66 protein-coding genes, 1 tRNA gene and 1 other annotated feature (2 of these 68 cut by a window edge) are annotated in these 57,058 nt (G+C 39.4%); of the genes, 11 read left to right on the forward strand and 56 right to left on the reverse strand.

Features of this window, described 5'->3' with window-relative positions:
* From PGP85_RS06425 to PGP85_RS06600, 36 genes are all read right to left on the reverse strand, one after another.
* A protein-coding gene (locus PGP85_RS06425) for an ABC transporter permease (RefSeq protein ID WP_270326603.1) crosses the window boundary here: on the reverse strand, window positions 1-1,036 show its beginning. 1,445 nt of this gene lie to the left of the window's left edge; the window shows 1,036 of its 2,481 coding nt (coding positions 1-1,036); its start codon is at window positions 1,034-1,036; its stop codon lies off the left edge, out of view.
* Window positions 1,037-1,696: an ABC transporter ATP-binding protein gene (locus tag PGP85_RS06430; RefSeq protein WP_270326605.1), complete on the reverse strand. Its 660-nt coding sequence runs from the start codon at window positions 1,694-1,696 to the stop codon at window positions 1,037-1,039. It lies immediately after the preceding gene.
* A gap of 140 nt (window positions 1,697-1,836) precedes the next feature.
* Window positions 1,837-2,964, reverse strand: coding sequence for a sensor histidine kinase (locus PGP85_RS06435; RefSeq protein WP_270326608.1), 1,128 nt, complete (start codon window positions 2,962-2,964; stop codon window positions 1,837-1,839).
* Complete coding sequence (locus PGP85_RS06440; protein ID WP_270326610.1) at window positions 2,937-3,611, reverse strand: response regulator transcription factor; 675 nt, start codon at window positions 3,609-3,611, stop codon at window positions 2,937-2,939. Before PGP85_RS06440 ends, PGP85_RS06435 begins: the two co-directional genes overlap by 28 nt.
* Window positions 3,612-3,727: 116 nt before the next feature.
* Window positions 3,728-4,432, reverse strand: a complete 705-nt coding sequence (locus PGP85_RS06445; RefSeq protein ID WP_010740647.1) for an MgtC/SapB family protein — start codon at window positions 4,430-4,432, stop codon at window positions 3,728-3,730.
* A gap of 102 nt (window positions 4,433-4,534) precedes the next feature.
* Window positions 4,535-5,242: a pseudouridine synthase gene (locus PGP85_RS06450; protein WP_270326613.1), complete on the reverse strand. Its 708-nt coding sequence runs from the start codon at window positions 5,240-5,242 to the stop codon at window positions 4,535-4,537.
* 103 nt (window positions 5,243-5,345) lie between these two features.
* Complete coding sequence (locus PGP85_RS06455; protein ID WP_270326614.1) at window positions 5,346-5,924, reverse strand: CatB-related O-acetyltransferase; 579 nt, start codon at window positions 5,922-5,924, stop codon at window positions 5,346-5,348.
* 212 nt (window positions 5,925-6,136) lie between these two features.
* Complete coding sequence (gene nagB / locus PGP85_RS06460; RefSeq protein WP_010740650.1) at window positions 6,137-6,838, reverse strand: glucosamine-6-phosphate deaminase; 702 nt, start codon at window positions 6,836-6,838, stop codon at window positions 6,137-6,139.
* A 343-nt stretch (window positions 6,839-7,181) separates the two neighbouring features.
* On the reverse strand, window positions 7,182-8,321 hold the full coding sequence (locus PGP85_RS06465; RefSeq protein ID WP_270326615.1) for a mannitol-1-phosphate 5-dehydrogenase: 1,140 nt from the start codon (window positions 8,319-8,321) through the stop codon (window positions 7,182-7,184).
* 1 nt (window position 8,322) lies between these two features.
* Window positions 8,323-8,760: a PTS sugar transporter subunit IIA gene (locus PGP85_RS06470; RefSeq protein ID WP_090404654.1), complete on the reverse strand. Its 438-nt coding sequence runs from the start codon at window positions 8,758-8,760 to the stop codon at window positions 8,323-8,325.
* 33 nt (window positions 8,761-8,793) lie between these two features.
* Window positions 8,794-10,845 (reverse strand): BglG family transcription antiterminator, encoded by a 2,052-nt coding sequence (locus PGP85_RS06475; protein ID WP_270326618.1) that lies wholly within the window; start codon window positions 10,843-10,845, stop codon window positions 8,794-8,796.
* Between the two features lie 87 nt (window positions 10,846-10,932).
* Entirely contained in the window at window positions 10,933-12,693 is a 1,761-nt protein-coding gene (locus tag PGP85_RS06480) for a PTS mannitol transporter subunit IICBA (protein ID WP_251867920.1), read from the reverse strand.
* 167 nt (window positions 12,694-12,860) lie between these two features.
* Complete coding sequence (locus PGP85_RS06485) at window positions 12,861-13,232, reverse strand: DUF956 family protein (protein ID WP_270326621.1); 372 nt, start codon at window positions 13,230-13,232, stop codon at window positions 12,861-12,863.
* 107 nt (window positions 13,233-13,339) lie between these two features.
* Window positions 13,340-14,251, reverse strand: a complete 912-nt coding sequence (locus tag PGP85_RS06490; protein WP_270326623.1) for a PTS system mannose/fructose/sorbose family transporter subunit IID — start codon at window positions 14,249-14,251, stop codon at window positions 13,340-13,342.
* Window positions 14,252-14,272: 21 nt separating this feature from the next.
* Complete coding sequence (locus PGP85_RS06495; RefSeq protein WP_270326625.1) at window positions 14,273-15,076, reverse strand: PTS mannose/fructose/sorbose transporter subunit IIC; 804 nt, start codon at window positions 15,074-15,076, stop codon at window positions 14,273-14,275.
* A 33-nt stretch (window positions 15,077-15,109) separates the two neighbouring features.
* Window positions 15,110-16,102 (reverse strand): mannose/fructose/sorbose PTS transporter subunit IIA, encoded by a 993-nt coding sequence (locus PGP85_RS06500; RefSeq protein ID WP_270326626.1) that lies wholly within the window; start codon window positions 16,100-16,102, stop codon window positions 15,110-15,112.
* A 74-nt stretch (window positions 16,103-16,176) separates the two neighbouring features.
* Entirely contained in the window at window positions 16,177-16,677 is a 501-nt protein-coding gene (locus PGP85_RS06505) for a PTS system mannose/fructose/N-acetylgalactosamine-transporter subunit IIB (protein WP_251867917.1), read from the reverse strand.
* A gap of 200 nt (window positions 16,678-16,877) precedes the next feature.
* Complete coding sequence (locus PGP85_RS06510; protein WP_270326629.1) at window positions 16,878-19,652, reverse strand: sigma-54-dependent transcriptional regulator; 2,775 nt, start codon at window positions 19,650-19,652, stop codon at window positions 16,878-16,880.
* Window positions 19,653-20,059: 407 nt separating this feature from the next.
* On the reverse strand, window positions 20,060-21,499 hold the full coding sequence (locus PGP85_RS06515; RefSeq protein ID WP_270326631.1) for a TrkH family potassium uptake protein: 1,440 nt from the start codon (window positions 21,497-21,499) through the stop codon (window positions 20,060-20,062).
* A 12-nt stretch (window positions 21,500-21,511) separates the two neighbouring features.
* Window positions 21,512-22,918, reverse strand: a complete 1,407-nt coding sequence (trkA, locus tag PGP85_RS06520; RefSeq protein WP_143068146.1) for a Trk system potassium transporter TrkA — start codon at window positions 22,916-22,918, stop codon at window positions 21,512-21,514.
* Between the two features lie 249 nt (window positions 22,919-23,167).
* On the reverse strand, window positions 23,168-23,434 hold the full coding sequence (locus PGP85_RS06525; protein WP_090404605.1) for a SemiSWEET family transporter: 267 nt from the start codon (window positions 23,432-23,434) through the stop codon (window positions 23,168-23,170).
* Between the two features lie 343 nt (window positions 23,435-23,777).
* A complete protein-coding gene (locus PGP85_RS06530) occupies window positions 23,778-24,209 on the reverse strand; it encodes a hypothetical protein (RefSeq protein ID WP_270326636.1) in 432 nt (143 codons plus the stop codon).
* On the reverse strand, window positions 24,206-25,171 hold the full coding sequence (locus tag PGP85_RS06535; RefSeq protein WP_270326637.1) for a hypothetical protein: 966 nt from the start codon (window positions 25,169-25,171) through the stop codon (window positions 24,206-24,208). Before PGP85_RS06535 ends, PGP85_RS06530 begins: the two co-directional genes overlap by 4 nt.
* Before the next feature lie 179 nt (window positions 25,172-25,350).
* Complete coding sequence (locus PGP85_RS06540; protein WP_258956414.1) at window positions 25,351-26,037, reverse strand: hypothetical protein; 687 nt, start codon at window positions 26,035-26,037, stop codon at window positions 25,351-25,353.
* 78 nt (window positions 26,038-26,115) lie between these two features.
* Window positions 26,116-26,661, reverse strand: coding sequence for a hypothetical protein (locus PGP85_RS06545; RefSeq protein ID WP_270326645.1), 546 nt, complete (start codon window positions 26,659-26,661; stop codon window positions 26,116-26,118).
* On the reverse strand, window positions 26,661-26,846 hold the full coding sequence (locus tag PGP85_RS06550; RefSeq protein WP_090404593.1) for a hypothetical protein: 186 nt from the start codon (window positions 26,844-26,846) through the stop codon (window positions 26,661-26,663). The genes PGP85_RS06545 and PGP85_RS06550 overlap by 1 nt, the downstream gene beginning before the upstream one ends.
* Window positions 26,847-27,148: 302 nt before the next feature.
* Window positions 27,149-27,373 carry a hypothetical protein gene (locus PGP85_RS06555; protein ID WP_270326648.1) on the reverse strand — a complete coding sequence of 75 codons (225 nt, stop codon included), beginning with the start codon at window positions 27,371-27,373 and terminating at the stop codon, window positions 27,149-27,151.
* Window positions 27,374-27,516: 143 nt separating this feature from the next.
* Window positions 27,517-27,927 (reverse strand): ArpU family phage packaging/lysis transcriptional regulator, encoded by a 411-nt coding sequence (locus PGP85_RS06560; protein WP_270326650.1) that lies wholly within the window; start codon window positions 27,925-27,927, stop codon window positions 27,517-27,519.
* A 104-nt stretch (window positions 27,928-28,031) separates the two neighbouring features.
* Entirely contained in the window at window positions 28,032-28,175 is a 144-nt protein-coding gene (locus PGP85_RS06565; RefSeq protein WP_270326651.1) for a hypothetical protein, read from the reverse strand.
* Between the two features lie 4 nt (window positions 28,176-28,179).
* A complete protein-coding gene (locus tag PGP85_RS06570; protein ID WP_270326653.1) occupies window positions 28,180-28,524 on the reverse strand; it encodes a hypothetical protein in 345 nt (114 codons plus the stop codon).
* Complete coding sequence (locus PGP85_RS06575) at window positions 28,521-29,357, reverse strand: ATP-binding protein (protein ID WP_270326654.1); 837 nt, start codon at window positions 29,355-29,357, stop codon at window positions 28,521-28,523. Before PGP85_RS06575 ends, PGP85_RS06570 begins: the two co-directional genes overlap by 4 nt.
* Before the next feature lie 4 nt (window positions 29,358-29,361).
* The gene (locus tag PGP85_RS06580) at window positions 29,362-30,264 is read right to left on the reverse strand and encodes a DnaD domain-containing protein (RefSeq protein WP_270326656.1); all 903 of its coding nucleotides are present in this window, start codon (window positions 30,262-30,264) and stop codon (window positions 29,362-29,364) included.
* Between the two features lie 2 nt (window positions 30,265-30,266).
* Window positions 30,267-30,563: a hypothetical protein gene (locus tag PGP85_RS06585; RefSeq protein WP_270326658.1), complete on the reverse strand. Its 297-nt coding sequence runs from the start codon at window positions 30,561-30,563 to the stop codon at window positions 30,267-30,269.
* A 143-nt stretch (window positions 30,564-30,706) separates the two neighbouring features.
* Window positions 30,707-30,868, reverse strand: a complete 162-nt coding sequence (locus PGP85_RS06590; RefSeq protein WP_159721249.1) for a hypothetical protein — start codon at window positions 30,866-30,868, stop codon at window positions 30,707-30,709.
* Window positions 30,869-30,995: 127 nt separating this feature from the next.
* Window positions 30,996-31,277 carry a hypothetical protein gene (locus PGP85_RS06595; protein ID WP_270326660.1) on the reverse strand — a complete coding sequence of 94 codons (282 nt, stop codon included), beginning with the start codon at window positions 31,275-31,277 and terminating at the stop codon, window positions 30,996-30,998.
* Window positions 31,278-31,481: a helix-turn-helix transcriptional regulator gene (locus tag PGP85_RS06600; protein ID WP_270326662.1), complete on the reverse strand. Its 204-nt coding sequence runs from the start codon at window positions 31,479-31,481 to the stop codon at window positions 31,278-31,280. It lies immediately after the preceding gene.
* Between the two features lie 161 nt (window positions 31,482-31,642).
* Here PGP85_RS06600 and PGP85_RS06605 point away from each other — a divergent pair, with 161 nt between their 5' ends.
* Window positions 31,643-32,347 carry a helix-turn-helix domain-containing protein gene (locus PGP85_RS06605; protein ID WP_270326664.1) on the forward strand — a complete coding sequence of 235 codons (705 nt, stop codon included), beginning with the start codon at window positions 31,643-31,645 and terminating at the stop codon, window positions 32,345-32,347.
* A gap of 67 nt (window positions 32,348-32,414) precedes the next feature.
* Window positions 32,415-33,593: a tyrosine-type recombinase/integrase gene (locus tag PGP85_RS06610; protein ID WP_270326666.1), complete on the forward strand. Its 1,179-nt coding sequence runs from the start codon at window positions 32,415-32,417 to the stop codon at window positions 33,591-33,593.
* A gap of 92 nt (window positions 33,594-33,685) precedes the next feature.
* Here PGP85_RS06610 and rpmA read toward each other — a convergent pair whose 3' ends face one another.
* Genes rpmA through rplU form a run of 3 tightly spaced genes read right to left on the reverse strand, consistent with a single transcriptional unit; the run spans window position 33,686 to window position 34,668 of the window.
* Window positions 33,686-33,979, reverse strand: coding sequence for a 50S ribosomal protein L27 (gene rpmA / locus PGP85_RS06615; protein WP_010745708.1), 294 nt, complete (start codon window positions 33,977-33,979; stop codon window positions 33,686-33,688).
* A gap of 12 nt (window positions 33,980-33,991) precedes the next feature.
* Complete coding sequence (locus PGP85_RS06620; RefSeq protein ID WP_010740660.1) at window positions 33,992-34,342, reverse strand: ribosomal-processing cysteine protease Prp; 351 nt, start codon at window positions 34,340-34,342, stop codon at window positions 33,992-33,994.
* A 17-nt stretch (window positions 34,343-34,359) separates the two neighbouring features.
* The gene (rplU, locus tag PGP85_RS06625; RefSeq protein WP_010740661.1) at window positions 34,360-34,668 is read right to left on the reverse strand and encodes a 50S ribosomal protein L21; all 309 of its coding nucleotides are present in this window, start codon (window positions 34,666-34,668) and stop codon (window positions 34,360-34,362) included.
* 20 nt (window positions 34,669-34,688) lie between these two features.
* Window positions 34,689-34,760, reverse strand: a sequence feature (ribosomal protein L21 leader region).
* Window positions 34,761-34,880: 120 nt separating this feature from the next.
* Between rplU and PGP85_RS06630 the strand changes: the two genes are divergently transcribed.
* The 4 genes from PGP85_RS06630 to PGP85_RS06645 all read left to right on the forward strand — a co-directional run bounded on the left by PGP85_RS06630 (window position 34,881) and on the right by PGP85_RS06645 (window position 37,271).
* Complete coding sequence (locus PGP85_RS06630; protein ID WP_010740662.1) at window positions 34,881-35,528, forward strand: uracil-DNA glycosylase; 648 nt, start codon at window positions 34,881-34,883, stop codon at window positions 35,526-35,528.
* Entirely contained in the window at window positions 35,528-36,196 is a 669-nt protein-coding gene (locus PGP85_RS06635; RefSeq protein WP_010740663.1) for an O-methyltransferase, read from the forward strand. Before PGP85_RS06630 ends, PGP85_RS06635 begins: the two co-directional genes overlap by 1 nt.
* 101 nt (window positions 36,197-36,297) lie before the next feature.
* The gene (locus PGP85_RS06640; RefSeq protein WP_010740664.1) at window positions 36,298-37,137 is read left to right on the forward strand and encodes an alpha/beta hydrolase; all 840 of its coding nucleotides are present in this window, start codon (window positions 36,298-36,300) and stop codon (window positions 37,135-37,137) included.
* Between the two features lie 60 nt (window positions 37,138-37,197).
* A tRNA-Arg gene (locus PGP85_RS06645) sits at window positions 37,198-37,271 on the forward strand.
* Window positions 37,272-37,322: 51 nt separating this feature from the next.
* Here PGP85_RS06645 and PGP85_RS06650 read toward each other — a convergent pair.
* The 4 genes from PGP85_RS06650 to PGP85_RS06665 all read right to left on the reverse strand — a co-directional run bounded on the left by PGP85_RS06650 (window position 37,323) and on the right by PGP85_RS06665 (window position 40,332).
* On the reverse strand, window positions 37,323-37,589 hold the full coding sequence (locus PGP85_RS06650) for a Na+-transporting malonate decarboxylase, carboxybiotin decarboxylase subunit, madB (protein WP_270326668.1): 267 nt from the start codon (window positions 37,587-37,589) through the stop codon (window positions 37,323-37,325).
* A 107-nt stretch (window positions 37,590-37,696) separates the two neighbouring features.
* Complete coding sequence (locus PGP85_RS06655; RefSeq protein ID WP_270326670.1) at window positions 37,697-38,326, reverse strand: GyrI-like domain-containing protein; 630 nt, start codon at window positions 38,324-38,326, stop codon at window positions 37,697-37,699.
* 66 nt (window positions 38,327-38,392) lie between these two features.
* Window positions 38,393-39,280, reverse strand: a complete 888-nt coding sequence (locus PGP85_RS06660; RefSeq protein WP_270326672.1) for a helix-turn-helix transcriptional regulator — start codon at window positions 39,278-39,280, stop codon at window positions 38,393-38,395.
* Between the two features lie 98 nt (window positions 39,281-39,378).
* Window positions 39,379-40,332, reverse strand: coding sequence for a zinc-binding dehydrogenase (locus tag PGP85_RS06665; RefSeq protein WP_270326673.1), 954 nt, complete (start codon window positions 40,330-40,332; stop codon window positions 39,379-39,381).
* A 126-nt stretch (window positions 40,333-40,458) separates the two neighbouring features.
* On the opposite strand from PGP85_RS06665, the gene PGP85_RS06670 reads away from it, so the two are divergent.
* Window positions 40,459-40,824 carry an ACT domain-containing protein gene (locus PGP85_RS06670; protein ID WP_010740728.1) on the forward strand — a complete coding sequence of 122 codons (366 nt, stop codon included), beginning with the start codon at window positions 40,459-40,461 and terminating at the stop codon, window positions 40,822-40,824.
* A gap of 247 nt (window positions 40,825-41,071) precedes the next feature.
* Window positions 41,072-41,392, forward strand: coding sequence for a YtxH domain-containing protein (locus PGP85_RS06675; RefSeq protein ID WP_270326675.1), 321 nt, complete (start codon window positions 41,072-41,074; stop codon window positions 41,390-41,392).
* A 36-nt stretch (window positions 41,393-41,428) separates the two neighbouring features.
* Here PGP85_RS06675 and PGP85_RS06680 read toward each other — a convergent pair whose 3' ends face one another.
* Window positions 41,429-41,932 carry a S26 family signal peptidase gene (locus tag PGP85_RS06680; RefSeq protein WP_010740730.1) on the reverse strand — a complete coding sequence of 168 codons (504 nt, stop codon included), beginning with the start codon at window positions 41,930-41,932 and terminating at the stop codon, window positions 41,429-41,431.
* 287 nt (window positions 41,933-42,219) lie between these two features.
* On the opposite strand from PGP85_RS06680, the gene PGP85_RS06685 reads away from it, so the two are divergent.
* The gene (locus PGP85_RS06685; protein ID WP_270326677.1) at window positions 42,220-43,812 is read left to right on the forward strand and encodes an MFS transporter; all 1,593 of its coding nucleotides are present in this window, start codon (window positions 42,220-42,222) and stop codon (window positions 43,810-43,812) included.
* Between the two features lie 44 nt (window positions 43,813-43,856).
* Here PGP85_RS06685 and PGP85_RS06690 read toward each other — a convergent pair whose 3' ends face one another.
* From PGP85_RS06690 to PGP85_RS06700, 3 genes are read right to left on the reverse strand one after another with little or no spacing between them, the layout of a single operon-like run.
* Window positions 43,857-44,852, reverse strand: coding sequence for a sugar kinase (locus PGP85_RS06690; RefSeq protein WP_270326678.1), 996 nt, complete (start codon window positions 44,850-44,852; stop codon window positions 43,857-43,859).
* A complete protein-coding gene (locus PGP85_RS06695) occupies window positions 44,845-45,498 on the reverse strand; it encodes a bifunctional 2-keto-4-hydroxyglutarate aldolase/2-keto-3-deoxy-6-phosphogluconate aldolase (RefSeq protein WP_270326679.1) in 654 nt (217 codons plus the stop codon). Before PGP85_RS06695 ends, PGP85_RS06690 begins: the two co-directional genes overlap by 8 nt.
* A 14-nt stretch (window positions 45,499-45,512) precedes the next feature.
* Window positions 45,513-47,342: a glucose PTS transporter subunit IIA gene (locus PGP85_RS06700; RefSeq protein ID WP_270326680.1), complete on the reverse strand. Its 1,830-nt coding sequence runs from the start codon at window positions 47,340-47,342 to the stop codon at window positions 45,513-45,515.
* Between the two features lie 274 nt (window positions 47,343-47,616).
* Between PGP85_RS06700 and PGP85_RS06705 the strand changes: the two genes are divergently transcribed.
* The gene (locus PGP85_RS06705) at window positions 47,617-48,816 is read left to right on the forward strand and encodes an enolase C-terminal domain-like protein (RefSeq protein ID WP_270326682.1); all 1,200 of its coding nucleotides are present in this window, start codon (window positions 47,617-47,619) and stop codon (window positions 48,814-48,816) included.
* Window positions 48,817-48,884: 68 nt separating this feature from the next.
* Here the strand turns inward: PGP85_RS06705 and PGP85_RS06710 are convergent, their stop codons facing one another.
* The 7 genes from PGP85_RS06710 to PGP85_RS06740 form a co-directional block, all read right to left on the reverse strand.
* Entirely contained in the window at window positions 48,885-49,418 is a 534-nt protein-coding gene (locus tag PGP85_RS06710; protein WP_270326683.1) for a helix-turn-helix domain-containing protein, read from the reverse strand.
* Between the two features lie 107 nt (window positions 49,419-49,525).
* Complete coding sequence (locus tag PGP85_RS06715) at window positions 49,526-50,233, reverse strand: GntR family transcriptional regulator (RefSeq protein ID WP_010740737.1); 708 nt, start codon at window positions 50,231-50,233, stop codon at window positions 49,526-49,528.
* 174 nt (window positions 50,234-50,407) lie between these two features.
* Window positions 50,408-51,415: a lipoate--protein ligase gene (locus PGP85_RS06720; RefSeq protein WP_270326686.1), complete on the reverse strand. Its 1,008-nt coding sequence runs from the start codon at window positions 51,413-51,415 to the stop codon at window positions 50,408-50,410.
* Window positions 51,416-51,500: 85 nt separating this feature from the next.
* On the reverse strand, window positions 51,501-52,238 hold the full coding sequence (locus PGP85_RS06725) for an MBL fold metallo-hydrolase (protein WP_270326688.1): 738 nt from the start codon (window positions 52,236-52,238) through the stop codon (window positions 51,501-51,503).
* Entirely contained in the window at window positions 52,235-53,011 is a 777-nt protein-coding gene (locus tag PGP85_RS06730) for a DUF975 family protein (RefSeq protein ID WP_251866725.1), read from the reverse strand. Before PGP85_RS06730 ends, PGP85_RS06725 begins: the two co-directional genes overlap by 4 nt.
* A 94-nt stretch (window positions 53,012-53,105) precedes the next feature.
* Entirely contained in the window at window positions 53,106-53,270 is a 165-nt protein-coding gene (locus PGP85_RS06735; RefSeq protein ID WP_010740741.1) for a hypothetical protein, read from the reverse strand.
* 75 nt (window positions 53,271-53,345) lie between these two features.
* Entirely contained in the window at window positions 53,346-54,425 is a 1,080-nt protein-coding gene (locus tag PGP85_RS06740; RefSeq protein WP_270326693.1) for a M42 family metallopeptidase, read from the reverse strand.
* Between the two features lie 179 nt (window positions 54,426-54,604).
* On the opposite strand from PGP85_RS06740, the gene PGP85_RS06745 reads away from it, so the two are divergent.
* Window positions 54,605-55,015, forward strand: coding sequence for an NUDIX domain-containing protein (locus PGP85_RS06745; RefSeq protein ID WP_270326695.1), 411 nt, complete (start codon window positions 54,605-54,607; stop codon window positions 55,013-55,015).
* A 48-nt stretch (window positions 55,016-55,063) separates the two neighbouring features.
* On the opposite strand, the gene PGP85_RS06750 is transcribed toward PGP85_RS06745, so the two are convergent.
* Together PGP85_RS06750 and PGP85_RS06755 are read right to left on the reverse strand one after the other, a co-directional pair.
* A complete protein-coding gene (locus PGP85_RS06750; RefSeq protein WP_270326696.1) occupies window positions 55,064-56,236 on the reverse strand; it encodes an ABC transporter permease in 1,173 nt (390 codons plus the stop codon).
* Window positions 56,223-57,058, reverse strand: the 3' portion of a protein-coding gene (locus PGP85_RS06755) for an ABC transporter permease (protein ID WP_270326697.1). The gene runs 301 nt beyond the window's last position; the window shows 836 of its 1,137 coding nt (coding positions 302-1,137); its start codon lies beyond the right edge, outside the window; its stop codon occupies window positions 56,223-56,225. The genes PGP85_RS06750 and PGP85_RS06755 overlap by 14 nt, the downstream gene beginning before the upstream one ends.

Raw genomic sequence — 57,058 nt, forward strand, 5'->3', positions numbered from 1 at the left:
CATTTTCAATCGTTGACATCAGTTGGAAGAAGACAAATTTAACGGTAGCAATCCCGATCAACAGGCCAATTGGGATCGAAATTCCTGCCACGATCAAATTTTCTCTCAAAATGATTTGGCGCGTTTGACGTTTTGTCGCCCCTAAGGCAGCCAGCTTCCCGAAGTCCTGAACTTTATTGATCAGAGACACATAATATATACTATAAATTGTTAATGCGCCCGCCACGAGAATGACTGCAATAATGATCGCCATCCCTGAATAAAAGGCCGGATCAATATAGTTAGCAAAAAGATAGTCGCTATTTTCAACGATATTGTCCTCAATCACATCAAAATTTTTCCCGATTTCTTTGACTTTCTCTTTAATCGCAGCCGTTGATGTTGATGCTTCCTCGGTTAAGCGAACCATCATGCGATAGCTGCGTTGATCTTTTGGAATGACCTCTTGCATGAAGTCTTTAGAGATCAGCATTGAAAAGATTTTTCTATCGGTCTTCCCCACACCATCTGGCGAAATACCGGTTAAACGAAAAGATCTTTCCTGTTGCATCCCCAGGCTGTCTTTTTCAAAGAACTGCAATGGGATAGAGATCGTATCTCCAATTTTCGCTTTGGGATAGCCAAGTTCTTTTAAGGCATTTCTAGATAAAACAGCATCATTGGCCCTTTTAGGTGCGTGACCGCTGACAAATTTTTGCTTGGTTAATTTTTGAGCCTCTGTATCTAAATAACTGATCAAAATATAATCATCAGCAGATAATGCCGCTTCACCGACATCTTGACGCAGCCCATAGTTGCCAATCGCATCATGTTGACCGATCTTTTCCATATTTTCTTCAGAAACATTGCGATACATTGCGTGCCAGGTTGGATAAACCTTATTGACCGCCGCATTTTGAACATTTACTACGCCTAAGCCAATCGAGGTGATCAAGAAAACTAACACACTGGTTAAAATGATCGCAATTCCTGAAAGCAGATTTTTTCCTTTATGATACTTCGTATTGGCCAGCGCCACCGTATTAGTCATCTTCATTTAGATCACCCGCCCGTCTTCAATGTGCACGATGTGATCCGCTGTTTGAGCGATCCCCTCATCATGAGTGATCATAATCAATGTTTGACCAAATTTCTCAACAGATTTCTTTAATAGGGACATCACTTCCAATTCGGTTTTAGTGTCCAAATTACCTGTCGGTTCGTCTGCTAAAATGATGGCAGGCTCTGACGCAATCGCTCGTGCAATCGCCACCCGCTGCTGTTGCCCACCAGAAAGCATACTCGGCAACGCTTTTTTCCGATCACTTAAACCGATCGTCGTCAATAAATCTTCGACAAAAGCCTTATCGACTTTACGATTATCTAATCCAATTGGCAGAACAACATTCTCCCACACATTCAATGATGGAATCAAATTATAATTTTGAAAAATGAACCCAATTTTTTGACGACGGAAAATAGCTAATTCTTCGTCTTTCATACGGAAAACATTTTTGCCGTCTATAATCACCTGCCCCGAATCTGGACGATCCAAACCGCCGATCAGATTTAGCAAAGTACTTTTCCCAGAACCTGATTTCCCAACTACCGCAACAAAATCGCCTTTTCCAACTTCCAAATCGATATGGTCAACGGCCTTTACAATTGAATTCCCGTCATCATAATGCTTTACTAAATCCCTAATTTTTAAAATCATTTTTCTCCCTCTTTCCTGTTCTAGCTTATTTCTATACTCTTAGTATAAAAAAGAACCCTTGCAGGATTCTTTCAGCGAACATAACAATTTTGTAAGAAAAATAGAAATAGCTTTACGAACACCTTCATCAAGAGGTTAAGTTAAGCTAACGGCAATGTTAATTGAAAGTTGGCACCTTTTGGATGGTTCCGTTTCACCATGATCGTTCCGCCTTGCTCCTCAATAATCTTCCGTGTAAGATACAAGCCCACACCTGAACCTTCTACCGAGTCGCTGTGACTGCCGCGATAAAACCGTTGGTAAATTTTATTTTGTTCTTCTTTTGTGATCCCGGGTCCCTCATCTTTGATCTCAACCAAAACATAGGTTACTAATGAAGATACTTGTACCTTAACCGTTGTCTTTTCAGGAGCGTACTTGACCGCATTTTCCAAGACATTCCCCAATGCCTCTAGGGTCCACTTTTCATCCACATAAACCATTCGATCCTCTGCCAATTCCACTTCCAGTTCCATTTCTTTTTCGACAGCCTTCATGATGACACTATTGACTGATTGATTGATTAATAACTGCAGCGAAAGCTTTTGCGGTCGTAATTGAATTAAATCTGTTTCAAGCTGTGAGATCTTTGCCAAACCATCTAACATCAAATCAAGTTTATTAATTTGTACTTCGGCCTGTTCAGCAAATTTTTTCCGCTCCTGTTCAGCATACTGTTCCGAGAGCGCGATATCTAAACTTAGCTTTAGAGAAGCCACCGGTGTTTTCAATTGATGGGTGATGTCTGTGATATTAGATTTTAGATTCCCCTCTTCTCGTTGACTCCGTTGCAGCATTAATTCATTATGCGCAGTTGCTTCGTGGAACTCTTTTGTCTTCTCAACTAAACGATCCTGAATTTTTCGTTTTTCACGTACCTGCCAAAAAAAAGTTGCCGAAAGCAGCAACCAACAACCTATGAATAAGCCCAGATTTCGCAGCAAATAGCCATCTAAAATATGTGAGAGACTCATTTTTCCCAATAAGTCATATTTTTCTTCTAAAGCCTGCCCCGACTTTGCCAATTCATTAGTTTTCGGCTCATCAAAAGCTTGGATCAACTTAGCTTCAGAAAAAGAGTTTTCTCTATTCAGCATAACCAGAGTCGACTGCTGATCCTCTTGAAGCTCCGTTCGCATGATTAGATTCTGGGCAATAAAAAGAGCAAAGCAGATTGCTGAGAGCAGCAGATAAAATAGAGTTATTTTTTTTGAACGTCGTTGATCCATAAATAGCCCACTCCTCGAACGGTTTTGATTCGTTCCTTGCCGATTTTTTGGCGCAAACGACTGATATTGACTGAAACAGTATTTGTGTCCACGTACTCGCCTTTCGTGTCCCAAATTTGATCCAATAATTGATCCGAGGACAAAATTTGCTTCGGATTCTCCATAAATAGGATCAATAGCTGAATCTCTGTTTTACTTAAAGGCAAAATTTCTTCGTGCAATTTGACTTTCATTTCGGTCAAGGATACCGACAATTCGCCAGATACCAATGATTGTCCCTGATTTCGAACGACCCGTTTCATCATGGCCTGAACCTTCGAAACCAAAACCATCAAACTAAAAGGCTTCGTCATATAGTCGTCAGCACCGTGCACATATCCCGTTACAATATCATGTTCTTGATTGTAAGATGTCAGCATCAAAATCAGGACATTCGATTGCTCGCGGATTTTTTTACAAAAATCCAATCCGCTGCCATCGGGCAAAGAGAGGTCGCTGATAATCAACTCGATCTCATTTTGCTGAAAGGCTATTTCTGCCGATGCAATGTCTAAACAAGCAACGACCTCATAGCCTTCTCGTGTCAGACATAATTGAATACCATTATTCAAATTTGAATCATCTTCTAATAAAAGGATTTTTCCCATTCTTTCCTCCTAGATCAACTCTTACTCTTAACTCTATCAATGAACGAATGCTCTGACAATACAACTTTCAAGAAAAAAGAAGATAAAATCATCGTGAAATGATTTTATCTTCTCTCTTAAACATTGATCATCCGTAGTTTGGTGATGTTTTTGTACATCGAAAGGTCTTCGATTACATCGGTGTAATTCATTCCTCGCGGCAGATCGATCGTATAGACATTCGTATAAATCCTGTAATCATCCATGAAATCAACATCAAAATCGACATCTTCCACTTCAATTTTTTTGCTGTCAAAGTAGTTCATGATGAATTCTTTAGTTGCTTCACGATGAATATAGCGTATTTCGAGTTTTTTGATGGCATTGATTTTGATGATGCGTTTGACCACCGTCAAAGCCAAAATAATTCCAACAAAGCTGCAAATAGCGATTGTATAATATCCCATTCCAATAGCAATTCCCAGTCCGGCGCCAGCCCAGATCGAAGCAGCAGTAGTTAATCCTTTGACTGACCGATTACTGACCATAATCGTCCCTGCTCCAAGGAAACCAATTCCGCTGACAACTTGAGCGATCAATCGTGCTTCATCCGCTCGTACAACTCCTACAAACTCTGGCTTGGCCGCTGCATACCGCAGTGCCTGATCAGCAATTTCAACTTGGATCAAGGCAATGATGGTCGCTCCCATACAAACCAAGATATGGGTTCGAATTCCCGCGGGACGATTTTTATATTCACGTTCAATACCGATGGCGCCGCCCATAACCATGGCCAAAAATAAGCGCAGCATTATTTCGTATACTGATAATTTCAAATCCATCTGTGCACCACCTCCTAGTTCACCTATTATAAAAACTTGGCTTCTCATCCTGTAAAATCATCGCACTTCTAGTATAGCACGCTCAGAAAAAAAGCGAGTCTCTTAACCTTTTAGCATCTGCAACTCTTCTTCGGTCAACGGCCGATAAGTCCCTTTATTCAAAGCTTTCGGCAGCGTTAAATCACCCATGCGAATTCTTTTCAGATAGGTTACTTCTTTCCCGCAAGCTTTGACCATCCGCTTCACTTGGTGAAATTTCCCCTCATGTAAAATAATTCGCACCACTGACATTTCTTCCGTTACCTCGTCGATGAACAATTCCGCCGGCAACGTTAACTCTCCATCTAGTACGATCCCTTCTGTAAACTGCTTCTGATCGCCATCAGTCATTACTCCGCTGACTTCAGCGAGATATTCCTTTTCGACATGTTTCTTTGGGGACAACAGTTCATGAGCCAGCTTACCATCATTAGTAATCAGCAATAACCCTTCAGTATCCTTATCTAATCGTCCAACAGGAAAAAGATCGCTGCGATAATCTTTAGCTGAAAACAAATCCATCACTGTTTGATCACGATTGTCTTCTGTCGCACTTACCACCCCAGCTGGCTTATGTAGTAAATAGTAGTAGTATTCTTGATAATGCAAAACTTCCTCTTGAAATTCAATCCTATCTTTTTCCGGATCGACCTGTCGTTTGTCCGATTTTTCAATCTGCTGATTCACAGTGATTTGGCCCTTTTTAATGAGTTGTTTGACTTCTTTACGACTGCCCAAACCGACCTCAGCTAAAAACTTATCTAAACGCATCGCGCACATTTTCCCTTCGCTTACTTTCTAGCTTTCACTATAGCCAAAGGAAACAAAAGAAGCAAGCCGCAAAAAAACTCAGCCGAAACGGCTGAGTTCGAATTCATTTACGTAGTAGCAGGTCTACGTCTCCATTTTTTAAGTACGGAATCGCGGCACGAATTTTTTCGTATGACCAATCCCACCACTTGAGCTGCTGCAGCTTCTGAATCGTTCCCGGATCAAAACGCTTTTTGATCTCTCTTGCTGGAATACCGCCTACAATACTATATGCGGGAACATCCTTAGTCACGACCGCTTTGGCCCCGATGATCGCACCGTCACCAATATGAACACCCGACAAGATAGTCGCCTCATACCCGATCCATACATCGTTTCCAATCACGATATCACCTTTATTGTCCCAAGCCGAAGCTACCTGCTCCTTATCCAATTGCCACTCCTCAAAAAATAATGGAAAAGTGTACGTAGAAAGCGCTGACTGTCGATGGTTCGCACTATTAAAAATGAAAGTCGCGCCACAGGCAATCGAACAAAATTTCCCGATGACCAGCCGATCATGATTGATCGGGTACTGATACAGTACATTGTTCTGCTCAAAATCACAGGGACTTCGTCTAAAATCATTATAAATCGTATACTCACCGACCGAGATATTTGGCCGCTTGATGGCATTCTGCAAATAGATCGTCTCATGATCATTACTTCTGGGATAAAGCTTTTTTTCTGGAATAGCCTATCACTCCTTTAATTGAATCTGAGTTAACCATTCCAGACTAAACAATGCACCTCTTCATACGATCACACTCCTATAACTAAGTATACCATCAACTTTTAAATTAAAAAAAAGTGCCAAGGAAAATATCCCTGACACTAAAAAATTTAAGCTGTTTATTATAGTTTGCTTGCTGCGTCTTCGTCGATGATAACTGTTACGTCAGCATGGTTTTGTAAAACACTTGCTGGTACGTCAGTAGTTACTGAACCTTCGATCATGTCTTTGATTGCATCAGCTTTGTCTGTACCGAAAGCCATCAACAAGATTTTTTTGCTCTTCATGATTGAACCAATTCCCATTGACAATGCATGTGTTGGAACGTCTTCAACTTTATCAAAGTTACGTTTGTTCGCTTCGATTGTTGATTCTGTTAATTCAACTACGTGAGTTGTTACGTCAAATGAAGTTCCTGGTTCATTGAAACCGATATGTGCGTTGCGGCCGATACCTAATACTTGCAAGTCAATCGGATGATCAGCGATCACGCCGTCGTAACGTTTGCATTCAGCATCTAAATCTTCTGCTTTACCATTTGGTACAAACGTTTCTTTAAATGGTTTTTTGTTGAATAATTGATCATTCATGAAGTAGCGATAGCTTTGAACATCCTCGCCAGCTAATCCTACATATTCATCTAAGTTTACAGAAGTCATATCTGAAAAGTCTAAATCACTAGAAGTCATTTCTTGATATAAAGTTTCAGGTGTACTACCAGTTGCCAGCCCTAATACTTTTACGCCGTTTTCCATTCCATCTTTGATGATTTCAAATGCTTTTTTTCCGCCTTCGTTGGCATCTTTCACACGAATTACTTTCATGGGTAAACGCTCCTTTATCAATTTGGTATACACCAATTTTAACACCCTTCAACAAATATTACAACAAAAAAGTCTAGACCAAAACATTAATTTTTTATCATTCTAACCTAAATTCATTATCCTCAATTTCTTCGGAAACGTAAAGCATCTATTTCTGACAACTAAAATTGCTGACTACACGTTCGCCAAAATAGTTACTCTCATTATACTAAGATTCAATCAAATAACTTTTTCACTGATCATAATAAACGAACTTATCCTACTCATTTTTGCTATCAAATAAAAAGCAAAACGTGTAAAAAAACTCCAGTACAGAATTTCTTCTGCACTGGAGTTCGGAGGATTATTTTTGATATCTAGCTGAAATTTCAGCGATCAATTCGTCATCTTTAAGATCGGTAATTTGTTGGATCACTTCTGCAACGGATTTTTCTTTTAAGTATCCTTGCAGTTCGACGCTTTGTTCATCATTTGGATCATCGTATTTCAAGACCATTGCTACGACATCCACTAAATTTGTGTAATCCAAACCGCGTTCTTTCAATTCTCTGATTGGACGAATGAAACGTTCGTCAAAACCTAATTTACGAATCGGCGTCCGAGCCACGCGACTGATACTGTCAGAAATATATTTATTTTCAAAACGACTAACGATCTTATCGATATAGGCAAAATGTTTTTCCTTGTCGAAATCCCATTTATTAATCAATAAGCTGCCCGTTTCACCAAGAACTGCACGAAGTTTCTCTAAAACACGTTCATCAGCGATTGCTTCATCAATAGTTTTATAGCCTTCATAAGCACCCGTATAAGCAACTGTCGCATGCCCTGTATTAACAGAGAATAGTTTCCGTTCGATATAAGGTTCTAAATCTTCTACGTATTCTACGTCATCGAGGTGCAACTCTTTGTTCTTACTTTGCGTTGCATCAATCACCCATTCACTGAAAGGTTCCACGGATACAAATAATGGATCTTCATGGTGTTGAATCGGTACAATACGATCGACTGCTGCATTGGGGAATCCGATGTATTGTTCCACATAGCTCTTGTCTTCAGCTGACAAGAAGGCTTGGACTTTTTCAAACAAGAACTGACTGCCGCCAATCATATTTTCACAGGCAATCACATCTAGTGGTGTTGTATTGCTCTCATTGCGGCGTTTTTGAATACCTTTTGCGATTAATTCTGCAATAAAGGGTAAGATATTTGGCCCAATCGCGGTCGTCACAATATCTGCTTTGCTGACTGAATCGATAACTGCATCCGGATTGGTTTGATTATTTAAACCATCCACGTTTGAGACATGAATTTCTTTTTGACTTTCATCTGCTAACTGGATCGTGTATTCGTTCCGCTCATTCAAAGCATTGATGATCGTTTCATTAATATCGACAAAATCGATTGAAAAACCATTTTTTGCTAAAATCTCTCCGATAAATCCGCGTCCAATATTTCCTGCGCCAAAGTGTGTTGCTTGCATCCTATTCTACCTCCTGAAGATAGCCAATGACTTCTTCTTTTGTTTTTGCATCTGCTAATTTTACGACATTTTCAACATCTGAACAAAAGATCGCGATCTTCTGCAAAATATCTAAATGCTCATTTTCGATTCCAGCGATACCAAACAGCACCATCGCCACATCCTCTGTATCATCTTTACCAAAGCGAACGCCCGTTGGGACTTGAATCACTGAAATACCACTTTTCTTCACATAGCGTTTTGCTTCATCGGTTCCATGGGGGATCGCGATAAAGTTTCCCATGTATACGGAAACTAACTCGTTTCTTTCGATCATGGCATCGATATAGCCTTCTTCCACGCAACCCGCATCCACTAAAAGCTGTCCGCTCGCGCGAATCGCGTCTTCCTTCGTTGCATATTCCTGATCTAACAAAATCATTTCTGGCTGTAATTCCATTTTAAATCCCTCCGATATTTTTCTAAGCTATCGCTAATTTTCTCGAATCTCTTTAACAAACAAAGAACTCAATAACTGATAAATGATTTCCTTGTTGCCGAATTTGTAGATTTCAGTATTCAGATCACTTTCGATCACTGAACTGCTGATTTTTCCTAACAGACTTTGTTGGCTTTCCGGCATTGGGTCAGGCGCTAATAATAATAAGACACGCGTTAGTTCAATGCTTTTCTTATCCATACCTTGGATCAAGAACTTTTGATCAAGGTCATAGATGGTAAATAATGGTTCTTTGACATGAGCATCGGCACAATGGAACAACGCAAAATTGGTTTTTGGAACACCAATCGGTGCTATCAAGTACCGTTTGATTACTTTTTCCGTCACTATTTTTGCATCTGAGACGATTGTCCCCTGCAACTGATCAATAATTTCTTCCAAAGTTAATTCAATCGTTTCCTGCGTCTTTATTGGCTTGACATCAAAGTTTTGCAGCAAGCTGTTGGCTATTCGCATCGTTTCATAAATCTCATCAAAAGCCTCGCTAGGTTCTTGCTCCGGCTCATTCATTGTTTCATAAAGTTTTTCAGGATGCAGTGTCTGGATATACTCCTTGATTTCTTTGATTTCATCATCTAATAGTAATGGTGAAATTACTTTGTATGGCAAATGGAAGCCCGGCAAGAAGACCGTTGCTAAAATCAGATCATAACTTTTATAATCCAATTGATTCATTTCAGAAATTTTGGCGACCTGTACCTTTTCGATCTCATTCAAATATTTATGAATGCGGCTTTCTAAAATTCGAGCCGTTCCGATCCCGCTAGAACACAAGACCAATGCTGAAAGCGCTCGTCCACTCGGATGCCGCTCCAATGAAGTCGCAAAATGAATCACAACATAACCTAACTCATCCGCTGTAAATTGGTGGTCCGGAAAGACCACTGCCAACTCTTTGATAATCGCTGTTGTCAGCTCTTGATATTTCTCACGAATTTTCTGTAATAATGGATTATTCGCCCCTTGGATAACCGTCAAGTTCCGCTTTAGCGCGGCGGACATATGAGCGGATAGATCATTGAAAAGCTGTTCATCTTTACGGAAATCAATACTCATCTGCTCAGAGACTAAGCGAATCAATTCTTTGATCTTATAGGAAAGCTCCACATCAAAACTATCAATAAAGATATTTTGTGGTTTCTTATAATTTACACCCTCTAATTGAAAAGCAAAGAAGCGAACTTCTTGTGGCGGAATCGATTTTTTGATCGTCGTCGCTACCTTGATCATGATCTGACTGGCGATCTGCATACTTTCAGGTTTGGCCTTATTTTCTCGCTCAACTTCGACGAATCGATCTTGCGCCATTCGGTCAATCGACAAAGCTAACAATATCAATACTCGCTGCAATTGATTATCGGTCACCTGTTCGAAGACTTGCTGGGAAATTTGTTCAAAGATCGTTCGTGCCAATAACAAACTCGATTGGCTCAATAAATTTAAAAAGAAGTTATCCGTAGTTGTCTTCTCTTCATCTAATGAATCAATGAATTGGAAAAAATCAAATTCACTAACACCGTTATAGATCAAATTGCTTAGCAGCTGTCGACGCTGCTTCTCGCGACCTTCAATTCGGATTCCTCGACCCTTTAATCGCTGCAATTCCAAACGATAGTCGATTAGGCTTGTTTCAATGGTTGCTAGATCCGAGGTGATCGTTGCAGGACTGACTTTAAAATCAATCGCCAATCCTTCAATTGTCTCCTCTTCATCCATTAGCAGCAAAGAGCAAACGATCGCACTTTGCCGTTGCACATTGTCTGTAAATAATTCTGCTTGTTTCTCTTCTAGTTGTTGCTGTAGACGCTCAAGATTTAATGATTCACCAACGATCCGATAACCTTCGCCACGCGGCTTGATAATCTGGATATCCTGAGATTTGATTGTTTTTTCAATACTCGAAATCTCACGATAGACCGTCCGTTTGCTGACTTGCAAAATATCTTGCAACTCTTCCGGCGTGATCCCGTTTGGATAATCTAATAAAAGGGAAAGTATCTTCTTTTCGCGAATCGAAAAATACACAATATCTCCTCCAATAATTTCAAAAGGGTAAAAGCAGTGAGAATCCTCACTGCTTTAAGAGTAATACGATTCTGTAAAAAAGACTACTTATTTCCTTAAGTTTTGAATGACTTTGTCATATTTTTCCGAAGCAACTAAGTCGGTCAATGGCACATGTGTTGCGCTTGGTGCTTGTTGTTCTGCTTTGATTGTTTCAGCACTGTTTGTAATGATCAATGCATTCGTTGCATCTTTCAACTCGCTGATCGCTGCAACTGTCACAGGATAATTCAATCCGTTGTCTTTCAACAATTTCTTCAAGGTTGTTGCACCCATATTGGCAGAACCTTTAACTTGATCATAACCAAAGACAATGTGATCGACTTTCGAATAGTCTGCTAAGCCTTCTACTACATCATCTGTCTGCGGCTTTTTTCCGCTGTCACCAGAAGTTTTTTCTTCTGACAAGTTTTCCACGATTTCATCATAACGAGGAGAATTCATGAAGTTTTCTACTTGAACAAAGGTTGCACTTGGTGCTTTTTGTGTCGCACGTTCATGCAATTCTTCTTGCGTTACGATCAGTGCATTTGGATCATCTGTTAAATTATTGATTGCTGAATTGGAAACTGGTAATGATAATCCGGCTTTTTTCACTTTATCTCGTAAAACCGAAGCACCCATCGCACTTGAACCCATTCCAGCATCACAAGCGAAAATGATTTTGTTAACGTTGCCGAACATTTCTTGATTTTCAGCCTTCATCGTGCCTTGACCTTTGCTTTCTGCTTTCGCTCCAGCAACGGCTGCTTGCGTTGCGGCCAAATCATCTTCGTCACTGTTGTCAGATTTGATAATGATCATTGCTACTAAGAATGAAACAATACATCCAACAACGATCCCTGCTAAGTTAGCAAAGATAGCATTAGGCGGTGTCATAGCCATAATAGCGATGATGGAACCTGGAGAAGCTGCGGCACGTAAACCTGCACCTAACAATTGGAATGTAAATGTTCCGGCAACCCCACCAGCCATAACAGCTAAGAATAAAAGAGGTTTCATCATTACGTATGGGAAGTAAATTTCATGAATCCCACCTAAGAATTGAATAATGATCGCACCTGGTGCAGAAGATTTCGCCGCACCTTTACCAAATAGTGTGAAAGCTAACAAGATTCCTAGCCCTGGTCCAGGGTTTGCTTCTAATAAGAATAGAATTGATTTTCCAGCTTCTGCTGCTTGTTCAATTCCAAGCGGAGTCAAAATACCATGATTGATTGCATTATTTAAGAACAAAATTTTCGCAGGTTCAATAAAAATATTTGCTAATGGCAATAAATGCATATTGATAATTGATTCAACACCTGCTGCCATTAAATGTGTCGCACCTTCAACAACTGGTCCAATCGCATAATAACCGATGATCGCTAAAGCAAAACCGATCAATCCAGAAGAGAAGTTATTAACTAACATTTCAAAGCCGGCTTTAATTTTATCTTGGAAAGCATCATCAAATTTCTTGATACACCAACCGCCTAAAGGACCCATCATCATAGCTCCGATAAACATTGGAACGTCTGATCCGACAATAACACCCATTGCTGCGATTGCCCCTACAACTGCACCTCGTTGACCATGTACCATGCTGCCGCCTGTATAAGCTATTAATAATGGCAATAAATAAGAAAGCATCGGTCCAACTAATGTGGCAAGCTGTTCATTGGGAAAATAACCATCTGGGATAAATAGCGCTGTGATAACCCCCCAAGCGATAAAGCCCCCAATATTTGGCATTACCATCCCTGACAAGTGACTTCCGAGACGCTGGACTTTTGCCTTAAGTCCACTTTTTTGTCTAGTAGCTTCCATTTCTTTTTCCTCCTTGAGAAATAATATAAAATGATTTCGTTTACATATTTATCATAGCCCCTCGGGTATCCGCTTTCAATGAAATGTAGATAGAGCTTTGGCACAGAAGTTTGTGCCAATCCTAAAAAAAAACGTCTAGCCAAACAAAGGCTAGACGTTTTTTAAGATTACTTTTTGAGTTTGTTTTGAAAACCACGTTTAATGACATCGAAGAAGCCTAATGATCGAACCATATGATCTGGATCAACGTATTCACGAATTGCTCGCAATACTTTTTTGGGCTCCTTAGAAGCAAAAGAATAGGTACCATTTTTCTTTGTTTGAATCGCATAACGCGGAATCCATTTTCCTTTAAATACGACAGAAGCGATAACATACTCCACTTCTTCCCAGGGAATTTGCACGAACTTGCGTGCATCGCGATTATTGAAAAACTCAAATCCCTTATCACCAATCATAATTTGTCCATAATCGGCAACTCCTAAATACGAGGTAGCATCGATCGTCAAATCGACCTTAGTATTGATTGATTGAACCATTAGACCTACTCCATTTCCATATATGTATCTGCAATCATTATACTTATTTTTTTCCTATTAAGCAAAAAATGCTCGGGCAAGCCCGAGCATTTTTAATGATTGACTTCTTACATTACACCTAATACGTGTAAGCCAACACCAACTACGAACAAGCCAAGAATAATGACAATTGGAGAAACTTTTTTCTTCAATAACCACATGCAAAGCAATGTCAATAGTAATGCAGCAAGACCAGGAATCAATGAATCCAAGTTATCTTGTAAAGTAGTTACTTTTGAACTATCTAAAGCAAGTCCTGAACCTTGTTGTGTTAATGCTTCTTTAATACCTTGTGCACCTGCAGGCAATTTATCCCATTCGATATAAGCACCTTTATCCAATTTAACAGTAGAAACAACCGGTGTAAACTTCACATTTACCCATCGTTGCACTAAGGCCCCTAGGACGAACATACCTAGAATAGAAGCACCTTTAGTAACTTTTTGCAATAATCCACCTGAAAGGTCATCTGTGATTTTAGAACCAGCACGGTAACCAAATTCTTGTGTATACCACATGAAGGCCCAACGGATAATATTCCAAGCAAGGAAGAAAATGATTGGTCCTAAGATATTTCCAGCTAATGCTAGAGATGCACCTAGGGCACCTAACATCGGACGTACAGTGAACCAGAAAACTGGGTCGCCGACACCGGCTAAAGGTCCCATCATACCAACCTTAACCCCTTGAATGGCTACATCATCAACGGGTGCGCCATTGGCACGTTCTTCTTCAAGCGCTAAAGTAACACCGATGATTGGTGAAGCAATATATGGGTGAGTATTAAAGAATTCCAAATGACGTTGCATTGCCAATGTACGGTCTTCTTTAGTTTTGTATAATTTCTTAATCGCTGGCAACATTGCGTAACACCAACCACCATTTTGCATACGTTCATAGTTCCAAGAACCTTGAATGAAGGTAGAACGCCATGCAACGGCTAAACGATCTTTTTTCGTTAATTCGATTTTTTCTGCCATTTTATTTCTCCTCCTTCAAGATTAATAATCATTCAAAATGTCGCCTAGTGGATCACCAGTATTGCCTCCACCGCCATTAGATGAACCACCTGAGCTTTCTTGTAGGTTCAAGTAAATCAAAGCGAATGCAACCGCGATAACACCTAATGCGATCAACGTTAATTGAGAAATAGCTGCAATTGCAAAACCAATTGCGAAGAATGGCCATACTTCTTTTGTAGCCATCATATTAATAACCATTGCGTAACCAACGGCAACGACCATACCACCGCCGATAGCCATACCATCTGTTAACCATGCAGGCATTGATTCTAAGAATCCTCGTACAGTATCAGCAGGAATAACTAATAGTGCACCTGCAGGAATAGCAATACGAACACCTTGCATACATACAGCAATGATATGCCACATTTCAACCTTGCGCATTTCACCTTTTTCAGCTGCCGCATCCATAAAGTGGACAATTGGTACAGCCAAAGTACGAACGATCATTGTTAAGAACAGTCCAGCAACAGCTAGAGGAACAGCGATTGCAATCGCTGAAGAAACACCTTTAACTCCTTGACCACCTAAAACTAAAATAATTGCAGATGCAACAGATGCTAATGCAGCATCCGGTGCTACGGCAGCCCCGATGTTTGCCCAACCTAAGGCGATCATTTGAAGTGAGCCGCCAAGGACGATCCCAGCTTCTAAATTACCGGTTACTAAACCAATTAATGTACATGCTACTAGTGGTTGGTGGAATTGGAATTCATCCAAGATTCCTTCCATACCAGCTAGAAAGGCAACGATTATTACTAATACCATTGAAATACCAGACATTATAAGCCCTCCTATTTAAGTTAATTTTGTTGCTTAAGCGTTTTTCAATTCAGCTTTTGCTTTGTTCAGGATTTCATCCATGTTGTCTTTAGAATCATTTGGTACTTTACGTACGTCAAATTTAATTCCTTTTGCTTTCAATTTTTCGAAAGTATCAACATCTTCTTGACCCATTGACAATACTTTACTTACTACGACTTTTCCAACTGAGTGAGCCATTGAACCAACATTGACTTCTTTAATATCAACGCCGCCTTCTACTGCTCGTAATACATCCTCAGGGTTTTCAAATAGCAACAACGCTTTGGTATTTCCGAAACGAGGGTCTTTTGAAATTTCAATCATTTTGTCGATTGGAACAACATTCGCTTTAACACCTGGAGGTGCCGCTTGTTCGATCAGTCTCTTACGAAGATCGTCTTTTGCCACCGCATCTGAAACAACGATGATTCGGCTAGGACCAGTTGTTTTAGTCCAAGCAGTTGCAACTTGTCCATGAAGTAAACGAGAGTCAACACGTGCCAACACAAACTTGATGTGTCCGTCGCCAAGTACTGTTCCTTCTGGAATAGCTCCTGATGGTTGATTACTTTCTGCTGCAGCCGTTGGAGCTGCTTCAGCTGGTTCTAATTCCTCTGGACGAATTCTTACGCCTTCTTTTGCTGTTCCAGAAACATGAGCAGCGATTTCATGCGCCGTTTCCATTGAGAAACGTGAAGCGTATGCTTCAATCAACATTGGTAAGTTCATACCAGCAACGATTGCCCACGTGTCTTTGTGTTCTTCAAACAAGCTGTTGGCTTGGTTGAAAGGAGTTCCACCCCAAAGATCGACTAAGAACAATACTTCGTCTTGGTTTTCGAAAGAAGCAATTGCATCTTTCATTTTTGCCTTAATGTCATCCGGTCCTTCACTTGGCATCAAAGTAACAGCTTTGACATTTTCTTGTTCTCCAAAGATCATCGCTCCGGATTGCAAGATACCATTAGCGAATTCACCATGACTGGCAATGATAATTCCTACCATCTTCATACCTCCTACTATTATTGTTACAGCTCAAAAATATAAATAAGTTCTAAAAACCTGTAACCAAAATTAATTTACTGCAGCATCTTTTCTTTCCTGATCAATTGCATCAAATCTGTTTTACGGTCCGTTGGTACTTGTCTAATTTCTAATTCAATATCCGATTCTGCCAGCTTGATAAAAGCTTTTACATCTTCTCCATCCATTGAAATAAAGTTAGTGATCATTTTCTTTCCTTCACTAAACCGCATACCGCCAATGTTGACTGTTTTCAGGTCAACACCTGATTCGACGACTTCAACGACATCTTGCGGAGTAGCAAACAACAGCATGATCTTCATTCCATCAAACAATTGATCTTGATACACTTCAACCAGTTTTCTTTTTGTGACGACATTGGACTTGATTCCTGGTGGTGCGGCTTGCTTTAGGAGGAACTTACGCAACTCATCATTCGCGACCTCATCACTAACCACTAAGATTCGCTCAATCCCTGTTGCTTTGGACCAAACGGTTGCAACCTGACCATGAATCAAACGATCATCGATACGAGTGAGTCGAATATCCATTACCATCCCACCACCTCCTGCTACTACAAGGCTCAGATGCTAAAAGACTTGTGCTACATTTTTTGAGTACAGTATCGCACAGGTACTCACTTATAATAAAGCAAGTACCGTGCCAAAATACACTAACTGGGAATTACCAATCTAGCGCTTTTTTTAACGATACACAAAAAGGATACAGTATACTGTATCCCTCTTTTGTGTATTATTTATACAATAATTTCTTCGTTATTCTTAAGCAATTGATATATATAGTATCGTTCTGATGTCGGAATGGTGATTCGCAACTGGCTTTCCAACTCGTTTAGGCCACGATTCATCACTACATTATCGGTCACATTTTGATAGATTCGTTTTGACTCATCGTCAATTTTCAATGGTTGCTGCAAAATGCCACGTTCAATCGTTCCGGCCATGTGCATCACAAAATTCACCATTAATGCATAGTCAGAGGAATGACCTTCACTCTTAATTACAGTTTTAGCCAAACGCCACAACGGATCGATCAATTTATTAGGATTGATGAATGTAAAACTTTCCTCCATAAAAGTAATACATAGCTCTCGCGCTTTACCCGCGTCTAAAACAACCTCTTCTTGTTCAGATAAATCATTCTCAAGCAATAACTCATCCAAAATTTGATCGGCCTTTTGATTGATAAATTTCTCCATCGGAATATAGGGTGCTCCTACCTTGGGGTCCATAATACCAGTCGTTGCCAAAATTTTATACTCTTCCTTGAAGACAGGAACCTTCGATTTAATATCTGCAACGGCTAATGTCAACACTTCAATATGTTTCAAGTTTCGTTGTTTCAATGGACGCTCAATAATTTCTTTCAGTCTTTGGGCAGTCCCTTCACCAGAAGCACAAATGGCTAGAATCGCCTGCTTCTCTTGCGGCTCATTCACTTCTTGATTCACATGTCCATATCCGCGGAACCCCTGTAATGATTCATACAATTCATCCACACCTGATCCTAGAACACTCGATTTTCGAGCCGCTTCAATCAGTAATGGCGTTGTGACCATATCTAAAGTACAAACATCGATTCCTGTGTCTTTTCGAATTTCTTCATTAAAAGTAGCCAAGGAGCCCATGTCCACCATGATCAATACACCGCTGCTTTCATCGATCTGTGTCACGGCCTCACGCATCTTCTCATAAGCAACACGCGGATGCATGTCTAATGGCATATCCACCGCAATGATATTTGAAACATCTAGCAACTCGCGAACGACTTGAGCCATAGAAGTTGCCGTACTATTTCCATGTGCTGCTACGACCACACCGATTTTACCAGAGGACTGATCCTCTCGCAGGGAAACTAGCAAGACGGTTAAATAGTAATCTTCACTATCTGGAATGACTACTTGGAACTCTTTTTCGACCAGACAGCGGATTTCACGAGCTACCGCAAACTCGGTAGGATAATCTTTGGCCATCTCACGAATATTATCGTTGGTTTCACGCGTTTCTCCCACATGTATTTTCTTCAAGAATGAAGAAATATGAAGGCTCATAGCATAAATAAAGTTTTGTTGGAAATGTGTCTCTAATCGTTCGCCAACTAACACAGCGATTTTGTTACTGATGTCGATTACTCGTTTATCGACAAACTCGGTCAAGCGAGTCTCAGTATCAAAGGTAAATCCATGGTCTTTATAAAATGATTTCAAATGAACATTAATATCAGTAGAAATAAAATGATTAATGGTTTCTTGATCTAAGCCTTCCGTTTTTAACAAGGCCGCTTTGTCTCCGATGATATCATACAAATTATACGGCAGCTCATACGTATCCGTTTTAATTAACTCGTCGATCTCATTTGGAGTGACTACCATTTCCGGTTCAAGATACGGTGAGATATCAGTTGTCTTGATCCGATCAGCAGAAAGCTGAACCAACCCCGCTTGAATCCCTTCTGTTAGGTCATTCAACGTAATATGGATCTCTTCTTGCATCATGTGATTCATAAACCCGCGTGCGCAAATCAACTGCACATTGGATTTCAACTGTCCGACATTTCCATAAGAAACACTGCCTAGTAGAGCTTTTACGACGTCCTCAGATAAAGTAATCTTTCGTTGAATCCGATTTGCCTCTATTGCAACCATTACCCGCACCAAATCTAACTGCTCAGCCGCTGGTCGACTGCTGAAAGCAGGCATTTGAATATTGATCGGGATACGACGAACAAAGGTATCCAGTAAAGCTGAATGCGGATCTTCCGTTGTAGCTCCTACAATTCGAACATTCGCGAAACGATTTTTTCCTGATTCTCCAAGTCGACTGTACGTACCGTGATCCATGAAATAAAAAATCATTTCCTGACCTTCTGGTGGTAAGCGGTGAATTTCATCTAAAAATAGCATCCCGCCATCGGCTTTTTGGATTAGCCCATCCTTCTCTGTATCTGCACCAGTAAAGGCACCTTTCTCATAACCAAATAAATGACTCATCAATAGTTCTGGATTATTCGCATAGTCAGCACAGTTAAAAACGACCAACTCGCGATCAGCTTCCACAACACCTTCCGTTTGTGCGAATTGGAACATCGCGTGAGCGAAAAACGTTTTCCCAGAACCTGTTGGGCCTGTGATCAAACAATTCAATCCGCGCGGGGGATACAAAATAGCTGCTTTGGCTTGTTCAACAGCATTACGCATACTTCCAGTAGAACCAATAATTTGAGTAAAAACATTTCCTGTATTCTGACTTAAGATTTTTTTCTCCGGCGGTTCCACAACTGCTGCCTGTGCTCGAGGGGCTTCTGTGTCAAACGACGTTTCCACTGATTGGGTCGAAACAAAATAGCGAACAGGCCTTCCATCACTTTTTCTTAACTGGCCATCCTTAACAAGGAGATTCAAATCTTTACTGGCATTTGTCCGTTGAATATCCAATGAATCCGCTACATCTTTTGTCGTTACATTTGCATTTTCCGAAACAAAGCGATAAATGCGGTCAATCCGTCGTTCCATTCAGTCACCTACTTTTTTTAGTGTATCTATAGTATTAATCATCTATAGTTTTCATTAAAATGTCAAATATTTCGCTGTAAAATAATACACTATATTTTTTAAAAATGAAAATTTTAGGGAATTTCTCCACTCGCTCTTTTAATAACTTTAACATTTTTTATAATTTCTTAGTACTTTCTATCCCTTATCCATTTACTCGAATCATGTTCCTTCTATTATATAGAGAAGATAACTGCGGTTCTTATTCTGATTGAAAAAAATAATTATTTTTTCTGGAAATCTGTCAACCAAAGTATAGTATTTATTTTCGCCAAAAGAAACCTTAACTTTTTTGATGTAAGACAAATTGTAATAAAAAAATCTTATCCCAAAACCTGGAATAAGATTTTTTTCTAACGTTTCGTTCATTAACTCTTCCAAAATGATTTTGAAAAAAGCAGCAGAATCGGGAATATCTCCAATCTTCCCGCCAACATCGCAAATGACAATGTCCATTTAGAAAGATCCGATAAAAAGCCGAAATTCCCAGTTGGACCTATCGCTTTAAAACCTGGGCCAACATTATTGATGCACGTTGCTACAGCAGAAAAAGTTGTTTGAAAATCGATATTCTCTAACGAAAGAATCATTAACGAGCCGGCAAACACTAGAAGATAGAGCACCAGGTACGAATGGATATTTCCAATCGTTTTAGGTGCGATGGCTTCGCCTTCGAAATTCAAAGTCGTAACACTGCGGGAATGAACGATTCTTTTCATTTCTTGAATCGCGTGTTTGGTCAGCATTTGGATGCGCGATACCTTAATCCCGCCACCCGTTGATCCCGCACACGCGCCGATAAACATTAATAGCAGCAGAATCACTTGAGAAAACATAGGCCATAGATCATAATTGGTGGTCGTAAACCCGGTTGTTGTGATAATAGAGGCCACTTGGAATACTGCATAGCGAAAAGCTTTCAAATAGGAAGAATACTGCGTCGAGATATTGATCGTGATCAATATCGTCGATACCGCGATAATCCCTAAATACCCGCGCAGTTCCTCACTCTTTAATACGGGAGCGATTTTTCCGATTAAGAAGAAATAGATCAAATTGAAATTGATACCAAATAGAATCATAAAGACAGTAATCACACCATCAATATAGGCGCTGTTATATCCGGCAATCCCGCTATCGCTCATCGCGAAACCGCCGGTTCCAGCTGTCGCAAAGGAATTCAAAACGCTGTCAAAAATCGGCATCCCGCCTAGCGCTAATAAAACAATCTGAATCAACGTCAAGACAGTATAAATTACATACAAAATTCGCGCAGTTACTCGAACTTTGGATACTAACTTCCCGATCACTGGACCAGGCATCTCTGCCTTCAAAATGTGCATCGTCCGACCAGAGGCGATTGGAATAAAAGCAACGGTGAAAACTAAAATACCCATACCGCCGACCCAGTGAGTAAAACTCCGCCAAAATAAACTCGCCTGACTAATATTACTCAGTGTGGATAAGATCGAGGAACCCGTCGTGGTAAATCCAGAAACTGTTTCAAAAAAGGCATCCGTAAATGAAGGAATTTCTCCTGAAAAAACAAACGGCAGTGCCCCAAAAAACGATAGCAAACACCAGCTGACACCAACAATAAAAAAACCTTCCTTGGCATAAATATTACGATTCTTCGGTTTTTTCCAACTCAATAAAAGCCCGACAATAAAAACTAGTGCCGAGACAGCAGCATAAACGATGGCTATTTTTTCGCGATAAATCAGCGAAACAAGTAGTGGCAGCAATAGCAAAACAGCCTCTACCTTCAACAGCTTGCCTAGAGTAAACAAAATCATTTTCTTATTCATAGTGATTCCCCGCTATCTCCTTACCAGATCATTCAAACTACAAATTTTCCGATCCGTCGTAATAATCACGAGATGATCTTTTAGACGAATCTCTGTATCCCCTTTTGGAATGACAAATCCTCTTTCTCTAGAAATTGCCGCAATCAAGACATTATTCTTCAATTTCAGTTCAGATACTTTTTTATTTAAAAAGCAGGTTTGCGGTGTGACCACAAATTCCATTGCATCCACCTCGTCATTGAACAAATGATGTAGTGTCTTAACACTGCTATCGTCATCCTTATTATTTTTCGCCCGTACGTATCGCAAAATGTGAGTCGCGATAATATTTTTAGGCGAAATGACACTATCAATATCCAATTGATCTAAGACATTCATGAAATTCGTCCGGGTCACTTTGGCTACTGTCTTTTTGGCTTTCATTTGTTTAGCGTAAAGAGAGATTACGATGTTCTCTTCATCAAGTCCTGTTAATGCAAGAAACGCATCCACCGACTCAATACCTTCTTCAATTAAAACCTCTTCATCGCTGCCGTCCGATTCAATGATTGTTGCATCAGGAAGCATGATCGATAAATCCAAACAGCGCTTTGGATTATTTTCAATAATCTTGACTTGGATTCCGTGTTCGCTTAATTGACGAGCCAAATAATATGCGATCCGTCCACCACCAACAATGATGATCCGTTTGGTCTTTTGCTCAAATAAATTAATATTTTGACAAAAACGAACTAAGTCACGATGCTGACCCATAACGTGAATGCGATCCCCTTGTTCAAGAACAAAATTACCATCGGGAATAATCAGTTCCCCTTTACGCCGTACCGCACAAATCAAAACATTCGTTTTAGATACCTTGTCTAAGCGATTCAAGGGAACACCAATCAGCTTAGCGTTCTCCTTAAGCCGAAATTCAGCCAGCTCGATTTTTCCGCCAACAAAAGTATCCACTTTAAACGCAGAAGGAAATAATAAAATACGACGAATCTCATTCGCCGCTTCCAACTCTGGATTAATGATCATCGATAATCCTAATTGATCCCGCATAAAGGAACGCTGTTTCAAATATTCAGGATTTCGAACGCGGGCGATCGAATTTTTCGCACCCATTTTTTTCGCCATCAAACAAGCTAAAATATTCAACTCATCTGACTGCGTAACCGCGATGATGATATCTGCATCATTGACTCCTGCTTCCATCAATATATCGTAAGTCGCACCATCTCCTACCACACCCAATACATCGAACTGGTTGACGATCGACTCTACTTTTTCCGCATGTAAATCAATGACGACGACATCATAATCATAATCCTCATCAGATAAATACTGAGTCAGTGCTTTACCAACTTTCCCAGCACCTAAAACTAAAATTTTCATTCTATCCTCCTGTTTAAATTTGATATTCTTAATCTCCATTCTAGCCTTTTATACAGGGGAAAACAACGGACTTTTGGTAAAGACTCATACCAGCTTTATTCAAAACAACACGCTGTTTTAAATATTTTTGGTAAATAAAAATAAGTAAGTTTTTTTATGGCGCATAAGTAATAAAAAATTCGGATTTAGCCTAACATTTGAAACAGAAATTAATTTCATCACAAAACAAAAAAGCATCTAAAGCAGAATCTCTACTTTAAATGCTTCCTCAACAAATCTTTGTAATTTCTACATTATCGCTGTAATAAACGTGATCGCCCCTAGAAAAACACCAGGCACATTCGCGATTATAATTGGATAATCTTTTTTCTTCTGCATGGACGCGTAAATCACCCAAAAGATACAGTTGACCATCGCAACCATTGGTTGGATAGGATTTCCCTTGTCTCCCGCCAAGTTATTCATAATCTGCGGGATGTACGAAACATACATCAGCACTGATAAGACTGATGCGATTCTTCCAAAAATTAATACTGTCCGTTCTTTTTTATCCACAAAAACACCTCAAACTTCTTTCCTTAATAAAATAGTACCGTAAGAAAGAAAAAGAAGCGAAAAAAAAGCCCTAACCCTGATAACAGGATTAGGACTTTGAAGTTCTTAAGCTTCTTGAGCGACTGGGTAAAGAACCCAGCACCTTTAGGCTGTATTTACTAAGTGTAATGACCCGCTATTTCAAAGGCTTTCTAAGCCAATGAACTAAACTGAATAAAACTAAGTGTAATCAATTTTGTAATCAAAAAGTGTAATCAAATTGACCTGGGGCAGCCGTTCACTTTGTGGGCGGTTTTATTTTCGCCTTTAACACGGTATTAAGTATATATGCATTCCTTAATCTTTATTTTAAAGAAGAAGCTATTTCTTTTAAAATCATCTTTAGAATATTAATTGTTATTATGACGCACGTAATTCCAATTCCTATCCATAAATTCATAAATACTTTAGATATCATAGTACTAGATGTAGAATTGATAAAAAGTCCCATTAAAGATAGACCTGATTGTAAAAAATAAAATATAGTGCCCATAACAACACTTTCTAGAATTTTATTATAAACGCTAGTAATAAGTCCTTTCCCTTTAGAAAAAGGAAAGAATGACAGTCCTAAAATTAAAATTGCTGACCCAATTGCAGCAAAAGATAAACCGGAACTCATTATCTCTTTATAATTTATGAAGCTTTTAGGAGAAAACTCAAATTTGAAATAGCAAAAAACAGTGGTTACTAAAGTTACTACAATATAACCAAGATTTCTTCTCACATCTATCACTCATTTCTTCTCTCTATGGCCCTTATTGTCTGTTCAAATAAATCTAATTCTTTACGTCTGCCTTTATATGCTCTTTCAATCGATTTAAACATATTATTGACCGTCAATTTACCATGGGAATCTAACATGATATTTTCATCTAGAAAAGTTATTCTTTCACTTACAAGATCAATAATTTGAGGCTCATCATCATGCTCCCCAATTACACGCAATGTGCTTGCTTCTATTTTTTCGTTTCCAACTAATTTTTGTAAACCACCTATGATTTTCTTAAGCTTACCATTAAATGCAGTAGATGAATTCAGTTTAATATACACTTTGTCAGATTCGGCATCAAGTAAAAGGTTTTGGGCATTCTGGGCTGTTGTATTTGGATTTTTGATTCTTTTAACATCTGCTATTTTAGCTACTCTTAACTCAACTTCTTTGGGATTATCCATTAAATTGACTTTATTCAATGATGATCCGTCTACAATTATTGAGATTTGAGCGCCTCTTTTTTTTGTAGCTTTATATAAAAATTTTTGTAATAAATTTTTTCCAAATCCGTCTCTATTGGTCGGGATGATAACAACAGAGTTAAATGGATTTAACAAGACAACAGTATCTGTAACCGGACCTTCATCTTCGCCGGAAGCGTAGTATTGCCGACCTTTATTTATGTCAGCAGTCACATTCGCTACACTAGACTCCTTTTCAGTATCCACCTTAGAAAAATTAATTACCCAGTAATAATCATTTCTAACAACTTCATCTATATAAATTTTTTCTACTTTGCTTATCCCTACAAAGACTTGCTTATAGCACTCTATCGGTTTTACATCTTTCCCTTCTTGTAAAGATTTATAAATTGATTGGAAATAATTATCTAGATGCTTTAAGTCATAAGATTTTTTTTCCTTTAAAATATAATTAATAGAAAAGAAATCAAATCTTTTTGTTGTAGTCTTTTTTTTTGCCATAATAATCTCCTCTTTCTCATACCCGCTATGTCAATTAAACCAAAAGAAGGCCATGAAAACAAGCGTTCTCAAAACCTTCTCAGCAGATATAATCATAAGGATTATGACAACATTATACCACAAAAAAAGAACGTACGTTCACGGAATGTGTCTTATATTTGATAATTTTTAATCCTCAATTATACTTCCATTTCCATCATCAATCTGCCAACTTCATTTTCGATCGAATCTAAAATGCTTTGCGTTTCATAACTAACCTGATGAATATCATCAAGAAATTGTCCTATAGTGTAATTATCTGGAATTTTTTTATCAAATTTAACTGGGTCTGTAATTTCAAGTAGCCCAAGTATTTGATCAATATACAAATCAATTATCCTAAATTTTAAAGAAGAAGCATACACCCACTGCTTCTTTATACGAGGAAAATAAGCCATATTTATAGTAATCTTTCTCATAACATTTCTATTAAAAAAATCATCTTCAATCTGTGTGCGGTAGTCCTTAAACCTACTTTTTTGCTCATCAGTAATATCATCAATTTTTGTATTACGCAGCAGTGATTCTATTTCTAAACTTACTTGAGCATTGTTTCTTGCATATTGGACGACTAACTCATAAAGATCTGCAAGTTTTTCTAACTTGAAACGATAAAGAAAGTTTGAATTATTAAGCTTTTGACTATATTCATACTGAATACGTAATTTTTCAATTTCAGATGTGATTTGTTTATCTATTTTTGCTTGTTCACTTGCTATATTTCTTTTGGAAACCTTATTTGAAATATATCCAGATAGTAGAACAGTTAGAATGCTACCAATTAAACCAACGAAATCACTAGGATGCTTTAAAAAATAATTTACCATCAAACTCACCTCGATATCAGTATACCAAAAAAGCCAGCCTTTACAGACTGACCATAAAATTATTTTTTTAATGATTGTTTATGACCACCCGTGTAAAGCTCTATCATCAAGCTGGTGGATCGCATGGGTAACACCGTTGTTAAATCTTTTATAGGTGATCGCACCATTTAATTGCTTTTTAGCATTGTCATCAATGTAAGGCATCAAGGTAGAAATATCCGAACGAATTTCTTGAGAAAATTGGCTGTCTAAATCAGAACCTTTTTTAATAAGTTCATTGATTGCTGCAACGTGCTTTTCAACTTCAGTCAAGACTTCTTTCTTAAATAGCTCTTCGCCAGGTTCGGCCATCTTATCAACCCAGCCGCTTACATCATTATTGTTTAGCAGAAGCTCATTGCGCTGCCTTAGTAAAGATTTTTTCTCTTTACCAGCTTCTTCTAACTCTCCATTGATTTCAGCTAACTTCTTAGCCTTGCCAACAAAGAAAGACTTCCCTTTTACATCCGACTGCTCATTCTCTAATTCTTGAATAGTGGTATTTAATAACGCTAATTGATCATCAATATCTTTAAACCGTGCTTGTTGCTCTGCTAGTAATTCTTTTGTGATTTCATAGTTCATTATTTTTTATCCTCCTCTTTTTTTAGTCCTAAGCCTTTTTTTACTTCATCCATGTTTGGATCCTCATCAAACACCTTTAACACATCATCCACATACTGATCTAAGTTCTCTGGATCAAATTCAGTACCGATTTTTTCAATTACTTTTTTTAAGTCTTCTTTGATTTTTGGATTTTTCGCTGCCATTATTATTTCCTTCTTTCAATTATTTTTTTGTATTCAGTTTTCTATGTGCTTTTTTAAAAGGTCGAATAGACCCCATAAATATAGGATTTAATGACAGGTTTTGACAAGTTTTGACAAGTTATACCATTTTAATTTCAACATTTTTCAACATGCTAATTTTGGATAATATAAGATTTAGTAGTAGGTTTTTTGACCTATATTTAAATGCCGCCAGCATACCTTTTAAGGTAAGGTTTAGTAAGGTTCTTAGTTCCTATTGATATGAGATTTAATACTACATTTTACTATATTTTCTGTACCTACTATTTGAGTTGTTTTGCAACCTCTCGTAACCTACTACGGTTAAAGGTTTCAATATCACTTTGATCAATAAAATATTGCAACCTAAGCCTATAAAGTAAGTTGGTATTAAATCCATGCTTTTCAGCATTTAGATTACCAAACGGAGCGCCACCATTATTCCCTAAAGCATTTTTGTTTCCATAAGGCGCACCACGTTTAGGCTTGTGCTTTTCTTTTGCTGTCATCTGCTCACTTCCTTTCAGTACCCTTGCTCTTATTGCCCCTTATTTTTAGTTCTAAGGCGTTTTAGCTTTTCCGCTTATACATTTACACAAATATCAAAATACGAACTGACGTTCTTTATCAGGCGTACTGGACAGCTAATTAATTATTTCCACACAAGTAATTCACCATTTTTATAAGCATAAGCAAATTGAATTAATGCCTCACTCTTTAGTCGTTCGATAGACCGTTCACTATACTGTAATTCCTGCCCTATTTTATAATTAGTGCATTGTGTCGCTAATAAGTAAGTGAGCTGGATGATTTTCTTTTCGCGATCTTCTAACCGTTCTACCGCTTCAAGTATTTCTAGACATTCCCGTTCTGCATCCAATCGCCTGATAATTTTGTTCTCTAATCTATCGGGCTGAAATTGGCCTTTGGGCGTATCATCAATTTTTTGGCCAGCTAAAGTGATTCTTTTCCCCGCTTGCCTCTCAAGTTGCCGATACATTCGTAAAATTTTTCGAGTGTTGCTTTTCGTCTGCTTTTCGTCTAAAGGCCTTGTTAGATCCATACCGTAAGCTCACCCCATATACAAAATAAAAGACGGATACAAACACCTACCCAAAATCTCACTGGTAAGTATTTATATCCGCCTGTTTTCAGGTAGGATAATGATTAAACTTGTGTTTTTTTACATTCTTCTACTAACTTAATTTTACCATCATGAAAGGTTAAAATCACTTGTCCATACTGTGGTGGAATAATTTCTAGTGACTGATAACCATCAATGATTTTAATCAGTGGATCCTTGTTCTCCAACGTGCTAAGCTCCCTTATGTTCCGATATTTTTAATCCTTCATGCCAATTATTTAAATCTGCTGATTCAATTTGATCAATTAACTTGGTCATGTCTTTTACTTGTGCCTTGTAAGCTGATAGGCCTTCTATGCGCTCTTGTTCTGTCTCAGCAATAAAGTACCCTCTATCTTCACCACTTCGCTTAGCGCAAACTGGAACGCCTTTTTTTCGTAGGCTATTGATCACTTCATAAATGGTACGTTCATCAAGTCCAACTAATTGGCCAACATCTCGGATAGCGATCTTTTGACCGCTACCCACTGGAATAACATCTAATACATCACTTTCAATGGCTGATAATTGACTCATCCAATTGCTCCTTTCCTTTTATCTCTAATTCCTGAAAAAGTAATTACCTTGATTTTATGGCTCATCCTTGAATAGACCCTAGGATCTAATAAGTTTTCTAATTCTCTCCAAGGAATGTTGCTTGTAATAATTGTCGGTTTACTCTCTGCTCTAGCATCCATTACGGCATATAATATTCTTGCAGAAAAATCTGATACTTGTCCTTGAATGGATAAAGGATTTATTTCGCTCGCTATATCATCCAACACTAAAATATCTGCTTGAGTCATTTGATCAATAAACTTTCCTTCACTGTCATTACTCATCTGATTGCTATAGCTTGCTCTGATTCTTTGCTGCAACGTTGGGAAGTTCATAAACAAGCATTTCTTTCCATTTGCTAAAGCATTGATATTTTTAATCATGCTACTAGCTAAATGCGACTTACCAGTTCCTGGTGCACCTTGCAAGTACACTGTCATAGCTTCTCCACTAGCTAATGGTTCAATCAATAGAGTTGCTTCTTGTCGAATGCTTTTCTCATTATCAGTTTTAGTGAAAAATGTTTTAAAACCTTTGTCCAATACTGATTTATTTGATACTACGCTATTTTTATAAAGATATTTTCTTCTGCCTTCAACGCTGTCAGCATAATAGGCTTCACTGTTTTCTTTAGAAACTAGCCCGTCTCGCCCGTCTTTATAACAAACAGGACAGATAACCCGACCATCGGGAAGCATCATTTTTTTATAGCGTGGATGTTTCTCACAATATTCATCAATTTCAAGGATTCCTTTTGAATGCTCCATGATGTTTTCCACTACTTCCTTAGATAATCCACTCAGTAAATCCATCTACTCACCACCCTAAATTGTCATATTCAGAAGAACCAGTATTTTCTAACTTGTTACCGATACTGTAATCCGGCCATTGACGTTTGTTGTTAGAAGATGAGTTCTTTTTATCCTCTGCTTTAACTTGATCCACTGTTAGATATCTTTGATTTTCCCAATTAGTTAGGATAGCTTTAGCATAGCCATAATTACGTTTACCACGTTCTACGCAAATAACTAAAGAATGAACAATTAACTCAATAGCAGCCGTAGTAGTAGCACCTATTTCTTTAAAGTCTTCTACCCATTTTGTAAAATGTTCAATTATGAGTGGCGAAATTGTCCCAAAACCATTTTGTTCCCAAAAGGTAAAAACTGTTTTTAAAGATTCTTCCTTACTACTACTGTTATCTACGAATTGTATATCTACGTTTCTTATATCTTCATTTCCTATATCTACGTTTTGAATACCTACGTTACTACTACTACCTTCTCTTAACTTGTCTTTACTTAACTTATCTTTACTTAGGCGGTCATCTTGCTGACTTTTGTCAGACATTTGTCTGACAACTGACTGACCGTTCTTTTTAGTTGATTCTTTATACTCAATATCAGGAACTATTTTTAGTAAAAGATTTTTGTATACACTATCTACTTTTCTATCCGATCTAATAGTATTTTGCTCATTCCAATCGCTTATATACACTACCAAATCTTCATTCAATAAATAGACAAATACTTTTTCAACTAATATTTTCAAATCGTCCTCAGTAGCTCCAATAAGGCGCATTACTGGAAATGCTTCTACTACGCCATCATCATCCGTATTTAAAACTAAGTGGAAGTATAGATTTTGAGTAGTTGGTGGCATCCTTAAAAATCTAGCTGTTCTAACTACTGTATTACTGATCATTCTACGATTCGCCACATCTAAGCCCCCAAACCATCTAAAACATTCAATTTTTCTCTAAACGGTTTTAATTTCCTCTTTTCGTACACCAGCACTGCATCCTCATCAATATCTTGTGCATACTTCATCGCCTTGATTAATACTTCTTGCATGCTTATTAAACGGCCAAAATCACGATCTAATCCCTCATTGCTACTTTGGTAGTCCATCATTTTATCTAGTAGTATTTCAAAAGAATCAATCCACTGATCACGCTCGATCAATGAATTATTAATATTTTTTACAAAAGTTTCTGTTGCATCTAAAAATTCATTCATTATTCTTCCTCGTTTCTTTTATCGCTTGATTTACTAACGTTGAGAGGATAAAATAAAAGAAATAGCAAATAATGCCTTCCAAAGCAATTTGCCTGTCTTGTGTTGTCGCACAAGGCTCTTTTTTTACCCTCAATCATACTTATTTACTCCTCTACTAATTCCAAGTTTTGTTCAACAACAATAAAATTGCCTTTCGAACTTCTGCATAGAAAAACACCATTCGGAAAATCCATAATCAACTCAACAAACTCTCCTTTAGGTAAAAACTTAGATCTCAATACTTTTGCAAATTGTCCAACTTTCATGTAATTCACCACCTTTCAATACAGCTAGTAGCTCAAGAAGCTTCATAAAACCCAATAACTATGAGCTTTTGTATACCATTTTCAACATTGATTACACTTTTTGATTACAACCGTTGCCCCAGGTCGCTTATTTTCTTTTAAAATCAATAATAAATTTCCGTACTTCTTGTTTGCTGAAGAAGTATTTTTTTTTGCCAATTAATGTGTACGGCATTCCTAAACCCATTAGCTCATCTAAGAATTGTGGGCTAATGTCTAACCATTTTTGTATCTCTGACCGATTAACTAAATCCCGATCTAACCCTAAATCTTTCTTCGCTTGCTGCAACGTATCAAGAGCGATCTCATAAAAGTATTTTTTTAAGTCTTGCTCTTGCTCATCTGCAAGCTTTACTCGTATCTCTGCCATTTAGTTCACCACCTTTTCATTCACTAGCCAGTTAACAAGCTTTTCATAAACAGTTCGGTACACCCTAGTTCTCTTTTCGCTTTCAATATTCCCTAAGGTTAATCGAGAAATCCCTATCTCATCCGCCCCTTGTTGAAGAGTAAGACGTTTTCTTGCTCTACGCTCACGAATTTTTGCAGCCATCTCTGGATCAATTTCAAACATATTATTCCTTCTTTCTAAGCTTGATTATCAAGTTGATAATTTAATTATATTATTATCAATTTGATAAGTCAAACTAAAAATTATCAAATGGATAATTTCGAAGTGATATAATTATCAATATGTGTTATTCTACATCTAAGTAAACTAAGGAGAGGTAATGGATGAATAGATTAAAACAGTTAAGAACCGCACGGGGATTATCTCTAAAAGAAGTAGCTAATGAGGTCGGAATTGCTGAAAGCCAGCTCTCTTTCTACGAAAATGGCAAGCGAAAACCCAGGGATGAAAAAATTTGGCTTGAACTCGCACGATTTTACAAGGTTTCTGTTGGATATTTACTTGGAAATACTAATTTACAAGTTCCACAAGTTACAGAAGGTACTAAAGAGTTGTGGAAGCAATTAGAGAGTCGTACTTTAGACAAAGATGATATTTCTAAGGATGAATTTAACTATATTACTAGTTTATCTGCTCTTGAATCATCCTTTGAATCCTCTCTCGAGATATTGCATTCTATTGCTATTAATGAAGAATCTTCCACCCTGTATACTAATTCATTAAGAAATTATGCTCATTCCTTTAAGTCGATATTACAACTTCATGGTCCTGAAACAGCAAATGAATTATCAAATTCAGTTGATACGTTATGTAATATTATTAGTCTTCAAATGGACAATATAATCCTTAAAGAAGATAACAAAAAAGGATCTGAAGAAATTTTCAAAGATTATCTTGAAGGTAAAAGAAAGATTTCTGAATCACTTGATAAATTATTCTTGAAAGATTTTGAATTTTTTAAAGAAAGGGATATGCATAATTTGCCACCATCACATATAAATAAATTAAAAGAAGGAAATGATCAATAAACAATATTTGATATAAGATGCATTATTCCGCTTATCTACCTTGCCCCAGGTCAGATAGGAGAAAACAATGTCAGGATATTTTAAGCAATATACAAAGAAAAACGGATCTAAAGCATGGATGTTCAATTCACTTTATTTAGGAGTGGATATTTCTGGGAAAAAGATTCGTGTTACTCGTCGTGGCTTTCCTACTCTAAAGGCAGCAAAACTTGAAGCTACAAAGTTACGAACTGCATTTGATAATGGAGAGTACAACAAAAAAACTACTGAAAACACGTTTCAGGAGATCTACGAACTTTGGTTTGATAGTTATAAGAAAACAGTTAAGGAGTCTACTAGCATTGCAACTGAACGCTATGTGACTCTACATGTCTTACCTACTTTTGGTAGTTATAAACTTAATCAGATTACTCCTAAAATGGCTCAACAAGCTGTTAATGAATGGGCAGACAAACTGCAAGTCTATAAAGTAATCCTTCAATACGTTGTTAAGATCATGGATTTCGCTATTAATCTTGGACTAATTGAATTAAATCCGTTTGATAAAGTCATTCGGCCAAAAGTTAAAAAGACTCGTAAAGAAAAAGAAGTGAAGTTTTATACGGTTGAGGAAGTTCAAAAGGTTATGAAGGTTTTAGAGGATAGAGTATTTAATACGAATCAAGCGAACAAGCTTTATTACTTCTTTGCTTTGTTTGATCAAACCTTTTACCGCCTATTAGCTTTTAGTGGTTTGCGTGGTGGTGAAGCTTTGGCTTTGACATGGAAAGATATAGATTTTGAAGAAAAGACTTTAACAGTTAGTAAAAATCTATCTCAAACTAAAAATGGATTCGCTGTATCTTCTCCTAAAACAAAAAGCTCCTACCGCACCATCTCACTAGATGATAAAACGATACGAACTTTAAAACGTTGGCAATTAAAAGAAAAGGAACTGCTCTTTTCAAATCGAGTAAAAGACTGTGAAATAGTCTTCCCCGATCTTAATGGCCAATACTTAAACCGCCAAAATATTTATATGCGGTCTCAAAGAGTTGCTAAGTTTGCTGGCCTTCCTGATATTGGTACTCATGGTTGGCGGCATACTCATGCTTCTATGCTATTCGAAGCGGGAGCAAGCATGAAAGAAGCTCAAGTTAGATTAGGTCATAGTTCTATTGAAATGACTATGAATATCTATACTCACGTCACTAAAAAAGTAACGACTGAAACAGCAACGAAACTAGCAAAATTTGCCAATTTTTAAGCTTAGTGTAATCAAAAGTGTAATCAAGTGTCTATTTACCCAAATAAAAAAAGCCCTACCCCTTGATAGACAAGGGATAGAGCTAGTTGTAATTAAGCTTCTTGAGCTACTGGGTATACAGACACTTGTTTTTTGTCGCGACCTTTACGTTCGAAACGTACCACGCCGTCAACTTTAGCAAACAATGTGTCATCACCACCGATACCTACGTTTACACCAGGGAAAATTTTAGTACCACGTTGGCGATAAAGAATTGATCCACCAGTAACAGTTTGACCGTCAGCACGTTTAGCACCTAAACGTTTTGATTCTGAGTCACGTCCGTTAGAAGTTGAACCGCCACCTTTTTTATGGGCGAATAATTGTAAGTTCATATTCAATAACATGAGCTGCACCTCCTATGATTTAGATTTTGTTTGGATCTCAATGAAATCCAAATAGTCGATTTCGATTGATTGCAAACCTAATAATAAATGCTCTAGCAAAATTTGCGAGATATTCATCTGCTCTTGAGTCATCGAATCATCTAGCTTCAACGCTACATGAAGATAACCACCTTCATCATCGTTCGTCTCGATATTCGGAATGACACCTGCTAGTGCATCCAAGCTATTTACTGTGCTGATGGCTAATGCGGAAACCGCGGAACAGACGATATCGCTACCGTAAGGACCTGCTTCTGCATGACCCGTCAGTGTAAATTCACTAATTTGGCCTGCTTGATTTCGAGTGAATGTACCTTTGATCAACTTAGGCACCTTCTTTTTTATGCTTTGATTGAGTCAATGACAACTTTAGTGTAAGGTTGACGATGACCTTGTTTGCGGTGTGAATGTTTTTTAGGTTTGTATTTGAAAGTAACGACTTTCTTTTGTTTGCCGTGTTTTTCTACAGTTCCTTCAACAGTTGCACCTTCAACGATAGGAGCTCCTACTTTTGTAGATTCGCCGCCTACTAAAACAACTTGGTCGAAGACAACTTTTTCGCCAGCTTCAACGTCTAATTTTTCAATGTAGACTGCTTGACCTTCTTCAACTTTGATTTGTTTACCGCCAGTTTTGATGATTGCGTACATGCTTGTGGCACCTCCTTATATAATATACTTAGACTCGCCATCCCAAGTGACCGAAGTACTTACTAACTTGTTCTGTGCGGTTGTAGCTGTGGGTTCCACAATTACAACATTCATATTCTACTAAAAAAGAATGGTCAAGTCAATGATTAATTATTGACGTGTGCCCTGCTTTTTTCTACTATGTAGAAAGATGACAAAGCGAGGTGACGCGAATGGACTATCCAGAAGAGCTAGTCAAATTAGTATCTGATCGTTCAAAAGAGTTTCAACTTGAAGGATTTATCGCAGGGCAAGGACCGCTCCAGCCAAAATTGATGTTGGTCGGTGAAGCTCCAGGCCGCAACGAAGTGGTCAATCATATTCCTTTTTCTGGCGCGGCCGGCAAAGAATTGATCCAAGCGATGGAATCAATCGGTCTCACCCGCGAGAATACTTATATCACCAGTGCCGTCAGAAGCCGCCCTTATAAGATTGTAGAACGCTTCAATAAACGGACACAAGAAGACGAAACAGTTTATCCAAATCGTACACCGAATAAAAAAGAAATTTTGGCCCATGCACCGATTCTAGATTATGAACTGGCAACAATTCAACCGAAAATCATTGCGACGTTAGGAAATATCGGTTTGCAGCGGCTACTTGGACCAAAATGGCAAATCAGCGAGCGACATGGCGAAATTTACCATGGCCCTGTCTTAGAGCTGACGAATGAGCAGGACCGTTACCAACTATCAGAAAAAGAATACACAGTCGTTCCCCTTTTTCACCCGGCGGCGATTTTTTATAATCGTTCACTAAGTGAGAAAATTGCGGAAGACTGGCTGACATTAGGAAAATTATTAGAGAAAGAGGAAAAATAATGCGTAACGAAATGATGTACCGCCCAATAATCAATGAAGATATTCTGCACTATTTGCGTACAGAACAAAAACAACTGACTGGACCTTTGGGAGAATTGGAAGAACTCGCTCATGAAAATGGGGTTCCGGTGATTCCTCATGAAACGGTTGTATTCTTACAATTTTTATTGAAGCAAAAGCGGCCTAAAAACGTCTTAGAAATTGGAACTGCAATCGGATTTTCAGCCAGTTTGATGGCGGAAAGTCTTGATAAAGAGGCGAAAATCACTACGATTGATCGCTTCCCAGTCATGATCGAAAAAGCAAAAGTCAATTTTGCTAAATTAGGCTTAGAAGATCAGGTAACTCTGTTGGAAGGCGACGCGATAGATTTACTCAGTACTTTAGACGGGCCCTATGACTTCATTTTTATGGACAGTGCAAAATCGAAATACATTACCTTTTTACCCGAGTGTTTACGTCTATTATCCGATGACGGCATTTTGATGGTAGATGATATTTTTCAAGCAGGCACAGTCTTGCAGCCGATCGATGAAATTCCGCGGAAAAATCGTGCGATCCACCGCAAGCTGAATGAATTTTTAGAAGAGATCACGAAATCACCAGAACTGTCTTCTTCCTTATTACCTTTAGGCGATGGTGTGGCCTTAATCTCAAAAAATAAATAAAATGGATGACGGAAATTTGAAATTTTTTTGAATTTCCGTCTTTTTACTTGTACCTGATGAAAATCGGCGTAAACTAAGGAACTGAAACGGAGGAGTTTCCTGTGAAGAACAAAAAAATAGGAGGCATCATATCAATCCTATTGGTGTGTATCCTCGGGATATTCATTTTCGAAACAAAGGACCATGTCCAAGCATCTAAAAATTCAAACAATCCTTTGCCGATTCCTGCGCCAGTAATCATGGTGCCAGGTACCAATGGCGACGTCGACCGTTTCGACAGTTTGGTCGATTCATTAAGACAATCAGAAAAAGGCGTTGATGAAATAAAAATCACCGTTAATATGGATGATTCCATTACTTCATCCGGACACTTTACTAAAGATACAAAGCGGCCGATTATTGCGATTGCTTTTGAAGACGGCTCTGACCCATCCTTGCCTAAACAATCTCGCTGGTTCCAAAAAGCATTAGAGTATGCTGAAAAGTACTATACTTTCAACACCTATGATTACTTAGGGTATTCAAACGGCGGCTTGATCATAACCGGTTACTTAGAGAATGAGCAAAAGAGCAATGATCCTTCACTTTATCATTTGATTACATTAGGTTCACCTTACAACGATACGTCGTGGGATTATAACGACAATAGTTCGACCTTCACGAAACCTAAAGCAGAGAGCGACTTGCTAAAGTATTACTTGAAAAATAAAAAGAACATTCCTAAGAATATTACCGTTTATAACATCGCCGGCAATGTCGATAATCAAAATTCTGATAACACGGTTCCTTTGACAAGTGTGCTTGCTGGACGCTTGATTTATGGCGACAGTGAAAAATATAAGGAAATCACCGTGGAGGAACAAGCCGACCATGGTTCCTTGATCGAAAATCCGAAAACACTGCAATTGATCAAAGAATATCTTTTTGAATCAGTAAAATAACGAATTAGGATTGACAATTAAGAGTAGTTTTTCTATAATAGCAATTGTTGCAAAACTACTGTCACAGTAGCTCAGCCGGATAGAGCATCCGCCTTCTAAGCGGACGGTCGGGGGTTCGAATCCCTCCTGTGATATCTAAAAAACCGCTAGAGACTTGGTCTCTAGCGGTTTTTCTTTTGTATTTTTTATTCTTTCACGGCTTTTGGTGCCACAAGCAGCGCACACATTGCTATGCCAAGAACGATAAATAGGACAGCTCCTAACATATTCCCTTTCGTCAGCATCGCAAATGCGATCGTACCGAATAGGCTGGCAACGGTTAAAACAATGCCTGATTTTTGAATCCCTGTCAATTTGGCGAAAGATTTTCTAAAACCAATCGTCAATAATAATGAGCCGATAAATGAAGCGATACCAAAAATAATATGACCAAGCAAAATAAGATTTTCCATGTCTTCACCTCCTTTGACCACTATACTAAAAAGACCAAAAGAAGACTAAAGTTGTGCTTAGAATCAGAGTAAAAAAATAAACCTTAGAATCCTAAGGTTTATTTTTTTTAATCTACTTGATAACGCAAGATAGTCCGACGTTTCTCTGGCGCTGTTTTTCTGGCATCGTTTAGATAAATTTCACGATGATCAAAACTTCTGCGCTTCAGTCCCTGCTCTGTTGCAAATTGATCTAGCTTTAGAAAAGAGGCTGGCTCATCATCAAACGAACCATGATGCAGAATTTGGACACATTTTCCATCTTCAATCGTCTCCAAGGAAAGTTTTGTTAACAAGTCATTCGGCTCTTTCTTTGCTACTGCTGCTACTGCCGCTTCGAACATCTCTTGGGTGATCCAATCTGGTTGTCGCAGCATGATTTTGTATTCAAAGCTTTCCTTATCGGTAATATCTTTGGTGTTCTTCGTGGACCAGATTCCTTCTAATGGAAAGATTGCGAATTCAGAATAGTCGAACTCACTTTGTAATTCTAAATGTGCCTTATAAAATTTTTTGAACCCCATCTTGATAGACCAAGCCACAGGATAAAGCACGCCTACTCGAGCTGAAAAATCTTCGTTATTGGGATTTCCTTCTCCTTGGATCGTAAGAAACTTTTGCACTGGAACGGTTACCAGCTCTGCTTTCTTTTTTGTACCATATAATTCTTTCTCTTGTTTTTTCCAATCATACTTCATTTATTTTTCCTCGCTTTCAACTTTGACTTCATTATAACGAGTTAAACCTGCAACCTCGTGTCAGGTTTAATAAATAGTTTTCAATTGGTCGATTTTTTTGATTAATTCGCTACGTACAGAAGCAGGCGATAGGACTTCCAGCTGTCCGCCAAATGACAGTAGAAAACTATACAGACTATCATTCACCGGAAAATATTTCGACACCAACAACCGGCCATCCTCAGTTTCTTGGACATCTTCAAAATTTTCGTAGACGCGATAGGCCAATTCTGGCGCAAAAACTAGTTGAAGCTGCTGCTTTTCTGCCGTATAAATCTTTTCGGGTTCAAGAACGTTTTCTGGTGCTGTACGTTCAAACGTTTCCGTCGTTATTTCCAGCTCTTTGATTCGTTTTAGTTTAAACAAACGATTGGCTTGCTTCTCACAACAATAGGCGTATAAATACCATTCTCTGGCCTTGAAAATCAGCTTCAACGGTTCGACCTTACGATCTGAGCCGGCTTTCACTCGACTAAAATAATGGAAACTAATCCGCCTTTTTTGAGTGATCGCTTTTTGCAAAGTTCGAAACAATGCTTCATGTTGCGGTTGCCAATCAGAAAAATCGATTTCGATCCAATTAGTCGTCTGCTTCTGAAAGACAGTCCCTAATTTCTTCAACAGTGCCTGATTGCCCATTTCATCAACACCGCTGAGTCCTTGCAGCGCGGTCAGGATTTGATTTTGCTCTTCTTCGGAGATTAATGAGCGGTTCAAGACAAAATTTTCAGGCAGGAAGATTCCTCCGCCCTTCCCTTGTGTCGTGTATACGGGAATTCCCGCAGCACTCAAGATATCAATATCGCGATAGATCGTTCGAATAGATACTTCAAATTTTTCTGCCAATTCTGGCGCTGTCGTATTTCCTTTATCCATTAAGTAGTAAACCATTTGAAATAGACGATATTCTGCCACTGTACTCACCTCCATGATCAGTATATCATCGTAAACCTGCAAACACTTGTCAGGTTACAAAAAACATCATCTGAAAATCCAGATGATGCTCGCTTTAACTATGGTTTAAGCAATACTTTTCCAATACTTTTTCCTGTCTCCAAAAATTCATGCGCCTGTTTACCCTCTGATAATGGAAAAATAGTTGGTTCGCTGATTTCGATTTGTCCTTTAGCAAAGTAGCTGAACAAACGCTCACTGCGAATTTTTCGTTCTTCATAGCTGGTTAAGTAATCCCAAAGATCTCCAGTTAGAATACTTTTTGATTCGGACATCAATGCAACGGGGTCAATTTTTACCGGATCACCGCCGGCCATTCCAAAAAAGACTACTTTTCCGCGGTGCTTGATCAGATCCAAGCTCTGCTGAATCGTTGAACCAACCCCATCATATGCAGTGGCAAATTGCCCTTCGACTGTTTCAACCCATGAATTTTCACGACTTGGGAAAACCTGCTTCACTCCATGGGATAACGCCAATGCTTGTTTTTCAGTCGAAGAGGCAGAACCATAAACTTCGATTTCATCAGCTACTAGCATTTGCGAAAGTACTTGTCCTACACCGCCGCTGATTCCTGTGATAAATGCTTTTTCACCAGGAGTATTTTTCCCAAGGTCATGAGCCAAAAAATCAGCCGTCATTCCTTGCAGCCCAATACTGGCCGCTAACTTACTATCGATGCCAGCTGGTAAGCGAATCGCCTGCTCGCTAGGAACCGCCACATATTCGGCATTGGCAAATGGGACATCAACAAAAAGGACCGTCTCCCCAACTTGTTGGTTTGTTACATTGGCACCGATAGCTTTAATGACTCCAGCACCTTCATAACCGTTGATGTAAGGCGTGTGCTTTTCAATATGATAGTCACCACGTCGACGATAAATATCCGCAAAATTCAATCCGATATATTCGACTTTTACTAATACATCGTTTTCGCCAATCTCCGGCTGCGGCAGTTCTCCATATTGTAAAACCTCGCTAGCGCCAAAATGTTCAAAATACAATGCTTTCATGGAAAGGACTCCTTTAATTATTTCCTCAAATATACTATGTAGCAGCTTTTTCAGCAAAAAATCAGATTGCATTTCTACATCCCCTCTGATAAATTTAAATGATTACGAACTGGGAGGAGCATTATTATGAAATTAGTAACTTTGCCAAAAGATTTATCCGTTTATAAGGTTGTCGACTTAACGCAGGTTGATCTAACTCAGCAGCCGCTTTTTATTGGAGTAACAGATGAGGAAACCTCGATCGTTTCTTCTACTGATAATGTTCCTGCTGATACGATTGAACGAGAGGATGGGTGGAAAGCCTTTAAGATTGAGGGAGTCTTGGATTTTAGTTTAGTAGGAATTTTAGCAAAAATTGCATCCCTTCTAGCTGATGCGGGGATCAGCATTTTTGCAGTTTCAACCTACAATACTGATTACATTTTGATCAAGGCTGATAAATATGATACTGCTGTTGCGACGTTGCGTGAAGGCGGATATTCAGTCGACTAATAGAATGACGTTTTAATAGCGTACCTTTTTAAAAGAGCCTATACAGGCTCTTTTTTTCATGCTTTTGTCATTTTTTATTTTCTTACCAGTCCTTTATCCGAGAAGAAAATACGACTTTGGTTGGACGAAACGCTTCCGCTTTTCTCTTATTATGAGAGTGTAGTAATAAATCAGAAACGAATATAAAAATGATATTTAGAAGTGGTCGTTTGACGTTGTTGGTATTGAAAGATCGGGAGGAACGAAAATGAAAAGAAATGGTTTAGATATTACAGTGTTGGTTTTAGGAATTGCTTGTATTGGGATGTTGACGGTGAATCGTTATATTTTCCGACCTGTATGGAAATCAGAATTTCGGACAGAACTGAAACAAGTAAAAAAAGAACTCAAAAAGGATTTACACGACAGCAAAGATGAAATCAAGGAAGCATCAAAAGAAGTAAAAAACGAAATGAAAGAAAGTCGTAAGGAAACCAATAGCGCACTTAAAGAAAGTCGCAAGGAAGTAAAAGAAGACATGAAAGAGGCCAAAGATGACTTTAAAGAATCAATGAATCTTTCTTATTAAATAGATTGAAAAAAGACCTTCATCGTGAAGGTCTTTTTATTCGGCCTGTTGACGCAACCTTTGTTTCCTCTCTGTTTGAAAAAGCAGCGTAGAAAAAGTCATGAGAATAGCTCCGACAAACAGGCTGCCTTTGATTACATTCATCACTTTCGTATCAGCTAAAAAGCCAATATAACGTAAATAGAAATGAGGCCGGCCGATTAAGTTTCTTTTGTGGACCATTCCCATCTCCGCTTTATCTGAGTTGTCGCCTTTGACAAAGTAACCGTCAATTTTATGATCCACAGCGATCACTCGCCGCGTTTTAATTACTTTTCCTTGATTTTCATAATATGTGATCGTATCGCCAACATGGATCGGCTCCATCACATCCTTCACAAAAACCAAGCCGCCCTTAGAATATTCCGGTCCCATTTTATTATCTGATACGACATAGGGTGTCACGTTCAACACTTTTGGAATAACAATTGTCAAAACGGCCAACAAGAACAAGGAAAAGATCAAAACGGCATAAACAACCGTTATTTTTTTATTTTTCAAATTCTTCTATTGCCTCCTTAAAAAGAAAAAAACTCTTCATAATCATCATATCATATTAATCAAAAAAATCTATTTTTAACTTGCTAATTGAATAAAATTTCAAATTTATTTTGACTAGACCTCGTGATATGTTACTATTATTATACATTACGTCACAGTTTATTTTCTTTTTTTAAACGAAAGGGTGTTATTTCATCATAACTACTACATGCCAAGAGCGTTTTCCGTCATTGTATGCAAAACGCAATCTACTTTTAATAATATCCGTTATTTTAATAGCTGCTTCATTGACTACTTTTAAGATTATAAACGAAATAAAAAAAACAAATGTCCACGCACTGACTGATCGCTGGACGTTTATTGTTAAGGATCACTCCGATCACTATATCTTTGGGAAAACCGAACAACGTTTGAAGAATGTGCCTCCAAACAATGCGCTGATCATGCAGCAGCAGCTGGAAATGAAGCTGAAAGATCCGCAATTAGTTGTCCGAACCAATCATCAATGGCTCTCTGTTTATCTTGGTGAGAAGCTCCTCTACAAATACACTGCCAACGAGAAACAAAAGGCCCCCGGCTTATTGCAAACAACGATCCATTTGCCGCAGAATTATCGGCAGCAGAAGCTGCGGATCGTTACCAAGACGCCTTATGAGTATTATGCGGGAATTCCTGCTCAAGTATTTATTGGTGAGACCGCGGAAGTAAGCCGCTTCTTCCTCCTTCGTTCTCTGCCGCAATTTTTACTTTTGATTATCTGTACAACCTTGATTGTTCTGATGCTGGTTCTGCTCTTTTTGAAACCTAAGGACTCAAAAAAGGAGTACGTTTCAGCACTGCTGTTGATCGGTCTCATATTTTTAGTTGGACTGCAATCAATCGTTTTGAATGTCCCGGCCTGTACGTTGTTTGGACCGAAGACCTTGTCGCTCTTTTATAATTTAACCGCGATCCTTGTCCCAGTTTTTCTGACCAATTATTACTTATTGCGAACCAATAAGTATCAACATTACTATCTTTACGGTGTCGGTTCACAGGTCTTTCTTTTAATCTTCGGAGTTCTTTGTATTGTCGCAGGAAAGTTATCCTTGCCGATTGCTATGCAGATTTTTAGCGGCTTTAACGTCTTTATGACACTATTTACAGCGGCGATCGCTTTGGCCGAGTCCGCCGACCACAATCGCTTTTATACAATATGCTCGCCCGGAATTATTATGGCTGCTTTTATCCATTGCTTTTTCTATATCCAGCTTTTTGCCGGAGCTGCCAATTTAACGATTGATTGGCCGTTGATTCTATTTAGCGGATTGATGTTCTTGATTTGCGGTTATCACTTTGAAGAGGATATCAGCTTTATCCAGCGGCATCGAATCACTCAGCAGGAAAATGCCCAAAAAGAACTATTAGCGAAAGAAAAGCAGAAAAATTTATTGGCAACCTTTAACCTATTAGCTGAAAAAGAGTCCCATGGCGAGCAGCAAGTTCCTTCATTAACTCACCAGCTGCAGCAGCTGCGAGATTATTATCAAAAAGAATTTCGAAAACAGGCAAAATTTTTCTCTTGTCAGCTTACGATAAACCAAGATACTCAACTTTTGGATGATGAGAATGTATCTTTGCTGATTCAATTATTTGAGAAATTCTTGAATGATTCCACTTTCGGAACTGTTGATATTTCGATCCAGCAGAAGCAGGATCAATTAGTGATCGAAAGTAATACTAGTACGTTTACTCGTCATTCCTTTGATGACTCTGTTGCAGCTGCATTGCCATCTGATCCTCATCAAGAATTGGAGCGGGCCATCAAAAGCTCTAACGGAGAATGGCATTGGCAGAATAAAGAAAAGCAGCAATACTTTAAAATCACCTTAGGCTTATAAAATAAAAACCGGGAACAATCCTTTGTAGGACTGTTCCCGGTTTTTTAGCGTTCAATCTTCGCGTTGTCGCTTTTGATGAACTTCAAGATTTCCTTTTCATTGAACTGATTGCAGTCGCCTTTTACGGAATGCTTTAAAACAGCTGCAGCCGTCGCAAATTCAATGATTTCATTAGGAGTCTTTTCTTTGAGCAAGCCATGTAATATCCCGCCGGTAAACGCATCCCCGCCGCCGATTCGATCAATGATCGGATCAATCACATGATTTTTCGATGTATAACACTTTCCATTGATCCAGAGCGTCCCTTGCAATTCGTTGATACAGGTCGAATGGACGATTCGGTTCGTTGAATAAAAGGCTTGGATCGTTGGGAACAACTCCTGCAATTTTTGGTAATAATAGGTGGCATCCGCCTCGACTTCTGGAACTCCCAATAAGTAGATCGCATCCATTTTCCCAGCTGAACAATAATCCACCAAAGGCAGAATCTTGTTTAAAAAAGCTCCGGCGGCTTTTTGACTCCAGAGGTTTTGCCGATAGTTGCAGTCGAAGCTAACTTTACAGCCGGCCTTTTTTGCCGCTTTAATCAGTTCCAATGTCAAGTTTTGCCACTGTTCTGAGAGTGCGGGAGTGATGCCGGAAATATGGAAAATATCTGCCCCGGCAAATAATTCCGCAAGCGGCCATTCCAACTCATCCATCAAAGCAAATACTGAAGCTTGTCGATCATAAATGACGGACGTCGCCCGTTGACCAGTTCCTTGCTCCACATAATAAGCTCCTAGTCTGCCGACTGCTTTTAGTAAATGGTCAGTTGCTACCCCGTAGCTTCTTAAATGACGCTCTGCCGCTTGACCAAAACCATTGTCTGAAACCTTGCTGACAAACTGGACGGCATGACCATAATTAGCTAGAGAGACAGCGACATTCGCTTCTCCGCCTCCATAGAAAACTTCCAGCTGTTGCGTTTGATTCAGGCGGGTGCCCGCTTCGGCAGACAGCCGCAGCATGATTTCTCCCAAACAAACTACCTTAGCCATTGACTGCTCCTCGAATCTCAGTCAGTTTAGCCGCATATTGCTGCGCGATTTCTGTTACCTTCGCGAAATTCCCCTCTGCTGCTGGGGCTAATAGATTACCTCCGACACCAACTGCAACGACACCTGCCTTAAACCACGTTTCCATGTTCTCAAGGTTCACTCCGCCCGTCGGCATCAGGTTGATATGAGGCATTGGTGCTTTAACAGCTGAGACCATGCTTGGTCCGCTGACACTTCCCGGAAACAGCTTGATGATATCTACCCCATTTTTCAGAGCCTGCTGCATTTCAGTAATAGTCATACAGCCCGGCAGGTAGGGAATTTGATATAAATTACATAACTCAGCCGTTTCCTGATCAAAACTTGGGCTGACTACAAATTCTGCTCCAGCCATGATCGCCAAACGAGCGGTTACCGCATCTAATACCGTACCTGCCCCAATAACTACGTCTTGACCTTGATAGCTTCCAACCAATTCTTGGATTGCGGTTTGTGCATTAGGAACCGTGAAAGTGACTTCGATTCCTTTTACTCCGCCTGCGATGATCGCTTGGCTGGCTTTGACTGCCTCTGCTTGGTTCTTTCCGCGAACTACCGCGATTACGCCCGCCTTTTCTAGTCGTGATAAGATTTCCATTCGTTTCATTTAATCACTATCCCCTATCCATTCAACAAAGCACGTTCTAATAGAGCACCCGCTTGATGTTGTCCTTCTAGATTTCTTTCACCTGAGAACTTCAATACTCGATCCATGTTAGTGATGACTACGATGATCATCGTTTCCTTGCCTTGACTATGGATATAATCTAAATCCATTTGTGCGATTTTTGTATCGGCTGTCACTTTATCGCCAACCTTAATCGGAACATCGAAGCCTTTGCCATCCAATGTGACCGTATCGATCCCCATGTGAACGAGAACTTCAACACCATTGCCGGTTTTGATGCCAATTGCATGTTTTGAAGGAAAGACAGTGGTTACTGTACCGCTAACTGGAGCGAACACCGCGCCGTCGACTGAGTTGATGGCATAGCCGTCGCCCATCATTTTTGTTGAAAAAACTTCATCCGGAACATCTTCCAGCGGTACATAACTGCCTTCAGCAACTGAATGTAAATCTACTTCATTGGTAAACTCGTCATCTTCCGTCTGTTCTGTCGGAACCAGCATATACGTGATCACAAATGAAGAGATCAAAGCGATCAGAATGCCTAGCACAGCGAAGATAAAGTATTGACCGATATATGCTGGCAAGCTGAAAATACTTGATAAGATATAGCCATAAATCCGAACACCGAAGAAACTAATAAATGCTGAGGCTACCGAACTGCCGACTGTTGCCGCAATAAAGGCCTTCTTGTATTTTGATAAAATCCCGAATAATGCAGGTTCCGTAATGCCTAGCAGACCAGAAACAGCAGAAGACAAAACAAGCGATTTTTCTTCTTTTGATTTTACTTTCGTATAAATCGCTGCTGTGGCACCAGTGATCGCCATGTTTGCCATAAACATCATCGGCATTAACATGTCATAACCTTGGTTGGCAAAGTTCTGTAACGCAATCGGAGTCATCGCATGGTGCAATCCGGTGAAAATCGCAATCGGACGAATCGCTCCTACCACGATCCCAGCCAATACTGGTGAAATCGAGAACAACCAAGCCACACCGGCCGCTAATAAGTTGCCTAAATGAATACTGATCGGTCCAATGATCGTCAGCGTAACTAAGCCCGCAACAAACAATGAAATAGTTGGTGTGAATACGGTTCGTAAAACCTGCGGCAGAACTTTGTCGACCCAACGGTAAATGTAACTCAGAGCCAATACCACAAAGATGATCGGGATGACCGTACCGGCATAGTTAAAGACAGGTACAGGAATCACACCGAACAGTTTGAATGCTGAGAGTGACCCTTCAGCGACTGCATTCGTCATGGTAGGGAACTGTAATGTCGCGGCGATAGCAACTGCCAAGTATTGATTTGTCTTAAAGATCCTAGCAGCTGAAGCAGCAACAAAGAATGGCAAGAAAGTAAATACGCCGCTAGCGATCATATCAATAATCAAATAAGTGTCCGTCTGGTTGGAGATCACGTTTAGCGCGACCAATCCCGCCATCAATCCTTTGATCATTCCGGCACCGGCAATCGCTGGTACGATTGGACCGAATACCCCGGAAACGGTATCCATAAATAGGGATACTGCTCCTTTTTTCTCTCCATCGTCTTGCTGACTGTTCTCATCAAGACCTAGCTCCTTAGCAATTGGCGCGAAGTAATCCGCTACATCTGTTCCGATGACCACTTGCAGCTGATCACTTTGATACTTCGTTCCAACCACTTTCGCTATTTTTTCCAGCTCGGCATAATCGACCTGTTTTTCATCTTTTAGATTGAAACGCAGCCTGGTCATACAGTGCCAAGCATTATTGATATTATCCGCACCGCCAACATTTTTTATGATTTGTTTCGCTACATCCTCGTGCTTCACTTTTTTTCCTCCTTATTCTTCGAAACCCGATGAATCGTGTTTCCGTTTTCACCAACATAGTAGCACGGTCGACAACTCTTGTAAAACCAGTCCTTTTTATCTTAAAATCAAAAAAATACGCTTTATATCAATGTTTATTAAAATATTTTTATAAAATTGGACTGTTTTTACGTGGTTTAACTCCTTTTTTTCAGACCAAATTGACAGCCCTATCATCTACATGTTTCAATGAGTTTGCAAATGATTCATATTTACGTATATTGGAGTGAAAAAAATGACACCAACAATCATTACGGATATTAAAAGCTATACAATCAAACCCGACCGCCACAATTTATTAGTAGTAAAGGTCGAAACAGATAAAGGCGTCTCCGGCGTCGGCTGCGGCACCTTCCAATTTCGTCCATTGGCAGTTCAAACGGTTGTGGATGAATACTTAAAACCATTACTGATCGGCAGAGATGCCAATCAGATCGAAGACATTTGGCAAGTGATGACGGTCAATTCTTATTGGCGAAATGGTCCGATCACCAATAATGCCATCTCTGGTGTCGATATGGCCTTATGGGATATCAAGGGGAAACTGGCGGATATGCCGCTCTATCAATTACTAGGCGGAAAAGCCCGTACAGCGATTCCCGCTTATACTCATGCCGTAGCGGATAACTTAGACGATCTATATGGCGAAATCGATAAATTTTTAGCTGAAGGCTACCGCTATATTCGCTGCCAGCTTGGTTTTTATGGTGGAAATCCGAGCAATTTAACCACACCCGAAAATCCAATTGATGGTTCTTACTTCGATCAAGAGGAATACATGCAAACTACCTTGAAAATGTTCGCAAGCGTCCAAGATAAATATGGCAGCCAATTCCAAATGCTCCATGATGTCCATGAGCGTCTGCATCCTAATCAAGCGATCAACTTTGCGAAAGCGGCGGAAAAATACAATCTCTTCTTCTTAGAGGATATCCTGCCGCCGAACCAAAATGAATGGCTGGCTCAACTACGCAGCCAATCTACAACACCGATCGCTACTGGCGAGTTGTTCAACAATCCGATGGAATGGAAAGAATTGGTCCGTAATCGCCAAATCGATTATATGCGGGCACATGTCTCACAAATCGGCGGAATCACACCGGCCTTGAAACTGGCTCATTTCTGCGAAGCGATGGGGATTCGAATCGCTTGGCATACGCCATCCGATATTACACCCGTTGGTTTAGCGGTCAATACACATTTGAATATCCACCTGCACAATGCCGCCATCCAAGAAAATATCGATGTACCAGAAAATACTCAGAAGCTCTTTGGCAATATTCCCACACCAGAAAAAGGCTTCTTCTATCCAATTGAACAGAGCGGAATCGGAGTAACCTTCAACGAAGAGTTAGCCCCTGAATATCCGGTTGTCTATCGTCCACATGAATGGACGCAAAGTCGGACTCCTGATGGAACGATCGTGACACCATAAAACAATAAAAAAGGTAAAGTCTGTTGCTGGGACTTTACCTTTTTTTCGAATCAATCGATATTTGCTTGTTAACGATCCATCTCATAATCAAATATCCCACGCTTTTTCACGGGAACATCATACTTCAATTTGTAACTAGTCTCCCCTTTGGCAATTGCCGAATAAATAGCTTCAATTTCTTTTTGCGCATCTTCGTTCGTGGCATACCAGCCTAAAGAATTTAGATTATCGCCCCAAAAAGAATGCGAATCAACACCCAATAATTGAGTCGCCGGATGATAATCCTTTTTTCCAAAGACCTTGGCCAGCTGAAATTTATAATAAGAAGACATCTTTCCATCAATCGTGCTGATGATAGAAATCCGATTGCCTTTTTCCTTTAAAACAATCTTATCGGCCGCCGCATTTTGGTCCTCTCCTAATAAATAATCAAAAGACACATCAAAAAATTTGGCGATGATCGCCAGCTTATTGAAGTCTGGCTGAGCCATTCCATTTTCATATTTCGAAATTGATTGTCTGGATACATCTAATACTTCAGATAATTCTTCTTGAGAAACACCTTTGGCTTTTCTCAATTCTTTTAGTCTTTCACTAAACATATTGCCTCTCCCCCTTATTTCCATCCTCTTTCAAGAGGTCTTTTTTTACAAGAAAGCAATGGTAGAATATTGGCAACTTTAGGTTGCATCGCTGTTAAATCAAGCTTTTAGTCAATCCTTGACCGATGAATCTCGCGATCAAAAGGACGGATGTAGGTTACTGAATAATCAATCGCCACGATACTGCTGTATTCAAAAACCTGCCCATCTTCTAAGATGGCACGGTTGGTAATCTGCATCGCGGGAGTGCCTCGTTTACACAAAAGCAGTTTTGACTGTTCTTTTGAAGTCGTGATTGGATCGTAGCTGGTGATATAATGGGAGATACGAAATCCTTTTTGCTCCACATAATTCTGGATCGAATGCTCCACCACTTCTTGTGACAGGTCCGGGAACATCGCTACTGGCATTTTTGAGATTTCCAGCTGTTCGATCTTGTAATTGACGATCCGAATCCGCTCAAAAGTCCATACTTCATCTCCCTCATTAATTTGAAAAATCTTTTGTTCATCTAAGGTCGCAGGGGATTTTTTTAATTCAACCATTTTCGAATCAATACGATCATAGGGTGTGCGGGTCAAAGAATTGAAAATCAACGGATTCTTCACCCATTTTTCGTGGACAAAAATCCCTGATCCTTGAACGACCCGAACGATCCCAATCTCTTCCAGATTTTTTACCGCCTGCTGGATCGTAAAACGTGAGACACCATAGATTTGTGCCAACTTTCGCTGATTCGGTAATTTTCCGTCTTTGAATTCTTCCTGATAAATTTTGCTTAACAAGTCTTGAACGATGAATTCACGCTTTTTCATGTGTGGCTCCTTTGCCGGATTATTTCTTAATCCCTATCTTAACAAAAGAAGCGGAAATTTTCAGTCGGCTGTTCGATATTCATATACTCACTTTTTTAACTTACGATTGAATTAGACCTCTGCAAGATTTAACTATAAAAAAAGACCCTTCGAAAATCGAAAGGTCATTGACTATTAATAAATTAGTGACAAGAAATCTTCTTTGGTGATGTTTCCGAAGTAATGGGTCAGATCGATTTGATCGACACTTTCTTCTAAGGCTTTCTTCTCGTAACGAGTACCGATCAATTGATTTTCAACATCCTTGATCTCACCTAGTCCAAAGAAGTCGCCGAAGACTTTGGCTTTTTCGATCTCACCATTAGCAACATCTAAGCGAACTTCGATTGAACCGATTGGGAAACGTTTTTGGCGTTCCAAGTTGAATTCTGGTGAACGGCCATAGTTCCAATCCCAATTTTTATAGTATTCTTCAGAGATTTGATTGATTACTTTCCAATCTTGCTCATTCAATTCATGAGTCTTGATTTGATCCACACTGTCGACACCAAAAATCTGTAAGAGAATCGCTTGACGGAATTCTTCGGTAGTCATATTTTGCTTGTCAGCTGGCAAGTAGTCTTTGATATTGGTCACACGAGAACGGATCGATTTGATCCCTTTCGATTCGATCTTGTCTTTTTTAACCTTCAAAGCGTTAACGACTTCATCGATATCGCTGTCGAACATCAAGGTCCCATGAGCAAACATCCGGCCATTCGTTGAATACATCGCATTGCCGGAGAATTTTTTATCATCGATTACTAGGTCATTTCGACCTTTTAATTGCGCACCTTCAATCCCTAGTTTATGAAGTGCTTCAACGATTGGTTCCGTCAATTTTTTAAAATCTCTAAAGGAGTTGCCATCATCCGGCATGATAAAGCTAAAGTTCAAATTGCCAAAGTCGTGATAAACAGCGCCTCCGCCACTCAAGCGGCGAACGACATGAATCCCTTTTTCATCTACGTACTCTTTATTGATTTCTTCGATCGTATTTTGGTTGCGACCGATAATGATCGATGGTTCGTTAATGTAAAAAAGTAAGATCGGCTCATCTAAAGGCATGTTCTGCAATAAATAAGTCTCAATGGCTAAATTTACTCGTGGGTCACGTTCTTTGTCATTTTGTACGTATAGCATGGTTCCAACTCCTATTCGGTTCGAATTTTTCTAACACAAAATTTCAGTAGATCGTCTTTCACATACGATCCTGCTGACTTCGTATTTAAATGTTGAAAACTTTGTGGGGCTGTGCCAGTTCGACAGGAATGCCTGCGCTGGTGGCTTCAGCCTGCTGACGTAATTCTTCTAGGTCGCCGTGTTGCGGCAAATGGGTCAAGACTAATTTTTTTACTGCCGCATTTTTAGCAAATGTACCGGCTTCGCCAGCTGTGAAATGGGCTTTGTGATGTTCGTTACCGTCAAATAAATAGGTGTCGGCTAAAAACAGGTCGGCCTCTTTGGCAAACTGATTGAAGGATTCCAAATAACCAGAATCCCCAGTAAAGACAAAGACTGCTCCAGTCTTTTCTTCCACAAAACGCATGGCATAGCAAGGTACCGGATGAATCGTCTTCATAAACGTAACAAGAAACGGTCCAATTTTCAATTCTTCTGCTTCAAAATAGGCATGGCCTTCGGTAACGCCTTCCATCGTTAAATCATCAAAATGGAAGGTATCTTCCGTGTGACCATAAATCGGCAGAATCGGTTTTGGTGTTTGCGTTGGATACAGCTGCCAATAATATTGCAGCACACCTAGATCCGCAATATGATCGTGATGGTAATGAGTTAGGATTACGGCATCCAAATCCAATGGATCAAGCTCTTTTTCTAATTCCACCAGAGTCGAACTGCCGGCATCCAACAATAAATTAAAGCCATCAGACTGAAGTAAATAGCTGGTGGTTCCTTGCCCTTCATAAGGATAGGCGCCTAAACAACCGAGAACGGTCAATTTCATGCCAATTCCCCCTGCTCGATTTTTTCTTTCAAGGCTTGGTCATAAAAGGCCGCACTTGCAGTATTCACGTAAACCGCTACGAAAAGCAATCCCACGAAGAGAGCGATGAAACCAAGGATATACCAGCCAATGAAAGATAGTTGCAATAAGATATATTTGCCCCAACGATCTTTAATTAACAACCACGCACGCTTGATACAGTCCCCCACGCTTAGATCGGGATAATCAAATTTCACCCAAACAGCGAATTTGAAGAGAATGCTGACGATCGTTACTACCAATAAATAGATCAGCATTAAAATAAAGTACATGGTAAACAATCCAACATTGAACAGCATGCCCATATCGTCCACATTACTGACTACTCCGCCGGATGTGATAAGAGATAAATAGAGGCCGCTGCCAGCTTGAAGCAATAGCGGGATGAAGAAAATCGCTGCTAAGATATACTGTACGATTGTTGCGACGATATTGATCACCATCAACGGTACATAATAGCCTTGTTGAAAGACCACAAAGATTTGTCCTAATTCAGCTCTGCCGCCTCGTACCACATATAAGCTGACGTAATACAGTGCATAACTAAAGGCAAATAAGACTAAGATGCCCAATAAAAATGAAATTCCTACCTGAAGACTGCTGTTATCAGTCATGGTTGAGACATTGCCGATCGCCGCTGTCAGGATTCCGACAATCACGACTAGCCCGATATTGATTCCCCATTGACCGCTTAAACGATCCTTGGCTGTTTGACGATATTCGCTAAGACGCATAACACTCACTTCCCTATTCTGTTAGCTGAACTTTCTGGACTTATTCGATTGGAATGGAAAATGACCGATTCATTCAGCTTTATTGTGTATTTTTTTATTGCAATGCTTCGATTTCTTTCGTTAACTTCTGAATTCTTTGTTCAACTCGTTTTGCTTCGAGCGCAATCGGAACATTCGCATAGTTGAGCCGCTCAAATGTTTTCAATTCTTTTTTTAACAGACTCAGTTCTGTACGTTTCGTATCTATTCTCGTACTCATTCATTCACTGCTCCTTATTTCAAAGGCATGAACAACAGACATAAAATCAATAGCGACTAACGCTGGCTAAACGGTCTAATAGTTCTTGATCTCGCCGACCGTCTCGTAATCTAGACGAGCAACAACTTCAGTGACTAATTTCACTGTATTGAAATAATCCTCTTCATGAATGATCGAGGTATGAGAATGCAGATAACGAACCGGCACTGTGATCGCCAAAGATGGTACACCATCGCGGGTCAAGTGCATTTGTCCGGCATCCGTTCCACCACCGGCAATTACGGTATATTGGAATGGAATTTCCAGTTCTTCCGCTACATCAATCACGAAATCCAATAATTTTTTATGGGGCACCATTGACGCATCGTAGATCAAAATTTGCGGTCCTTTACCAAGGACCGAATCTGCTTCCTTCGGTGTCATTCCCGGTGTATCGCCAGCCGTTCCTGTATCTAGTGCAAAGGCGATATCAGGATTGACGATATGCGAGCTTGTCCGCGCGCCGCGCAAGCCGACCTCTTCTTGAACATCGCTGCCGGCAAACAACACGTTGTGATGTTCTCGTTTAGATAGATTTTCTAACACGCGTAAAGCCACGGCCGTACCGATCCGGTTATCCCACGCTTTCGCCAGTAAAAATTTTGAATCGTTCATCCGTTGATATTGGATATACGGCGTCACCATATCGCCAGGACGAATGCCCCACTCTTTGACTTCATCCGCACTTGTTGCACCGATATCAATAAACATATCTTTGATTTCAAAAGGACGTTTGCGTGCTTCTGGTGTTAATACATGCGGTGGTTTTGATCCGATTACTCCATGAATGATCTTGCCTTTGCGGGTTTTGATCTCCACTTGCTGTGCCAGCATGACTTGATTCCACCAGCCGCCGATCGTTTGAAATTCAAGGAAGCCCTTTTCAGTGATCTTCGTAACCATGAAGCCGACTTCATCTAAATGACCAGAGATAAATACTTTTGGTCCGCCGCCTCCACCGTGCTTGGCAATGACACTGCCTAAGCCGTCAAAGAAAATATCGTCCGCAAAATCATGTGCGTAACTTTTGAAAACCTCTCTGACCTCTTCTTCATTGCCTGCGATTCCTCGCGCTGAAGTTAGGTCAATCAATAATTGCTCTTCCTTTTTATCCACTTTTACTCCTCCTGCTTCGCCTAAAAATAAAAATCCCTTTTAGCTCGAATACCCATCCATAAAAATAATGACTACAATAAATAAAAAAATAGAAAGGGTATCCTTTTTTCTCTAAATTCAGTATACCATTGTCAAAAAATTCTGCGTAGTATGTTGTATAATCACTACGAGGTGATTAAATGGCGCGGGTATTAGCAATTGAATTAACTATGCTGGTAATGATCGAGAATGAATTTGGCGAAATCTTGGTTCAAGATCGCCAGAAAAAAGACTGGCCCGGCTGGACCTTTCCAGGCGGACATGTCGAAAACAATGAAGGCAGTTACGTAGCTGCGGTGCGGGAAATTGAAGAAGAGACAGGATTGACGGTGCAGCCAATCTTGCAAGGGACCGCTGAATGGAACAACCTGACTAAAGAAACGCGTGAGTTGGCTTTTCTCTACACGGCCAAAGTGAACAAGCAAGCCGTTTCCAAAGACCTCTTTTGGGTCAAAAAATCAGAGCTTGAAGCACAAAAACTGGCAGGTACCTTAAATGAGCTGCTGCCGATCTTTTTCGGTGAGGAGCAGCAGATTTATTTTGAAGTATAACTAAAAAAATCGTTCTAGAGGATCAATTCTAGAACGATTTTTTATTGGTTAAGCTCGTGCCTTTTTAAATGAAAAGCCGCCTTTCTCCCGCATAGTGATTAAATGAATCACCCAGAAGACTGCCGCGAAAACCAGCAGCATTCCTGATTGGAAAAGGAATTTATCCATAAATTTCTGATTAAAATCGACGGTCTTGCCGATCAGTTCATTGTTTTGCGCAAACCAATAGGTTGGTGTGAAAGCCGCGATCTTATTGACGATATCTGGTAAAAACTCCCCTGGTACAAAGATCCCGCCGACGAAACAACTTCCCATGATGAAAATATTATTGATACCTGCAATGGCGTCTTCGTTTTGCAAAACACTGGTGATCATGATTGAGAAGCTGATTATCGGTATAAAAAAGGCGACTGTATTCAAAATGAAATAGCCCATCACTTGATCGAAACTGCCCTTCGTGATCACCACCACGAACGCGACAAAGAGTACCCAGCAGAAAACTGCATAAGCCAAATTACCAGTTGAGATTCTGCGAGCTAATTTACGGCGCGAAACAGGTGAACAACTATTCCGTTGTCGTATTTCCTCTCGATTAAACGCTAAATTGACTGCGGCATATCCGCTAAAGATCGACAAGAACATCCCGTATGCTAGTAAGTTGTAAATCTGTCCGCTAACACTTTGCTTTTGCTTTTTATGGTAAGTGGAATCAAAATGAACCTTGCCATCTTTGCTTAACGTCTTCTTGGTCATTTTCAACAATTCTTGTTGATTTTGAGCAGGCATTTGCTTTTGATAGGACAAATAGGTGTTCAGATAATTATTTACCGTCGTATCCACTAACGATTGAGAAAAAGTCGCAGGCCGTGTTTTGCTTGCCAGCTTCACTCGCTCGCCATTGGCTAATTTTTCAGAGAAGTCTTTTGGTATTTCTAAAATGTATTCCACTTCGTCAAAATACAACGCGTCATCTAGACTCTTTTGCGAGGTATCTTTCAGTTTTACGATCGTGTGCTGTTTCCCTAAATAATCCACAAACCCCTTTTCAATCGCGGAGTCGTCTTCTGACAGGATGGCAATCTTTGCACCCGTCAGCTCTTCCGCATCTTTTGTCATCTGCCCGGCATAAAACATGGTAATGATCGCCATGATGATCACGCCAAGTAAAAGACTGCCCTTATTCTTTTTCAGAATTTGCAAAATCGCTCTATAAGTGGTCATATTGCACCTTCCTTTCAAAAGAATAATTTAACAGAATGAACAAGGCCGCAAAGCCTGCCAACCAAGCGAGGTTGTAATAAAACGGTCGCAAGGATTGATAATAAAACAATTGATACAGGCTTTCACTGATCAAATTAACAATATTGATTCGTCCCAGCATAGGCAGATGGACATCGATCCAATATTTAATCGATTGCGAACCCATCATTCCAGCTAAGAAACTCATGATCATCGAAATCGAGATACCGATCGATATCTTCTGTTGGAAATCTAATTTTGAGAATAGATTGCCGATCAACGTGCCAAATGATATAGCGGTAAAAGCCCCAAAGGCACAGACCAGCAGAATGTAATTCCAGTGATCGCCAAACTCGACTTGATACACAAAACGATAAAATAGTAAGATCAAAACAATTTGAACAAAGAATAAAACAAAACTGGCCAGCATATTGGCAAATGATACAAACAGTTTGTTGCGCGGTATCAAACATAAACGCATACCTTCCGGCGATTGATTTGCCTGTTGGTCATTGGCATTGCGTAATCCCCACATGAAACCATACATCACAGTCATTCCCACTAAGGTAAAGAAGTAGAATGATTTCAAGTTAAAATTCCCTGTCCCGTTCCCATCTTTGACGAAGTTCTGCTGCTCCAGTGCTTGGCTGATCGCCTGCGGCTGAACCGTTCCAGAAGCCAATAGGGTTTCAACTTTATCAGTATTTTGTAAATATTGATTCAACAGTTCCTTTAAAACGGTCTGTTGCGTACCGCTTTTACTGACAAATAATTCGATTTTTTTGGCGTTAATCTCAAAATAGC

It is taken from the genome of Enterococcus malodoratus (genome assembly GCF_027659535.1).
GTDB lineage: Bacteria > Bacillota > Bacilli > Lactobacillales > Enterococcaceae > Enterococcus_A > Enterococcus_A malodoratus.

Coding starts and splice junctions, on each gene's coding strand:
- PGP85_RS06610 (WP_270326666.1), top strand. CDS start 32,415: ATGTCAGGATATTTTAAGCAATATACAAAGAAAAACGGATCTAAAGCA.
- PGP85_RS06575 (WP_270326654.1), bottom strand. CDS start 29,357: ATGGATTTACTGAGTGGATTATCTAAGGAAGTAGTGGAAAACATCATG.
- PGP85_RS06600 (WP_270326662.1), bottom strand. CDS start 31,481: ATGTTTGAAATTGATCCAGAGATGGCTGCAAAAATTCGTGAGCGTAGA.
- PGP85_RS06635 (WP_010740663.1), top strand. CDS start 35,528: ATGCGTAACGAAATGATGTACCGCCCAATAATCAATGAAGATATTCTG.
- PGP85_RS06495 (WP_270326625.1), bottom strand. CDS start 15,076: ATGTCTGGTATTTCAATGGTATTAGTAATAATCGTTGCCTTTCTAGCT.
- trkA (WP_143068146.1), bottom strand. CDS start 22,918: ATGGAGATTAAGAATATCAAATTTAAACAGGAGGATAGAATGAAAATT.
- PGP85_RS06590 (WP_159721249.1), bottom strand. CDS start 30,868: ATGAAAGTTGGACAATTTGCAAAAGTATTGAGATCTAAGTTTTTACCT.
- PGP85_RS06705 (WP_270326682.1), top strand. CDS start 47,617: ATGACACCAACAATCATTACGGATATTAAAAGCTATACAATCAAACCC.
- PGP85_RS06560 (WP_270326650.1), bottom strand. CDS start 27,927: ATGGATCTAACAAGGCCTTTAGACGAAAAGCAGACGAAAAGCAACACT.
- PGP85_RS06720 (WP_270326686.1), bottom strand. CDS start 51,415: ATGCTATACGTACAAAATGACAAAGAACGTGACCCACGAGTAAATTTA.
- rpmA (WP_010745708.1), bottom strand. CDS start 33,979: ATGTTATTGAATATGAACTTACAATTATTCGCCCATAAAAAAGGTGGC.
- PGP85_RS06470 (WP_090404654.1), bottom strand. CDS start 8,760: ATGGAATTACAGCCAGAAATGATTTTGTTAGATCAGGAATATGCAACG.
- PGP85_RS06435 (WP_270326608.1), bottom strand. CDS start 2,964: ATGGATCAACGACGTTCAAAAAAAATAACTCTATTTTATCTGCTGCTC.
- PGP85_RS06630 (WP_010740662.1), top strand. CDS start 34,881: ATGGACTATCCAGAAGAGCTAGTCAAATTAGTATCTGATCGTTCAAAA.
- PGP85_RS06690 (WP_270326678.1), bottom strand. CDS start 44,852: ATGGCTAAGGTAGTTTGTTTGGGAGAAATCATGCTGCGGCTGTCTGCC.
- PGP85_RS06605 (WP_270326664.1), top strand. CDS start 31,643: ATGAATAGATTAAAACAGTTAAGAACCGCACGGGGATTATCTCTAAAA.
- PGP85_RS06745 (WP_270326695.1), top strand. CDS start 54,605: ATGGCGCGGGTATTAGCAATTGAATTAACTATGCTGGTAATGATCGAG.
- PGP85_RS06695 (WP_270326679.1), bottom strand. CDS start 45,498: ATGAAACGAATGGAAATCTTATCACGACTAGAAAAGGCGGGCGTAATC.
- PGP85_RS06585 (WP_270326658.1), bottom strand. CDS start 30,563: ATGAATGAATTTTTAGATGCAACAGAAACTTTTGTAAAAAATATTAAT.
- PGP85_RS06675 (WP_270326675.1), top strand. CDS start 41,072: ATGAAAAGAAATGGTTTAGATATTACAGTGTTGGTTTTAGGAATTGCT.
- PGP85_RS06665 (WP_270326673.1), bottom strand. CDS start 40,332: ATGAAAGCATTGTATTTTGAACATTTTGGCGCTAGCGAGGTTTTACAA.
- PGP85_RS06445 (WP_010740647.1), bottom strand. CDS start 4,432: ATGGATTTGAAATTATCAGTATACGAAATAATGCTGCGCTTATTTTTG.
- PGP85_RS06650 (WP_270326668.1), bottom strand. CDS start 37,589: ATGGAAAATCTTATTTTGCTTGGTCATATTATTTTTGGTATCGCTTCA.
- PGP85_RS06515 (WP_270326631.1), bottom strand. CDS start 21,499: ATGAATAAGAAAATGATTTTGTTTACTCTAGGCAAGCTGTTGAAGGTA.
- PGP85_RS06725 (WP_270326688.1), bottom strand. CDS start 52,238: ATGAAATTGACCGTTCTCGGTTGTTTAGGCGCCTATCCTTATGAAGGG.
- PGP85_RS06535 (WP_270326637.1), bottom strand. CDS start 25,171: ATGGCAAAAAAAAAGACTACAACAAAAAGATTTGATTTCTTTTCTATT.
- PGP85_RS06510 (WP_270326629.1), bottom strand. CDS start 19,652: ATGGAACGACGGATTGACCGCATTTATCGCTTTGTTTCGGAAAATGCA.
- PGP85_RS06555 (WP_270326648.1), bottom strand. CDS start 27,373: ATGACAGCAAAAGAAAAGCACAAGCCTAAACGTGGTGCGCCTTATGGA.
- PGP85_RS06735 (WP_010740741.1), bottom strand. CDS start 53,270: ATGAGTACGAGAATAGATACGAAACGTACAGAACTGAGTCTGTTAAAA.
- PGP85_RS06465 (WP_270326615.1), bottom strand. CDS start 8,321: ATGCAAGCAACACACTTTGGCGCAGGAAATATTGGACGCGGATTTATC.
- PGP85_RS06550 (WP_090404593.1), bottom strand. CDS start 26,846: ATGGCAGCGAAAAATCCAAAAATCAAAGAAGACTTAAAAAAAGTAATT.
- PGP85_RS06655 (WP_270326670.1), bottom strand. CDS start 38,326: ATGAAGTATGATTGGAAAAAACAAGAGAAAGAATTATATGGTACAAAA.
- PGP85_RS06710 (WP_270326683.1), bottom strand. CDS start 49,418: ATGTTTAGTGAAAGACTAAAAGAATTGAGAAAAGCCAAAGGTGTTTCT.
- PGP85_RS06440 (WP_270326610.1), bottom strand. CDS start 3,611: ATGGGAAAAATCCTTTTATTAGAAGATGATTCAAATTTGAATAATGGT.
- PGP85_RS06540 (WP_258956414.1), bottom strand. CDS start 26,037: ATGGTAAATTATTTTTTAAAGCATCCTAGTGATTTCGTTGGTTTAATT.
- PGP85_RS06545 (WP_270326645.1), bottom strand. CDS start 26,661: ATGAACTATGAAATCACAAAAGAATTACTAGCAGAGCAACAAGCACGG.
- PGP85_RS06505 (WP_251867917.1), bottom strand. CDS start 16,677: ATGGTAATGGATATTCGACTCACTCGTATCGATGATCGTTTGATTCAT.
- PGP85_RS06430 (WP_270326605.1), bottom strand. CDS start 1,696: ATGATTTTAAAAATTAGGGATTTAGTAAAGCATTATGATGACGGGAAT.
- PGP85_RS06715 (WP_010740737.1), bottom strand. CDS start 50,233: ATGAAAAAGCGTGAATTCATCGTTCAAGACTTGTTAAGCAAAATTTAT.
- PGP85_RS06485 (WP_270326621.1), bottom strand. CDS start 13,232: ATGGTTCAATCAATCAATACTAAGGTCGATTTGACGATCGATGCTACC.
- rplU (WP_010740661.1), bottom strand. CDS start 34,668: ATGTACGCAATCATCAAAACTGGCGGTAAACAAATCAAAGTTGAAGAA.
- PGP85_RS06730 (WP_251866725.1), bottom strand. CDS start 53,011: ATGCGTCTTAGCGAATATCGTCAAACAGCCAAGGATCGTTTAAGCGGT.
- PGP85_RS06450 (WP_270326613.1), bottom strand. CDS start 5,242: ATGCGTTTAGATAAGTTTTTAGCTGAGGTCGGTTTGGGCAGTCGTAAA.
- nagB (WP_010740650.1), bottom strand. CDS start 6,838: ATGAAAGTAATTCGTGTGAAAGATGCCAACGAAGGCGGAAAAAAAGCA.
- PGP85_RS06670 (WP_010740728.1), top strand. CDS start 40,459: ATGAAATTAGTAACTTTGCCAAAAGATTTATCCGTTTATAAGGTTGTC.
- PGP85_RS06480 (WP_251867920.1), bottom strand. CDS start 12,693: ATGGAAGCTACTAGACAAAAAAGTGGACTTAAGGCAAAAGTCCAGCGT.
- PGP85_RS06570 (WP_270326653.1), bottom strand. CDS start 28,524: ATGAGTCAATTATCAGCCATTGAAAGTGATGTATTAGATGTTATTCCA.
- PGP85_RS06490 (WP_270326623.1), bottom strand. CDS start 14,251: ATGGCAGAAAAAATCGAATTAACGAAAAAAGATCGTTTAGCCGTTGCA.
- PGP85_RS06750 (WP_270326696.1), bottom strand. CDS start 56,236: ATGACCACTTATAGAGCGATTTTGCAAATTCTGAAAAAGAATAAGGGC.
- PGP85_RS06500 (WP_270326626.1), bottom strand. CDS start 16,102: ATGGTAGGAATTATCATTGCCAGTCATGGTGAATTCGCTAATGGTATC.
- PGP85_RS06595 (WP_270326660.1), bottom strand. CDS start 31,277: ATGGCAGAGATACGAGTAAAGCTTGCAGATGAGCAAGAGCAAGACTTA.